The 57,671-nt window shown below is 57.4% G+C and carries 51 protein-coding genes (2 of these 51 only partly in view); 20 read left to right on the top strand and 31 right to left on the bottom strand.

Annotated elements, in window-relative coordinates; translation table 11 throughout:
* Both IEX74_RS20445 and IEX74_RS20440 read left to right on the top strand, forming a co-directional pair.
* Positions 1-404: the 3' portion of a glutathione peroxidase gene (locus IEX74_RS20445; RefSeq protein ID WP_188815894.1), read on the top strand. It extends 184 nt beyond the left edge of the window; only the last 404 of its 588 coding nucleotides appear in the window; the start codon falls outside the window, past its left edge; its stop codon occupies positions 402-404.
* 170 nt (positions 405-574) lie between these two features.
* Positions 575-1,498, top strand: a complete 924-nt coding sequence (locus IEX74_RS20440; protein WP_188815893.1) for a 1,4-dihydroxy-2-naphthoate polyprenyltransferase — start codon at positions 575-577, stop codon at positions 1,496-1,498.
* A gap of 7 nt (positions 1,499-1,505) precedes the next feature.
* Here IEX74_RS20440 and IEX74_RS20435 read toward each other — a convergent pair whose 3' ends face one another.
* The 3 genes from IEX74_RS20435 to IEX74_RS20425 form a co-directional block, all read right to left on the bottom strand.
* Complete coding sequence (locus IEX74_RS20435; protein WP_188815892.1) at positions 1,506-2,102, bottom strand: Uma2 family endonuclease; 597 nt, start codon at positions 2,100-2,102, stop codon at positions 1,506-1,508.
* 147 nt (positions 2,103-2,249) lie between these two features.
* Positions 2,250-3,785 (bottom strand): DEAD/DEAH box helicase, encoded by a 1,536-nt coding sequence (locus IEX74_RS20430; RefSeq protein ID WP_188815920.1) that lies wholly within the window; start codon positions 3,783-3,785, stop codon positions 2,250-2,252.
* 328 nt (positions 3,786-4,113) lie between these two features.
* A complete protein-coding gene (locus IEX74_RS20425; protein ID WP_188815891.1) occupies positions 4,114-5,154 on the bottom strand; it encodes a Gfo/Idh/MocA family oxidoreductase in 1,041 nt (346 codons plus the stop codon).
* Positions 5,155-5,422: 268 nt separating this feature from the next.
* Here IEX74_RS20425 and IEX74_RS20420 point away from each other — a divergent pair, with 268 nt between their 5' ends.
* Positions 5,423-6,250, top strand: coding sequence for a hypothetical protein (locus IEX74_RS20420; protein ID WP_229755396.1), 828 nt, complete (start codon positions 5,423-5,425; stop codon positions 6,248-6,250).
* A gap of 226 nt (positions 6,251-6,476) precedes the next feature.
* On the opposite strand, the gene trpS is transcribed toward IEX74_RS20420, so the two are convergent.
* The 8 genes from trpS to IEX74_RS20380 form a co-directional block, all read right to left on the bottom strand.
* Positions 6,477-7,454, bottom strand: a complete 978-nt coding sequence (gene trpS / locus IEX74_RS20415) for a tryptophan--tRNA ligase (protein ID WP_188815890.1) — start codon at positions 7,452-7,454, stop codon at positions 6,477-6,479.
* 9 nt (positions 7,455-7,463) lie between these two features.
* On the bottom strand, positions 7,464-8,123 hold the full coding sequence (locus IEX74_RS20410; protein ID WP_188815889.1) for a hypothetical protein: 660 nt from the start codon (positions 8,121-8,123) through the stop codon (positions 7,464-7,466).
* A gap of 24 nt (positions 8,124-8,147) precedes the next feature.
* Positions 8,148-8,894 carry a queuosine precursor transporter gene (locus tag IEX74_RS20405; protein ID WP_188815888.1) on the bottom strand — a complete coding sequence of 249 codons (747 nt, stop codon included), beginning with the start codon at positions 8,892-8,894 and terminating at the stop codon, positions 8,148-8,150.
* A gap of 112 nt (positions 8,895-9,006) precedes the next feature.
* Positions 9,007-9,930, bottom strand: a complete 924-nt coding sequence (locus IEX74_RS20400; RefSeq protein WP_188815887.1) for a ribonuclease Z — start codon at positions 9,928-9,930, stop codon at positions 9,007-9,009.
* 226 nt (positions 9,931-10,156) lie between these two features.
* On the bottom strand, positions 10,157-10,531 hold the full coding sequence (locus IEX74_RS20395) for an STAS domain-containing protein (RefSeq protein ID WP_086593833.1): 375 nt from the start codon (positions 10,529-10,531) through the stop codon (positions 10,157-10,159).
* 100 nt (positions 10,532-10,631) lie between these two features.
* The gene (locus IEX74_RS20390; RefSeq protein ID WP_262892049.1) at positions 10,632-11,456 is read right to left on the bottom strand and encodes a DUF4198 domain-containing protein; all 825 of its coding nucleotides are present in this window, start codon (positions 11,454-11,456) and stop codon (positions 10,632-10,634) included.
* A 207-nt stretch (positions 11,457-11,663) separates the two neighbouring features.
* The gene (locus IEX74_RS20385) at positions 11,664-13,502 is read right to left on the bottom strand and encodes a glycosyltransferase (RefSeq protein ID WP_188815885.1); all 1,839 of its coding nucleotides are present in this window, start codon (positions 13,500-13,502) and stop codon (positions 11,664-11,666) included.
* Between the two features lie 352 nt (positions 13,503-13,854).
* Positions 13,855-15,705: an alpha-amylase family glycosyl hydrolase gene (locus IEX74_RS20380; protein ID WP_229755395.1), complete on the bottom strand. Its 1,851-nt coding sequence runs from the start codon at positions 15,703-15,705 to the stop codon at positions 13,855-13,857.
* Between the two features lie 185 nt (positions 15,706-15,890).
* Here IEX74_RS20380 and IEX74_RS20375 point away from each other — a divergent pair, with 185 nt between their 5' ends.
* On the top strand, positions 15,891-16,565 hold the full coding sequence (locus IEX74_RS20375; RefSeq protein WP_188815884.1) for a hypothetical protein: 675 nt from the start codon (positions 15,891-15,893) through the stop codon (positions 16,563-16,565).
* A 62-nt stretch (positions 16,566-16,627) separates the two neighbouring features.
* Here the strand turns inward: IEX74_RS20375 and IEX74_RS20370 are convergent, their stop codons facing one another.
* A complete protein-coding gene (locus IEX74_RS20370) occupies positions 16,628-17,332 on the bottom strand; it encodes a DUF421 domain-containing protein (RefSeq protein WP_188815883.1) in 705 nt (234 codons plus the stop codon).
* A gap of 58 nt (positions 17,333-17,390) precedes the next feature.
* Positions 17,391-18,083, bottom strand: a complete 693-nt coding sequence (locus IEX74_RS20365; RefSeq protein WP_188815882.1) for a DUF421 domain-containing protein — start codon at positions 18,081-18,083, stop codon at positions 17,391-17,393.
* Positions 18,084-18,510: 427 nt separating this feature from the next.
* On the opposite strand from IEX74_RS20365, the gene IEX74_RS20360 reads away from it, so the two are divergent.
* Positions 18,511-18,912: a DUF6960 family protein gene (locus IEX74_RS20360; protein ID WP_188815881.1), complete on the top strand. Its 402-nt coding sequence runs from the start codon at positions 18,511-18,513 to the stop codon at positions 18,910-18,912.
* Positions 18,913-18,960: 48 nt separating this feature from the next.
* Here IEX74_RS20360 and IEX74_RS20355 read toward each other — a convergent pair whose 3' ends face one another.
* Positions 18,961-20,307 (bottom strand): YfcC family protein, encoded by a 1,347-nt coding sequence (locus IEX74_RS20355; RefSeq protein WP_229755394.1) that lies wholly within the window; start codon positions 20,305-20,307, stop codon positions 18,961-18,963.
* Between the two features lie 180 nt (positions 20,308-20,487).
* Here IEX74_RS20355 and IEX74_RS20350 point away from each other — a divergent pair, with 180 nt between their 5' ends.
* Positions 20,488-20,733, top strand: coding sequence for a hypothetical protein (locus IEX74_RS20350; RefSeq protein WP_188815880.1), 246 nt, complete (start codon positions 20,488-20,490; stop codon positions 20,731-20,733).
* Between the two features lie 41 nt (positions 20,734-20,774).
* Entirely contained in the window at positions 20,775-22,316 is a 1,542-nt protein-coding gene (locus IEX74_RS20345; RefSeq protein WP_188815879.1) for a glycosyltransferase family 39 protein, read from the top strand.
* A 7-nt stretch (positions 22,317-22,323) separates the two neighbouring features.
* Here IEX74_RS20345 and IEX74_RS20340 read toward each other — a convergent pair whose 3' ends face one another.
* From IEX74_RS20340 to IEX74_RS20325, 4 genes are all read right to left on the bottom strand, one after another.
* Positions 22,324-22,797, bottom strand: a complete 474-nt coding sequence (locus IEX74_RS20340) for a hypothetical protein (protein WP_188815878.1) — start codon at positions 22,795-22,797, stop codon at positions 22,324-22,326.
* Positions 22,798-23,107: 310 nt separating this feature from the next.
* Positions 23,108-24,322 (bottom strand): Gfo/Idh/MocA family protein, encoded by a 1,215-nt coding sequence (locus IEX74_RS20335; RefSeq protein ID WP_188815877.1) that lies wholly within the window; start codon positions 24,320-24,322, stop codon positions 23,108-23,110.
* Between the two features lie 299 nt (positions 24,323-24,621).
* On the bottom strand, positions 24,622-24,975 hold the full coding sequence (locus IEX74_RS20330; RefSeq protein WP_188815876.1) for a hypothetical protein: 354 nt from the start codon (positions 24,973-24,975) through the stop codon (positions 24,622-24,624).
* A gap of 42 nt (positions 24,976-25,017) precedes the next feature.
* The gene (locus IEX74_RS20325; protein WP_188815875.1) at positions 25,018-26,325 is read right to left on the bottom strand and encodes a PAS domain-containing protein; all 1,308 of its coding nucleotides are present in this window, start codon (positions 26,323-26,325) and stop codon (positions 25,018-25,020) included.
* Between the two features lie 218 nt (positions 26,326-26,543).
* On the opposite strand from IEX74_RS20325, the gene cypC reads away from it, so the two are divergent.
* Positions 26,544-27,848, top strand: a complete 1,305-nt coding sequence (gene cypC, locus IEX74_RS20320; protein ID WP_188815874.1) for a CYP152 family fatty-acid peroxygenase CypC — start codon at positions 26,544-26,546, stop codon at positions 27,846-27,848.
* Between the two features lie 37 nt (positions 27,849-27,885).
* Here the strand turns inward: cypC and IEX74_RS20315 are convergent, their stop codons facing one another.
* Positions 27,886-28,368 carry a hypothetical protein gene (locus IEX74_RS20315; RefSeq protein WP_188815873.1) on the bottom strand — a complete coding sequence of 161 codons (483 nt, stop codon included), beginning with the start codon at positions 28,366-28,368 and terminating at the stop codon, positions 27,886-27,888.
* An 86-nt stretch (positions 28,369-28,454) separates the two neighbouring features.
* Here IEX74_RS20315 and eat point away from each other — a divergent pair, with 86 nt between their 5' ends.
* The 7 genes from eat (at position 28,455) to eutC (ending at position 37,420) form a co-directional block, all read left to right on the top strand.
* Complete coding sequence (gene eat, locus IEX74_RS20310; RefSeq protein WP_188815872.1) at positions 28,455-29,774, top strand: ethanolamine permease; 1,320 nt, start codon at positions 28,455-28,457, stop codon at positions 29,772-29,774.
* 206 nt (positions 29,775-29,980) lie between these two features.
* Entirely contained in the window at positions 29,981-31,354 is a 1,374-nt protein-coding gene (locus IEX74_RS20305) for an ethanolamine ammonia-lyase subunit EutB (RefSeq protein WP_188815871.1), read from the top strand.
* A gap of 56 nt (positions 31,355-31,410) precedes the next feature.
* Positions 31,411-32,055 (top strand): hypothetical protein, encoded by a 645-nt coding sequence (locus IEX74_RS20300; protein ID WP_188815870.1) that lies wholly within the window; start codon positions 31,411-31,413, stop codon positions 32,053-32,055.
* Between the two features lie 371 nt (positions 32,056-32,426).
* The gene (gene galB / locus IEX74_RS20295; RefSeq protein WP_188815869.1) at positions 32,427-35,252 is read left to right on the top strand and encodes a beta-galactosidase GalB; all 2,826 of its coding nucleotides are present in this window, start codon (positions 32,427-32,429) and stop codon (positions 35,250-35,252) included.
* 57 nt (positions 35,253-35,309) lie between these two features.
* Positions 35,310-36,068, top strand: a complete 759-nt coding sequence (locus IEX74_RS20290) for a hypothetical protein (RefSeq protein WP_188815868.1) — start codon at positions 35,310-35,312, stop codon at positions 36,066-36,068.
* 7 nt (positions 36,069-36,075) lie between these two features.
* A complete protein-coding gene (locus IEX74_RS20285; protein WP_188815867.1) occupies positions 36,076-36,507 on the top strand; it encodes a DUF1810 domain-containing protein in 432 nt (143 codons plus the stop codon).
* A 142-nt stretch (positions 36,508-36,649) separates the two neighbouring features.
* Entirely contained in the window at positions 36,650-37,420 is a 771-nt protein-coding gene (gene eutC / locus IEX74_RS20280; RefSeq protein ID WP_188815866.1) for an ethanolamine ammonia-lyase subunit EutC, read from the top strand.
* Between the two features lie 125 nt (positions 37,421-37,545).
* On the opposite strand, the gene IEX74_RS20275 is transcribed toward eutC, so the two are convergent.
* Both IEX74_RS20275 and IEX74_RS20270 read right to left on the bottom strand, forming a co-directional pair.
* Entirely contained in the window at positions 37,546-38,379 is an 834-nt protein-coding gene (locus IEX74_RS20275) for a hypothetical protein (protein ID WP_188815865.1), read from the bottom strand.
* A 185-nt stretch (positions 38,380-38,564) separates the two neighbouring features.
* The gene (locus IEX74_RS20270; RefSeq protein ID WP_188815864.1) at positions 38,565-40,136 is read right to left on the bottom strand and encodes a PQQ-dependent sugar dehydrogenase; all 1,572 of its coding nucleotides are present in this window, start codon (positions 40,134-40,136) and stop codon (positions 38,565-38,567) included.
* Positions 40,137-40,362: 226 nt separating this feature from the next.
* On the opposite strand from IEX74_RS20270, the gene IEX74_RS20265 reads away from it, so the two are divergent.
* A complete protein-coding gene (locus tag IEX74_RS20265) occupies positions 40,363-40,830 on the top strand; it encodes an EamA family transporter (RefSeq protein WP_188815863.1) in 468 nt (155 codons plus the stop codon).
* Positions 40,831-41,062: 232 nt separating this feature from the next.
* Complete coding sequence (locus tag IEX74_RS20260) at positions 41,063-42,079, top strand: zinc-dependent alcohol dehydrogenase family protein (protein ID WP_188815862.1); 1,017 nt, start codon at positions 41,063-41,065, stop codon at positions 42,077-42,079.
* A 90-nt stretch (positions 42,080-42,169) separates the two neighbouring features.
* On the opposite strand, the gene IEX74_RS20255 is transcribed toward IEX74_RS20260, so the two are convergent.
* Positions 42,170-43,735 (bottom strand): amidase family protein, encoded by a 1,566-nt coding sequence (locus tag IEX74_RS20255; protein ID WP_188815861.1) that lies wholly within the window; start codon positions 43,733-43,735, stop codon positions 42,170-42,172.
* A 163-nt stretch (positions 43,736-43,898) separates the two neighbouring features.
* Positions 43,899-46,055, bottom strand: a complete 2,157-nt coding sequence (locus IEX74_RS20250; RefSeq protein WP_188815860.1) for a glycoside hydrolase family 43 protein — start codon at positions 46,053-46,055, stop codon at positions 43,899-43,901.
* 272 nt (positions 46,056-46,327) lie between these two features.
* Between IEX74_RS20250 and IEX74_RS20245 the strand changes: the two genes are divergently transcribed.
* Positions 46,328-47,308, top strand: a complete 981-nt coding sequence (locus tag IEX74_RS20245) for an aldo/keto reductase (protein WP_188815859.1) — start codon at positions 46,328-46,330, stop codon at positions 47,306-47,308.
* A 322-nt stretch (positions 47,309-47,630) separates the two neighbouring features.
* Complete coding sequence (locus IEX74_RS20240; RefSeq protein WP_188815858.1) at positions 47,631-48,281, top strand: zinc ribbon domain-containing protein; 651 nt, start codon at positions 47,631-47,633, stop codon at positions 48,279-48,281.
* Positions 48,282-48,377: 96 nt separating this feature from the next.
* Here the strand turns inward: IEX74_RS20240 and IEX74_RS20235 are convergent, their stop codons facing one another.
* The 6 genes from IEX74_RS20235 to IEX74_RS20210 all read right to left on the bottom strand — a co-directional run bounded on the left by IEX74_RS20235 (position 48,378) and on the right by IEX74_RS20210 (position 54,141).
* Entirely contained in the window at positions 48,378-48,827 is a 450-nt protein-coding gene (locus tag IEX74_RS20235) for a GNAT family N-acetyltransferase (protein WP_188815857.1), read from the bottom strand.
* Between the two features lie 38 nt (positions 48,828-48,865).
* The gene (locus IEX74_RS20230) at positions 48,866-49,687 is read right to left on the bottom strand and encodes an aldo/keto reductase (protein ID WP_229755393.1); all 822 of its coding nucleotides are present in this window, start codon (positions 49,685-49,687) and stop codon (positions 48,866-48,868) included.
* 142 nt (positions 49,688-49,829) lie between these two features.
* Positions 49,830-50,567 carry a 3-oxoacyl-ACP reductase family protein gene (locus IEX74_RS20225; RefSeq protein WP_188815855.1) on the bottom strand — a complete coding sequence of 246 codons (738 nt, stop codon included), beginning with the start codon at positions 50,565-50,567 and terminating at the stop codon, positions 49,830-49,832.
* A gap of 159 nt (positions 50,568-50,726) precedes the next feature.
* Positions 50,727-51,782 (bottom strand): SDR family oxidoreductase, encoded by a 1,056-nt coding sequence (locus IEX74_RS20220; protein ID WP_188815854.1) that lies wholly within the window; start codon positions 51,780-51,782, stop codon positions 50,727-50,729.
* 196 nt (positions 51,783-51,978) lie between these two features.
* Positions 51,979-52,872, bottom strand: coding sequence for a pirin family protein (locus IEX74_RS20215; RefSeq protein WP_188815853.1), 894 nt, complete (start codon positions 52,870-52,872; stop codon positions 51,979-51,981).
* 195 nt (positions 52,873-53,067) lie between these two features.
* A complete protein-coding gene (locus tag IEX74_RS20210; RefSeq protein WP_188815852.1) occupies positions 53,068-54,141 on the bottom strand; it encodes an alpha/beta hydrolase in 1,074 nt (357 codons plus the stop codon).
* A gap of 332 nt (positions 54,142-54,473) precedes the next feature.
* Between IEX74_RS20210 and IEX74_RS20205 the strand changes: the two genes are divergently transcribed.
* Positions 54,474-56,681 (top strand): TonB-dependent receptor, encoded by a 2,208-nt coding sequence (locus IEX74_RS20205; protein ID WP_188815851.1) that lies wholly within the window; start codon positions 54,474-54,476, stop codon positions 56,679-56,681.
* A gap of 37 nt (positions 56,682-56,718) precedes the next feature.
* Here the strand turns inward: IEX74_RS20205 and IEX74_RS23300 are convergent, their stop codons facing one another.
* Positions 56,719-57,156, bottom strand: a complete 438-nt coding sequence (locus IEX74_RS23300; protein WP_229755392.1) for a hypothetical protein — start codon at positions 57,154-57,156, stop codon at positions 56,719-56,721.
* Positions 57,090-57,671: the 3' portion of an SDR family NAD(P)-dependent oxidoreductase gene (locus tag IEX74_RS23295; RefSeq protein WP_229755391.1), read on the bottom strand. 42 nt of this gene lie beyond the right edge of the window; the window shows 582 of its 624 coding nt (coding positions 43-624); the start codon falls outside the window, past its right edge; its stop codon occupies positions 57,090-57,092. Before IEX74_RS23295 ends, IEX74_RS23300 begins: the two co-directional genes overlap by 67 nt.

The raw sequence follows: 57,671 nt of genomic DNA, 5'->3' as shown, positions 1-57,671 counted from the left end.
GCAAGAAACTGCTGATCGTGAACACGGCCTCCAAGTGCGGTTTCACGCCGCAGTATAAGGAACTGGAGGAACTGTCTAAGAAGTACGGCGACAAGGTGACGGTGCTCGGTTTTCCGTCCAATAGCTTCAACCAGGAGCTAGCTTCCAACACGGAAGTAGCTGCTTTCTGCGAGAAGAACTATGGCGTGACGTTCCCGCTGTTCAGCACGGTTGCCGTGAAGGGCGACGATGCCGATCCGCTGTACAAGTTCTTGGCCGACAAGCAGAAAAATGGCGCCGTAGCCGATGCGCCCACCTGGAATTTCTGCAAGTATCTCGTGGATGAGAAAGGCCACGTTGTAGCATTCTATCCTTCGAAAGTGAAGCCGCTGAGCGACGAGCTGGTGGCGGCCATCACGAAGTAAACCTAGGTTTTCGCAGGTCCGTTTTTAGTCAGAACGTCATGCTGACGCAGGAAGCATCTCGCATGCAATGGTAAACCCTAACAATTGGAGTTACTATTGCACGCGAGATGCTTCCTGCGTCAGCATGACGTTCTTTTTTGGGGCTGTATTTCTGTTATGCCTTTTCTCTTATGTCTACGATAACTCCCGCTCCGAGCCCGGTAAAGGCTTGGATCTCCGCTTTTCGGCCGCGCACATTGCCCTTGGCGCTGGCCAGCATCTTCACCGGTGGCTTTCTGGCCGCTGCTGCTGGTCGCTTCAACGGCTTGGTGCTAGGTCTCGCCGTCCTGACGACCATACTGCTGCAAATCCTGAGTAACCTCGCCAACGACTACGGCGACTCCCAAAACGGCGCCGACAGTGTACACCGCGAAGGTCCGCAGCGCGCTGTGCAGAGCGGCGCCATCACGCCCGCCCAGATGAAGCGCGGGATGGGTGTTTTTGGCTTCCTAGCTTTAGTAGCTGGCTTGGCGCTGCTTTGGGTGGCCCTAGGTACGGCCGGCGCCTGGGTTTTTGGCGCTTTCTTCGTACTAGGTCTGTCGGCCATTTGGGCGGCGATAAACTACACGGCAGGTTCCAAACCCTACGGCTACGCGGGCCTCGGCGATGTGTCGGTGTTTATCTTCTTCGGGATGGTGGGCGTGTGCGGCACCTATTTTCTGCAAACCCGCGAACTACCCCTAGCTGTATTGCTGCCCGCCGCCGCGCTCGGTTGCTTTGCTACTGCCGTGCTGAACGTCAACAACATCCGCGACATCCGCTCCGATGAGCTAGCCGGCAAAATCACGATTCCGGTGCGGCTAGGTCCGGCCCGCGCTCGGCGCTACCACTGGCTGCTGCTGATGCTAGGTTTCGGTTGCGCCGTGGTATACGTGGCGCTTACCTATCATTCGCCGTGGCAATGGCTGTTTGTGCTCTCCGCGCCGCTGCTGCTGCGCAATGGTTTGCAGGTATGGCAACGCCAGGAGTCGATGCAGCTTGATCCGCTATTGAAGCAAATGGCGCTGACGACGCTGGTATTTACGGTGCTGTTCGGGGTGGGGCAGGTGGTGTAACAAGAAATTAGACGCCTTCAAATACTTCTTCCCAAGGCACATGGAAGCCCGGTAGCGTGTGCACCGGAATAAGGCCGGGCATATAGAACTCGCCATGTTGCTGATAGCGGCCTTCCTCCAGCATGTAGGTAGCGATGCTCTTTTCACCCGGAAATACAATCCAGTATTCCTGCACCTTGTTTTCCTCGTAGAGGTCAAATTTGGCCTTCGTATCGTGACTGGCAGTGCCGGGAGAAATGATTTCAATAATCCAATCTGGGGCTCCCAGGCAACCTTTCTCATCTAGCTTAGCCGGGTCACAGATAACGCAAATATCTGGTTGCACAACCGTTTCAGTAGTCGCATCACCATTCGGAGTGCTCTTGCTGAGCCGCACGTCGAAGGGCGCGTGATACATTTTGCAGGTTTTCCCACGCAGAAATTGCATAATGGAAAACTCTAGGTTACGCGTAATGTCCTGATGAACCCGCTTGGGGGCCGGGCTCATTCGGTGTACTCTGCCTCTTATGAGTTCAACCCATTCATCCAATTGCCACGTCAGGTAGTCGGCGTATGTATAGCGCTTATTCAGGTCGAGTTGGGAGATGTGCGTAATGGGCGGCATACAACAGCGAAATAGTAGGTAAGGAAAGATACGGGAAGAAGTCGTAACAGATTGTTTGCAGCAGACCTAGCACACAAGAATGCATGAAGAAGCATATAAAAAGCCCCTGCTACTCTCATAACAGGGGCTTTTTCATGATTCGAATCGTTACTCAGCGCTTGGTGCGGCTGGTGCAGCACTCACCGCATCGGCAGCGCCGCCTTCGACCCTAGGTCCGCGGCCACCCCGATTGCGGCCGCCGCGCTTGCGCCGGCGCTGGCCTTCCTTTTGTTCGTCTCCTTCGGCGCGGGGCTCACGAGTAGCTTCGCCTTCCGGGCGTGGTGCGCGCGGTGGGCGAGGAGCACGCGGCTCCTGCGCCACCGGAGCGGCGCCTGCTTCGGTGGTGGCTGTACCATTTTCAGGTGCAGCCGCAACTGCCGGACGTTCTTCGCGACGCGGTCCACGACCACCCTCCCGGCGACGCTCACCGCTTCCTTCACCGCGGGGCTTGTCACCTTCGCGGCGGGGCGGACGACCACTGCGGTCGGAGCTGCCGCTGCGTCCGTCGCGGCCGCCGATTTTGCCACGCAAGCCGCTGAAGCGCTTCGGGTCAAACTCGGGTGCCGGACCTAGGCCTAGCTCTTCGGTGATGTTGATCTTTTCAATCTCGCGCTCAATCAGCTTCTCGATCTTCACCACGCGGTCCTGGTCCTGGTCGCTGATGAAGGTGATGGCCGTGCCGGTAGTCGCGGCGCGGGCCGTGCGGCCAATGCGGTGCACGTAGTCCTCGGCGGCGCGGGGAATATCGTAGTTCACCACGTGGCTCAGCGAGTCGATATCAATGCCGCGGCTCAGCACGTCGGTAGCGACCAGAATCGGGAATTGCTTGTTTTTGAACTCCCGCATGATCTTCTCCCGCTCTTCCTGCGTGCGGTCGGAGGAGATGCCCTGGGCCACATAACCTAGCTTGTTAATGGCCCGCACAATACCGCCGACGGCCGCTTTTTGCGAGGTAAACAGCACCATGCTCTGCACGTTCTGGCTTTTGAGCAGGTGCTCCAGCAAGTAGATCTTCTGGCGGTCGAACGCCATGTAGAACTGCTGGTTGATGCCTTCTGCCGGCTTCGATACCGCCAGACGAATCTCCTCCGGCTGGTTCAGCAGCTGCTTCGAAAACTCCTTGATCTTGTTGGGCATGGTCGCCGAAAACAGCAGCGTCTGGCGCTCTTTCGGCAAGTGGCGCACGATGCTCAGAATGTCATCCGAGAAGCCCATGTCCATCATCTTGTCGGCTTCATCCAGCACCAAGTAGTTGAGCTTGTCGAAGTTGACGTAGCCCATCTGCATGTGCGCAATGAGGCGACCGGGTGTGGCGATGATGATGTCGGCGCCGCCGGTAAGGGCGCGCTTCTGCTGCTCCCAGCCTTCGCTTTTACCGCCACCGTAGATGGCAATGCTGCTGGCTTCCACGAAGTAGCCGAAGCCGGTTACCTGCTCGTCGATCTGGGTAGCCAGCTCGCGCGTGGGCACCAGAATCAGCGTACTGGTGTGCTCATGCTTGCCGTGCGAGATTTTATCAAGCAGCGGAATGAGGTACGCCGCCGTTTTGCCGGTGCCGGTTTGGGCACAGGCAATCAGGTCTTTACCCTCGATGATTTTGGGAATGGCCTGCTCCTGAATGGGCGTGGCCTGTAGGTAGTTCATGGCGTCCACGCCGGCCAGCAGGTCGTCGTGGAGGTTAAAGTCGTGAAACGTCAAAGTTCAGCGAATTACTAGTGAATAAATGGCTGACCCTGCGTTTCCGGTCAGCAAACCGCGTAATGGTAATGTAGTAAAGGTAAGTATTTTCAGACGGTACGGCTGAGTTGCCGATAAGCTAGGCTGTTGGCAGGCTATCGGGCTGTAGGAGCGCGCCACGGCGCGTTCGGTGCCCGCGCCGCGTAGAGGCTAGATTATGCTCCACCAAATTGTTCAACGCCGAACGCGCCGTGGCGCGTTCCTACAGCAATCTACCGGAAAGCGAATCTAGCTCTTACCCTAAGAACGCCCAATCGCCTGCGTTTTGTTCAAGAAGCGCGATTTGCCATAGAATGTGCTCTTCCTGAATCGGGTAAGGAACGTCGTTGCGCAACGTTTGGTACACAGCCTCAAACAGATGCGTATAGTCGCCCTTCAGTGAAGGTACTTTCGTGGTCGTTTTCTCGTCTTCGGCGCCCACCACGGTCAGCACGCCCTCGCTGCCGGGCGCTTCCAAGCCGTATTCGGCAGCCGTGGGCGACATGGCTTGCTGAAGCTGGGGCTCCTGCACATCAACGCGGCCCTTCTGGAAGCTGCCCGTGGTGCCGTGCAGCACGAATGCCGGCAGCGGATTAGCCACCAGTAAGCCGCTGGTAACGAAGACGTTTAGTTCATTTGGGTACTGTAAGTGAATCGTGAAGTAGTCGTCTACTTTGGTGTTGGTGCGGTAGCGGCCGGTGGTTTTGTGGCTACGCAGCGGCTTGCCAAACAAGCTGATTACCTGATCCAGCAGGTGCGGACCTAGATCGTACACGATGCCGCTGGCGGGCACGGGCGTTTCCTTGAAGGGCTTGGGGTTGAGCGCCGTCTTGTAGCGGTCGTAGCGGAAGTGAACTTCGATGAGCTGCCCGAGCTGCCCGCTGTTGATGACTTGCTGCACGGCCTGGAAGTCACTGTCCCAGCGGCGGTTCTGGTACACAAACACCTGCTTGCCCATATGCCGACCTAGGTCGAACAGCGTTTGGGCTTCGGCTAACGATGCCGTCATGGGCTTTTCCACCAACACGTGCTTGCCCGCTTGCAACACTTGCTGGGTCAGCTCAAAGTGGGTGTTGCTGGGCGTGTTCACGATGACCAGCTCAATTTCAGGATCGGCGAGCAGGGCCTCCACGCTGTCGTAGCTGATGACGCCGGGGTAATCCTGCGCGGCTTGTTTGTGGTGGCGCTCCACCACGGCCCGAAAGTCGAAGCCGGGGTGAGTAGCCACAAAAGGCGCGTGAAATACTTTGCCCGACATTCCGTAGGCGAGCAGGCCGGTTTTGATTGCGTTTGTCATAGTCAAAGAAATGCGCCGTCCGGCGAATAATCGGTATGCGCGCTAACTTATCTTAAAGTTGCTTTGCTTTTGCAAGTCCATGGCTTTTCGTTGGGTTAAGTGGGCGTCTGACCTGGCTTGGTTACGGGTTAGGATAGAAGCGCAAAAGGCACCGGGCGCAACACCTACTTCTCCGCGTTCCGTAAGGATAGTTTCTGCTGATTGGTAATCAATCTGATTTGCTCACCTGGTCGCTCTGGCTTGGCGCGGCCACTTGCTCCATCGTCATATGGATAAAACGCCTCCCAAAGTGTCGCCTGCTGCGTTGATACCCAGCACGCCTGACGCTGCCTCTTTGCTCATTCCGTCTGCTGCGCCTGCCGCCAATGTGCCCGCCGAAGCTAGCCCTGAAGTGCCCTTGTCATCTTCTAGCTCAGCTGTTTCAAAACCCGAAGACCGCTTCGATAAGATACTGAAAGGCTTGACGCAAAAAGCGACGGCCAAACAAGTTGTTTATCGCAACGTGCAGGCGGCTTTTGCCTTGCTACGGCAGGTTACGCAGACGTTGGTGGCGGAGCTAAGCCGGGAGCTAGGTCCTGTTGACCCAAGCGTAATAATTGAGTACCGGCCGGTGAATGAGATGGAGTTTCATATCAAGTTTTACGGCGATCTGCTCATGTTCGTGCTGCACTCCAACATCGTCACCTTACCCAATGACTATGGGCCCATGTCGTCGGATTACGTGAAGGCCGATTTTCGACGCCGTTTTTTCGGCCATATAATGGTCTATAACTTCATGGCCGACAGCATCAAGTACCAGCGCTTGGACGACCAAGGCTACTTAGTCGGATTGCTGCTGGTCGACATCGAAAATCATTATTACCTAGATGGGGTACAGCAACTTGAGCTACCTGCGCAAGACATCGCCACAGACCTAGTCACGGCAGAGACAATGCGCCTGTTGGTAGAAAGCGCGATGATTGCCGCCGTCAACAACGACTTGCTGGCGCAACCTATAGAAGATCTTGAGAAGATTACCCTAAAGCAAAAGTTAGAGAATCAGCAGGTTTGCCATCCTAAGAAGGTCGGCTTCAGCTTCGCCCGCGACCAGGCTTGAATCATAGATTCGGTCGGCTTGTCTGAACCACGGATTCAACGGATTAGTCGGATTACACGGATTTTGTAGACAATTTTCTTCGGCTCCTGTATAATCCTAGTTAGAGCTTAAAACAGAAAAGCCTTTCCACTGCTGGAAAGGCTTTTCTGCTGAACAGGACCTAGGTTATCAATCGTCCACAAAATCGGTGTAATCCGAAAGATCCGACCGAATCCGTGGTTCAGACTTACCGTGGCAAGTATCCGACCTTCTCGCGCACTTTGTTGATTATGGTTGAGCCATACGCTTGTGCTTTGCGGGCGCCTTCGGCTAGGCGAGCGTCGATTTCGGCCGGATGCTTCATGTAGAAGTTGAACTGCTCACGCTCGGTGGCGAAACGGTTCATAATCACGTCGTACAGCTCCTTCTTGGCGTGGCCGTAGCCGTAGCCGCCGGCCAGGTAGCGCTGGCGCATTTCCTCCGTCTGCGCCGGAGTAGCCAGCAGCGAGTACAGCTTGAAGGTCGTGTCGTTGTCGGGGTCTTTCGGGTCCTCCAGGGGTGTGCTGTCCGACACAATGCTGCGGATGGTTTTGAGCAGGGTCTTCTCATCAGCGAAGATGTCGATGATGTTGCCGTAGCTTTTGCTCATCTTCTGCCCATCGAGGCCCGGAATGGTCATCAGCTCGGCATCCACGCGGGCCTGGGGCAGCACGAAGGTTTCGCCGTAGCGGTTGTTGAAGGCAGAAGCAATGTCGCGGGCAATTTCCAGGTGCTGAATCTGGTCTTTGCCCACAGGCACTATCTCTGCATCGTAGAGCAGAATGTCGGCGGCCATGAGCACCGGATAAGTGAAGAGGCCCGCATTTACGTCGGATAGCCGGTCGCTCTTATCCTTGAAGGAGTGCGCATTAGCTAGCATCGGATACGGCGTGAAGCAGCTCAAATACCACGTCAACTCCGTCACCTGCGGCACGTCTGATTGCCGGTAGAACATGTTCTTCTCTGTGTCGAAGCCGCAGGCTAGCCACGAGGCGGCTACTGCGTAGGTGTTCTGGCGCAATGTCTCGGCATCACGAATTTGAGTGAGCGAGTGCAGATCAGCAATAAACAGCAGCGACTCATTGGTGCTGCTTTTCGACAGTTCGATGGCGGGCAGAATGGCGCCTAACAAGTTACCTAGGTGCGGGCGGCCGGTGCTCTGGATGCCGGTGAGAATGCGGGACATTATGAAAGACTAGAAATTGGACGCAGTTGTCGGTGCAAAGGGCTGACCAGTGTTAAGCGCGTGAATAAAGTCAGCCAAGTGCTTAACAGAAACACGCTTTTTGATTAGCAGCAAAGTTAAGTCAGGTCTTGATTTTACATAAGGCATTAAGGCATCAAGAAATTTCTGACCATTGCCACTTATACCGGCTGAAGGTAGTGAAACTGGTTCTGACTCGTCGGCTCTCTGTAGCAAATACACCGCCTTTGTCGATGAACCACTGTAAGACATTCCTCCTCCTGCGTTCATCATAGGTGCGCCTGCAACAATAGTTGCATAGCGCATGAGCTTCACCTGACCACTATCTAATAGTTCGACTAGAGTGGGTTTAGCAGTTTTATCGCCTTGGAAGAGGGTAGTAGCCGGTAGAGGGAAGCCACTAGCTGGCATATAACGTTTACTACTTGCCGTTTTGACGTAGTAGACCTCTTCCGGTTTGAAACGCTTCACGTTGCCTTGCTCATCTTTGGTAATGAGCTCATCTAAGCGGACCTTTAATTTACCTTTGTAGACTGAGAGGCGGTTATCACTCAATTGATAATAGCCGGGTTTAAAAGAGTCAAGAATAATTTGAGCCTGGGTGAGCTGGGGCAATAATACAACCAAGCTGGAAAGGAAAAACTTGCGCATAGAGATTAATAAATGTGTATTTATTTACACACTCAAATCCTTTGCCGCTTCCTGCTGCAATTCCAGCGTATCATCCTTGCCTAGGTACCGGTCGATGATGGCGTGGGCTAGGTATAGCACCGGCGTTAGCAGAATAGCAGCGGCAAATTTATACCAGTAGTTGAAAGTAGCTACGCTGATTACCTGCGCCAGCGGCCAATTGCCGAATACGTAGAAGGCCACAAACAGCACCACAAAGCTATCCACGAGCTGCGAAATGAGCGTGGAGCCCGTGGCGCGCAGCCAGATGTAGCGTCCGCCCGTAGCGCGGCGAAGCCCCTGAAACACTGAGGCATCCAGCACCTGCCCGATGATGAAAGCCGTTATCGAACCTACGATGATACCTAGGCCTTGGCGAAAGATGCTCTGGTAAGCAAACTCAATGTTGAAGGGTCGGCCCTGCGGATCGGTCTTATTCACCTCGAGCCAGAAGGCGGCAGGAGGCAGCTTGGTAGTGGCCAGAATAACGAGGAAGGCATACAGAATAAGCCCGACCGTGAGGTAGCTCACGCGCAGCACTCCGGCCCGGCCAAAGTACTCGTTGATGATGTCGGTGGTGACGAACACGACCGGCCAGATGATGACGCCCGCCGTGAGGTCGCCGGGCAAACCTAGCAGCGCCGTGACAGAAAAAATCTTAACACCAATGATTTCCGCGAGCAGCGCATTCACCAGGAAAATCCCGCTGAGCACGAGGTAGAGCTGCTGTTTTTTGTGGGCGAAGGTTTTCAAATCAGTAGGAACGCACCATGGCGCGTTCAATCGTTGAACAGTAGGTGTTGAACCGGAATCCCTGCTTATGGTTGCACAGTTGATGCAGACGAGAACGCGCCGTGGCGCGTCCCTACAGTTGCTCCGGCAAACTTACCGTTTTGCCTTCAGTAGCTAGCTCCACCCAATCAAATACGGCTTGCGCTTCGCGTAGCAGCGGTTCTAAGTCGCGGTAGCGCGAGGAAAAATGGCCAATCAGGAGGCGGTGCGCGTTGGCGCGGCGCGCAAAGAGGGCTGCTTGCCGGGCAGTGGAGTGGTGCGTGGTGGCGGCCCGCTCGCGCATATCGTCGAGGAAGGTCGCCTCGTGGTAGAGCAGGTCCACGTCCTTCACCAGCTCGGCATTGCTTTCGGTGTACAGCGTATCGGCGCAATACGCGTAACTGCGCGAATGATTGGGTGCGGTGGTCACGTCGGCGTTGTGCACCAAGATATTACCGTCTGCATCGCGCACATCTTCGCCGTGGGTGAGGGCGGTTAGCTGCGCTGGCGTTAGGCCTGCGGGTAGTTTGGTTTTATCGAGGTGGCGGCGCTTGGGCTTCTCCCTGAACAAGTAGCCGCAGCAGGCAATGCGGTGCCGCATGGGCAGCGTATGCACCGTCAGGTGGCGGTCTTCGTACACCTGCGCGAAAGCCGTGGTATCAACGGCCGTAAACTCCAGGTTAAAGGTGAGCTGGGTGTTTGAGACGCGAAATTGCGTAGTTAGCACCTCATCGAGGCCGGCTGGCCCGAAGAGCCGGAGCGGCTCGGTACGGCCGTGCAGGTGCATGGTCGAAAGCAGCCCAAACAAGCCAAAAAAATGGTCGCCGTGTAGGTGCGAAATGAAGATGGAGCCGATGCGCTGTGGACGAAATTTGTGCTCCATCAGCCGGTTCTGAGTGCCCTCGCCGCAATCAATCAGGTACGCCTGATTGTCGACGGTGAGTATCTGCGCCGTGTGGTGGCGGTTCAGATAAGGCGTAGCCGAGGCGCTACCCAGAATTTTCAGCTCGAACTCCAAGAGTAAATAAGTAAAGGGTTAAATGGCTGACTGTTGAACGGCTAAACAGGAGAATGGTTAAATGGCTGATTGTTAATTACTATATGGTTGAAGGTTGAATTTTTAATCAACCATATAGTAATCAACAATCAGCCATTTAACTATCCGACACAAAAAAGCTGCTGACCGTGGGTTGCCAGCCAGGAAGCTAACAACGAACAGTCAACAGCTAACAGCTCTTAAAACCTTATTCCTTGCTCGTGAGGTCACGCTCGATGGCGTGCAGGAAAATGCGGTCGATGCCTTCTTCTACCGTAGGCAGGATGTGCAGTACCGATTCGAGCTTAGATATGGTGATGAGCTTCATCACGTGGTCTTGGAGGCCGGTGAGTACCAGCAGGCCACCCGTTGAATTGCACAAACGGTTGGCGATGAGAATGGAGCTAAGGCCCGAAGAATCCGTGTACTTAACGTTAGCCAGGTCCAGGATCAGATTATTGATTCCTTCGGCGTTCAACTTCACAAACTCCGATTTCAGATCAGGCGCAACAGTGGTGTCGAGCTTCTTCTCATCAATCGTGATGATGGTGTAAGTGTCCTTTTTATCAATCGAGTACTTCATGCCGGCGAAATTCGGTGGTTAAGAGAGTTGCGAAGGTAACAAAAAAAGTAATCGGGTGCAGAGGGCTGCCGACGACCCAGGCCGGGGGCAAGACCTAGGTTCAGCGCGGAACACGACTGGCAAAACCAAAAGTAAGTGACGACCATGTGCTTTGCCAGTCAGCCGTTTGCCGGTCGGCGGATGCAGTCATTCGCATGGTACTAACTAGGTAAGTGCCGGGCGTGGACAATCGAAACAGCACACGACCATTTTGGTTGGTATGCAATCTAATTATTTCTACATTTTTTTTCACATCCTGGTGCCAGACCTGCACCAGCGCCCCCGGCACCGGCCTCCCTTCGGCCAGCACGCGCAGCGTCAGAGAAGCACCAAGAGGAAGCGTGTACGGATTCTGCTCGGGCACCAGCTCCAGCGGCAAGCCCGCTACGTGATTGAACGCCTGACCTAGCCCGGTGGAGGCCCCGACCTGCACCAGCGTCTTGGCGCAGCGGCGGTATGCCTCGCGGACTGGCTTATCAAGCTCGTTTCGCTCTTTTCTGATTAACAGGATATTACCTAGGTCTTGTGCTTTTAGGTAAAGATTGAACGAATCGGGGGGTAGCGTGAGAAGGGCGTTGTTGGTAGCCAGGGCCAGCAGGTGCGTACCGGGCTGCCGAAAGGCCACAGAAGCTAGGCCGGTGTCGCGCCGGGTTGTGGTGGGCAGTAGGTCCAGGGAGTCGGTGGGCATGTACTGCATGAAGCGGGTGAGGCGGTTGTTTTTGCCACGCCACCGCTCACCAGTGAAATTATTGCCTACCAGAATGGGCACTTGAATCTGTTCGCCAAGGGTCAAAAAAAAGCGTGGTGCCAGCCAGAACTCGCTTGCGCCCGCCGCGGTGATGCCGCAAACCAACAGGAGCAAAGAGAGCTTTAGACGGACGCTCACGCTGTAAACTTGGGAAAGTAGTATTAAGAAAAGATGAAGCTAGACGGGAGAAAGAATCCGTATTTCGCGCAGTGAAAATTAGTAGTTGTCACGCGCCCCCAAAGCTGCTAAATCAGGCGCCGTTTTGTCATTCCGAGTAGCGTGAGGAATCTAAGTTGATTAACCTAGGTCTCGACTCAGATTCCTCGCGCTGCTCGGAATGACAGTTTAGCTTCGCTCCAGAGCTAGCTCATAAGCGCGGTCGTAGTACTGGCGCAAGTTTTTCCAGTCGTACAGCTCGGAGGAGCTTTCCACGCGGTTGCGCTGGGCAATACGTTCGCGGCGGCTGAGCAGCACAAAGTTCCAGAGCATGTTGGTCAGCTCTTCGGCCGCTTCATCGAAGGTTTTCTCCTGGCGCTGCACCACGTAAATGCCTTTGTCTTCGTGGTCGGTGACGTGCTGCACCACGTAGTCGCCGAAGCCGGAGAGGTCGGAGGTGATAGCCGGCACGCCGCGGGCCACGCACTCCAGTGGGGTGTAGCCCCAGGGCTCGTAGTAGCTCGGGAAGATACCTAGGTGGCAGCCCCGCACAAACTGCCCGTACTCCATGCCAAACAGCGGCGAGGTAGGCGACACAAAATCAGGGTGATACACAATCTTGACCCGGTCGTGCTCATGGTTTATCATGTTGGCACGACGCAGGAAGTTTAGAATGTCGTCCTTCTGATCGTCGATCAGGTTGTGGGTGATGACGGACGGCAGTTGCGAGGTTTTCCAGGTTTGGAGCAGGCGGCGGTAGCGCAGCTTCCAGTAGTCGTCCACCATGCTGTCGAGGTCGGGCAGGCGGTGGTCGGTGCTGGAGGCGGCGGCGTACATTAGCCGCTCGCCCACCTGCTTCTGAATGGCGTTGCAAGTGTCGTGTACTTCGTCGAGGATGGCACGACTCTGCAACACCAATGGGTTGATGCTGGTGTAAGGCCGCTTCGTGATGAAGAACATCACCACTTGGCCTTCCAGACCACTTTGCTGCAAGCGGTAGTTCAGGCGGGCCAGCGCCTCCAAGGTCAGGTCGAAGCCCTTGTTGTGGTACTCGTAGCGCCCCGACGTGAACATGTAGATGGTCTTGTCCAGATCAAAGGAATAGCTCTGAAAGAAGTGCGCCATCACAAACTCGTGGATCTTGTCCTTGTACTGCTTGTGCAGAATCTGAAATTCGTGCAGGGCCACAAACCGCTCGATGTTTAGGCCGTTCGGCAGCACACAATCCGGGATCCGGTCGAGCAGGTAAATGCACTCACGCACCGTCAGCTCGCTCACCGTGGTGAACACATGCGAGCCGTGCGCAGCGGCCCGCTCGATGCGCACGGCTGTTTCGATGTTGAAATGCACGGCCTCCGCGGCCCAATCGACCTGCATGAGGTGGTCGTAGAAATTGGGGTCGTTCATGGCCAGGTAGCGACCTAGCAAGGTGGCGTGAGTCGTGAAAACGATGTGGGCCGGAATCTGCTCGCGGCGCATGTCCGGAATGGCGACGCCCGTCATCCACTCATGGAAGTGCGCAATGACGCGCTGCGGCGGCACCACCTCGTCGGTCAGGACCTTCATGAATATCTTGACCAGGTGCCCGAAGGCTTCGACCTGGTGCAGCAGATCGTCGTTGTCGGGGGTCGGGATGCCGTGCCGCAGCCAGAGTTCGGTTTTGATCTGACCTAGCTGCCCGTACGCCTGGAAGGGGTTGATGAGCACCACGCGCGGCCGCCCCGTAATCAGCCAAGTGCCGATGCACACGTCGTAGCCCATCTGCCGCATCTGCCGCACGGCATTGGCGAAGGGGTCGGTGAGCGTTTGCAGCTGGTAGTCGTCGAAGGCTTCGAATTCGCCCTGAGCTTGCTGCGAAAAGTAGGGGCCTAGCAAGCAGTAGCGCTCATCCCACCCCTGCACGGTAGCAGGTACTTTGGAGCGAATGACGGTGTAGATACCGCCGACCTGATTACAAACTTCCCAGGCTACTTCCACAAGCAGCGCGTCGGGGGCAACAATTTCGGGGGCAGAGGCAGGTGGTTGCATACGAGAGGGTATGGTAGGAGAGGAGCCAACTAGACCGTTGGGTTAGCAACGTAAGAGGTTTTACGGAATTCTTTCACATAGACTAGCTGGCGTGTGGGCCCGGTGCAACCGTTTGCGGCAAGGCATAAGCAGCTATACCCTGATACCCAAGCACCAGCAATCTTAAGCGCCTACGGAAAAGTTGTTCGTTCGGGCTAAACTATTCACGCCGAAAAAGCTGCGAAAATGGCCGCCTGCCGGTCCGATGCCCTAGGTGCCCGACTAGGTGCCGCCTGCTTTCCGGCAAAAGAAAACGGCCTCGGCGCTATCCGGGTGAGGACAGCAGCGAGGCCGTTTGTTGCGAAACCTAAGTTTACGCCTCCTGCGAAATAATCAGTACAGAATAGGGCGCCAGGCCGAAGGTGCCGTGCCAGGGCTTGCCGTCGTATTCGCCTTCCTCGGCGTCGGTGCCGAAGCTTTCGAAGTTGCCGAACTCGTGGTCGTAGCCTTGCCAGTCGCTGTTGAAGCGCACCGTCCAGCGGCCGGGCGCGGGCAGGCCGATGGTGTAGGCTTCGCGGGTTTGGTCGGCGAAGTTGGCCAGGATGATAGTCGTGTCGTTGGGACCGCCGGCTTCATCAGCCCAGCGCGCAAAAGCTAGGATTTTGTCTTCGTCGTTGACGTGGAAAACTTCCGTGTGCTGACCCGTGAGGCCGCGGGTATGGCCATCCGCATTGCGCCGCAGCCGAATCAGGTCGCGGTAGAGCTGCACGAGGCCGGCCATTTGCTCGTGGCGCGACCAGTCCAGCGGCTGATCGTCGGAGAAGTAGCCGTCGGCCAGGGTTGGCTGGCCCTGGAAGATCATCGGAATGCCAGGCGCGGTGAAGACGATGGCGGCACCTAGGGTCGCGCGTTTTTTGGGGTACCAGCTGGCGGCGGCGCCGGGCATAATTTCCTCCGGCACCCGAGACTTGCCGTTGGCCACCTCGTCGTGCGACTCGGTGTAGATCACGCGCTGGAAAGCATCGCCGTTGTACGTTGTGCCGATGATGTTGGCCACAGCGGCCATCGAGCGGTCGGTGTCGCTGGGCGTCACCAGCGCTTCGCGGATGATGTTCACAAACGCCGCATCCCACTGGGTAGCAAATCCTTCACCGTCCTGATCGGTGGGGCGGGTGATATATTCGTTGCCTTGCAAATCTTCGGCAATGGTGATTTTCCAAGGGGTGCGGGCCTGAATTTCCTCGTTCACCCATTTCATCAGACTCCAGCCTTCGGGCAGGTCGGCGGTGGGGTCGTTGCTGCCGTTCACGTTGCGGATGTGCGAGATGGAGTCGCAGCGCAGCCCATCAACGTGGTAATCTTCGAGCCACATCAGGGCATTGTCGCGAATGTAATTGCGCACGGCGGGGTTGCCGTAGTCGGGGCGGTTGTGGCCCCAGGGCGTTTCGGCCCGCCAGTCGTTGTAAAAGTAGATGCCGCCGCCGTCGTTTTCGGCCCAGCCATCGAACTGCCAAAGGTCCAGGTCGCCGGGGCCGAAGTGGTTGTACACCACGTCCAGAATCACGGCAATGCCATAGCGGTGCGCCTGCTTCACCAGCTCTTTGAAAGCTTGCGGCCCGCCATACGCCGTTTCGATAGCGAACGGATGCGCCGGATTGTAGCCCCAGGAAAGGCTGCCGGGAAATTCCGTGGCGGGCATAATCTCGACAGCATTGATACCTAGCCCTTGCAGGTACGGCAGCTTCTCAATCACATCGTAAAACGTGCCGGGCTCGTCGGGCGAGTGGCGGTTGAAGGTGCCGACGTGCAGCTCATAAATGACGAGCGTGTTCCAGGCCGGCATCTCGAAGTGGTCGTCTTCCCAATCGAAGCTGATATCGGGCACGATGGAGCTGCCGGCCGAGTGGGTCACTTCGCGGGCGTAGGGGTCGTTGCGGGTGAGTTCGTTCTTGCCGTTGCGCAGCCAGAATTTGTACTCGGTGCCCACCGGCAAATCCGGAAAATCGGCGGCCCAGTAACCGTCGGCTTCGTGGGTTAGGGGGTGAAATTTAGGGTTCCAGTCGTTGAAGGGACCTACAACGGCCACGGCGTCGGCGTGGGGTGCCCAGACGCGGAAAGTGGTGCCTTTTTCGTGCGGAATAGCGCCCATGCCGGCTTGCGGCTGCGCTTCGGAAGAGACGGAAGAAGTAGAGGTGGAGGCTAGGTGAGTGGAAGCGGGTGGCATGTAGTAGGAAACTAAAAACAGCTGCAAACTCGACAGCGTAGTTTCCCTAACTGAATTAGTACGGTTTAGGTTTTCGTTAGCTACCGACGAGCTTGTGGCGGCCGAAAAAACAGGCTAACCTAGGTCCCTTGGAGAAGTATTCGCCCGTGCTTGTCTGGCTGGCAAAAAATGCCGTGCTTCCTACTATGAAAACCGCTGCTTCTGCTGGCACTGAGCCTATTACACTGTATCATCGCCGCCACACCCAGCGCACGCGGGGCAAGGCTTTGTCGCACTTAGCCCCAGCAGCCGTTTTGCTGGTGAGTGCGCTGGGCGCTTTCACGAGTTCTGAGTCACTATCGGCGCTGGTGTGGCTTGAGTTTGCCATCGGGGCGGCTTACCTGGTGCTGATGGTGCGCGAACTGCGCCACCTAGGTCATGGGCCCCTGCACCACGAACGGGTCGCGTGGCTGGAAATAGCCGCGGCGGGCATTCTGGCGCTGGAAGGCTACCACATCTGGCACCGCCACCACGAAGCCGAAGCAGTTTCCGGTGTGCACCGTTTTCACCTGCTGCCGTGGCTGTATTGGGTGCTGGCAGTCTGGTACATCCTGATGGCGTTCGGCATTGCGCGCATACTGGACCGGCGCTACCTGCACCTGCACGAAGAGGGATTTAGCGGCCGGCTTACCTTGCTTGGAAAGCCCTTTGCCTATCGTTGGCACGAGGTAGCTCGCATCGAACCAGCCGACAACGCCGCTGTCATCATCCACTTAACGGACGGGCAAACACGGCAGCTTTCCTTTGCTGATTTGCACAACGGCGCCACTCACCGCGACCAGCTGCTGACGCGCGCAGCGGCTTTGCCCGCTGAGGCCTAGGTCCGTAGCGCGAAGCTCAGGCTTGGCTGACGCCTTCCTTCGGTTCGCGCTACGGACCTAGGTTATGCCGCCACTACTTCTTCGCTGGAAATAACCGCGTCGCACCACTCATCGCAGCCGCAGCGGGGGCACGGCCGTTTCGGTTGCTTGCTCACGTTGCCGCATTGCTCGCAGGCAAAAAGGCCCGGCACTTTCTTTTGGTCGTCTCGAAATTCTTTGTCCCACTCCGGCAGCAGCGTGAGGCCGGGCTGAGGCGGCTCTTGTTTCAGAATCGTGAACGCGCCGCTGGCTTCCATGTACATCCGCTTGATCTCCCCTAGGTTGTCGTAGCCTCTGTTGCGCAGCTCGGAGAAGATGCGCTCCTTCGGCAGCACCGAAAGCGACATGTCCTCGTAGCGCAGGCAGCCATCTTCCACCATGATGCCGATGTCGCCCTGCGAGGCTTTCTCAAACTTCTTGTCGGCGTAGGAGATGCGAAACACGATGCGCTGCACAATGACAATCACGGCGGCAATAATTACGGCGGGCAACAAGCCGCGGTCGGGCGCCTGAATCGGTACACCGATAGCGGCCGCAATGGAGGAAATAGTAGCTAGCTCGTTGCGGCTGAGCCCGGCCGACATGCGCTTACCCATCAGGCGCATGGAAAAAATGATGAGCCCGTACAGAAAAGTAGCGCGGATGATCACCTCTATCAGAAAACTCCAGGGCACCTGCCCCAGAATGATGCGCATATAATCGGTTAAGTGAATCTCTTCAGGCTTCATGCTGATGGTGTTATCTGTTGACTATGAAGGTTTTTTGAAACAAGGCTAACCTTAGCGGCTAGTCCTCCTGCACGGCGTAGGACCATTCTTTATGGCCGCAGTTGGGGCAGCTAGCATCGGGGGTAGGCAGCTTGAGCACGGTGGCGCAGTTCAGGCAAGCGCTCAGACCATCGGCGCGGTGCTCGGCATCGTGCAGCTTTTTATCCTTGAGCGGCAGCACGCTCAGGCCGGGGCGGGCTTTCGGAAACTTGTAGATGCTGAAAAAGCCACCCGCTTCTAAGTAAACCCGCTTCAGGGAACCTAGGTGCTGGATATTGTTGGAGCGGAGCCGCGCAAACACCTGCTCGTGCGAAAGGCCGGTCTTCTTCATTTCGTGGTTTTGCAACACGCCGTCTTTCACCAGCAGGCTCACATCGCCTTGCAGCACCACTTCCGACCTGCGGTTTTTCAGGGCCAGCCAGTTGACGCCCCGTTGCAGGGCCAGCACCGTGAGCAGCAGCACCACGGCCGGCAGCAGGCCGCGCTCCGGTACCTGCATCGGCACCGCCACGATGGCACCTAGGGTCAGCATCACGGCCATTTCCGTAATCGTGAGCTGGGCCCCCATGCGCTTGCCCAGCAGGCGCATCACAATCAGCAGAATGAGGTAGATAATGAGCGTCCGGATGGCAATTTCGAGCATGAACTCGCCGGGCGCACTGCCCATAATAATTCGCTTCCAGTCTTCCAGGTGGATGTCTTCCTTCTTCATCTTGAGTTTGGGAGTTTGTCAGGAGTGCCGCCATAGCAAGCCCGCAGCTCCGTGTACGCGGGCTTGCCGAAAACTGACCATGAAAAATTGTGATTTTTTGGAGCGGCTTGGAATACACCTAGCCATGCAGCAAACTGATAGCTAGGTGCTTGCCCAAGGGCATTCTGTAAGGAAGAAGCGCTTGCTTCTTCAGGAACCAACCGTGGCGTCGGCCCCTGCACTCAGGGTATTGAACGGCTAAACTGCACCAACGGTAAGCGCGATAAAAACGGAAATTTCTATCCGTAGAAACAGCGATTCGCAGTTGTGGGGGCACTATCCTGGGTTGCTTTTTTGTTTGAAAAGAGCAGGACTAAAGTGCCCGAGTACACCTTGAGCGCTTCTGCCGCCGAGTGCGTTACTTTGTCTTTTCACCTGATTGTTTCCCGTGCCCCGACCTAAACCTGTTCGCTACGGCCTTTACCCCTGGACGCCGGAATACGGCCTCCGCTACATTCACCCCGCCAACCGCCGCTCCTTCGAGTGGCTGGAACCGCTGGGCAAAGTCTTCGAAAAAATTGACGAAACCGACGATTGGATTCTGCTCCGCTACGATGAGCAGCAGTTTAAAGTCAGCCCGGAGCTGTTCACTGAGCTGCACAAAAAGCCGCCTTTCAGCTTCGGCGATGTGGTGCAGGAAGTTAGTCCCGAGCCCGGCTGCCCCGCCCACCACGGCCTGATTTCGGACGTGTTCTGGGATGAAGGCGCCGACAAAGCCAGGTTCCAGCTCGTCGAGAAGAAGCGCAAAGTGAAGCGCGTGTTCGAAGCCGACGAGCTACGCTTCGCGTAGCGAGTGACTGAGTGGCTTCGCACTGAGTCACTCAGTCATTCAACAAACTCACCCTAGGTGAAGCATGATGCCCACGATGACCGCTACTGCGCCGAGGGCCAGCAGACCTAGGTAGAGCGGCAGCACGAACTTCCACCACGCATCAAAGCGCACCCCGCAGGCCGCCACGATGGCCATGAGGGCGCCATTGGTGGGCGTAATCAGCTCGCACAGGCCAGCGCCGTATTGGTAGGCGAGCACCATGACCTGGCGGGGCAAACCAATGAGGTCGGAGAGGGGCGTAAGGATGGGCATGGTGAGCACCGCCTGGCCGCTCACGCTGGGCACGGGCAAGTGCAAGGCCGTGTGCAAGCCCATCATGCCGAGCGCCGACAGCGCCACCGGCAGTCCGGCTAGCGGCGCCGAAAGCCCGTTCACAATGGTATCCACGATCTGGCCCTGCTCCAGCACAATGAAAATGGCGCGGGCAAAGCCAATCAGCAGCGCCGAAAAAGCCAGGTCGCGGAAGCCGGCGATGAATGCCTCGGCCGTGCCGTTCAGACCTAGGCCGCCTAGCAGCCCGGCCGCTACGCCGAATACGAAAAACAAGGCGCCCATCTGCTCGAAGGCCCATCCCAGCTTCAGCACGCCAAACGTGAACCCGCCGAACGTAGCCAGCAGCAGCAGCAGCACCAAGCCGTGCCGGCCGACGCTCGTTGGGGTTTCGTCTGCTGCTTCCGCGTCGGCGGGCGCTACCCGGTAGCGGCTGGCAAAGCGCATGGTGCCGCCAATCCAGATCAGCAACGCCAGCCCCAGCACCACCAACCGAAACCCGCTGCCGGAGAGCAGCGGCAGCTGGGCTAGCTTCTGCGCAATACCCACCTGAAACGGATTGATCGGGCTGAAAGCGGCGCCCACGGCTGCGGCACCCAGGCTTACGGCCGCCGCCGTGAGGGCCGGATAACCCAGCCGCCGCATCAGCACCAGCAGCACCGGCACCAGCGGGATGATTTCTTCCTGCATGTTTTCCAGCGCGCCCATCGTGGCGAAAAGCAGGGAAATAAGAGGAATTACGAAGGCCTCGCGGCCCCGAAAACGCGCCACCAGCCAATCGACACCGCGCCGTAGCGCGCCGGTTTGGTCGACCACGGTGAAAGCGCCACCCGTCAGAAATACGAAGAAAATAACATCGGCCGCGCCGGCCATGCCCTGCGGAATGGCGACCAGCGCCTGCAACGCACTCACCGGCGCCGCCGGCACCCGCTGGTAGGAGCCGGGCACCACCACTTCGCGCTTGGTGAGGGCATCGAGGTGGCGAGCAAACTCTCCGGCGGGCAGCACGTAGCTCAGCAGCGTTGCCAACAGGATAAACCCGACAAGCAGCACGAGCGGGTGAGGGAAGCGCATGGTTTTCATAGTGGCGAAAGTAGCGGAAACCGCCGCAAAGCGCGTAGTAGCGCGGACTTTGTAGTCCGCGCTTGCGCCACTACGTGCGCAGACTACAAAGCTCGCGCTACACGCAAAACGCTTTGTGAGCGGCACGAAGTCGTGCCGCTTCGGAACCTAGGTGCCTTATCTTTGGGTTTTGCTGCGTACATGAACCTCGTCGATTTCAAACAGCTCCCGATGGGCCAGCAGGCCCGGCTTCTCAGCCAGCGCGGCCATTTTCTGGCTGAGCGCGCCGAGGACAGCTGCCGCCTGCGCCTCTACGCCCTCGGCGACTTCTACGCCGAAGAATGGCGGCTCTGCGACGAGGAGCGCATCCTGTTTATCCATCTCTTTCAGCACCCAGCCGGGCTCACGGCCTATCTGGAGAAAATCCGACTGCCAGAGGAGTTGTAGGCGGAACCTAGGGTGAGGTGAAACTGCTCTATCTTGACGGCATGAAACCGTCTCGCCTGCTGCCGCTGCTATTTGCTGTCCTCAAGTTCATTTCCGGCTTCGTGCTGGCGAGCCGCGCCTACGAGCTGCACCGCGACGAATACCTCTACCTCGATGAAGGCCGGCACTTGGCCTGGGGCTACTTGGAAGTGCCGCCCCTGATTGCCGCGCAGGCCTGGGTGACGCAGGCGCTGGGCGGCGACTATTTCTGGGTGAAGTTCTGGCCGTTTCTGTGGGGTGCCCTCACGGTTTATCTCGTCGGGCGAATCGCGCAGAAGCTAGGTGGCGGCTGGTTTGCGGTGGTGCTGGCGTGCGTGTGCTACTGCGTATCGGGGTATGCGCGGCTTAATTTTCTGTTTCAGCCCAACTCGTTTGAGGTTTTTGGCTTCACGCTGTGCTGCTACTGGCTGCTCAGCTACATGCAGGAAGCAAAACCCAGGTATCTGTACTACATTGGGTTAGGCCTAGGTTTGAGCTTGCTCAACAAGTACACCACATTCTTCTTCATCGCGGCGCTGCTGGTAGCATTGGTGCTCACGCCGCAGCGCCGCGTATTGGCCAGCAAGCACTTCTGGCTGGCTGCCGCCCTCACGCTGGTGCTGTTCTCGCCTAGCTTGTGGTGGCAGCTTGCCCACGGCGTGCCGTTTCTGCACCACATGAGCGAGCTGCACGATACGCAGCTCGTCAACGTGTCGGTGGCCGGTTTCTGGAAGGAGCAGCTGCTGATGTGCTTTCCGGCCGTGTGGGTGTGGGTGCCGGGCCTGCTGGCGTTGTTCGCGTACGGGCCGTTGCGGATGTATCGGAGCCTAGGTCTGGTGTACGTGGTTGGTTTGCTGATTCTGACCATGTTGCACGGCAAAAGCTACTATAGCCTGGGGTATTATCCGGTGCTGTTTGCGTTTGGGGCCGTGTGGTGGGAGCAGCTGCTGCAAGGCTTCCGCTACGGCGCGCTGGTGCGGCCCGCGCTGGTGCTCCTTCCCGTGCTGATTATCCTGCCGGTGGTGCCGTTCATCTTCACGCTGTATCCGCCCGCTTACATGCAGGCTATCAGCGCCAGGTACCAGAACCTAGGTATCACGCGCTGGGAAGACGGCAAGATTCACGCCTTGCCGCAGGACTACGCCGATATGATCGGCTGGCAGGAGCTGGCCGACAAAACCTACCAGGCCTATCAGGCGCTGCCCGACTCGACGCGGGCTTTTACGCTTATCAAGTGCGACAACTACGGGCAGGCCAGCGCCATCAACTACTACAACCGCCACCGCGATATGCCGCTGGCTAATAGCTTCAATGGGAGCTATTTATTCTGGTTTCCACCCCAACCGGCGCAGCCGTATCGGCACTTGCTCCTGATCGGGGAAGGACACCCTGCCGCGCTGGTGCCGCATTTCCGAGAGCTGCGGCAAGTGGGCGAAATCACGAACCCGTATGCCCGCGAAAAAGGCACGACCATCCTGCTCGGCACCGACCCCGACGCGGCCATCCTGGAGCTGGCGCAGCGGGAATACCGCGAAGCGCTGGCGGTGTGGGTGAAGGAGAAGTAAACCTAGGTTACTCGCTTTCAGGACGTTCTACATCCACGATTTGTTCTTTCTGCATCATAATCTGCAAATCGTATCGGGTAAGGTCGAAGGCTTCGCGGCCGTAGTTTTCGGGCTTGTTCAGGTTCGCTACTTCCAGGCTGCTTGGCGTTTGGTAGGCATTGGCTTGCAGCTGCACGCTGTTGCCTGCTGCCGCAACTACTTTCAGTAGCGAGTAATTGCCTTCCTGGGTCCGGACCTGGTATAGGTCGCCGGTGCGGGGCTGAGTTAGATAAGCCAGATCTTCTTTGGTGCTGAGGCCGTTGAAGATCAATAGATTGAGCGCCATAACAGCCGACAGCAACAAGCCCGCATGGTAGCGTACCGGAATCCGACTTGGATGCAGCAAGGCTGTAAAAAGCTGCTTTAAGTGCAAGAGAGTAGTATCCTCGGCTATCTGTTCGGCGGGCCCGTACTCTGTGGCGTCCATCTTACCCGTTGGCATAAGCCGGGCCGGGTAAGCAGACGCATAATTCTCCGATGCACTCCGCCATGATGGGTCAGTAATACTACATGCGTGACACGGCGTAGCCGAGGCGGATGCTGGACGCTGATGCGAGGAATTGCTGCCGTGAATACTCATGAGGGGGAGGGGTGGAGCGCGAACTGAGCTGGCTAAAATAAAACTTTTTACATAATATTTTATAATTGCTTTAGAAGTTTGTGCTTGAAATATTTCGCTTGCTTCCGCAAAAAGGCCCATTCCACAGCGCAGAACGGGCCTTTCTGCGGGTTTAGCTCTGATACCTAGCTTTTTAGCGGGCGCCCACTTTATCCAGCACCGCCACAATATCCTTCGTGGATACTTTCTGCCCGCTGTCGGCGGCCTGGTAGATGGCTTTTAGCAGCTGCACGTCGCGCAGGCCCATTTCGCCGGGCACGCGGGTGGGCTTGTTGTTCAGGATGCAATCGGCGAAGTCGTCCATCTGGCGGGCCTGCTGACTCACGTCCTGCGTCGGCACGTTCGCCAGCGGGCCTTTGCTGGTCTGGCCCTTGAGGCCGTTGTAGTAAAAAGCCGGCTGCAAATCGAGCCAGCCGTTGGCGGCTTCCATGCGCAGGTGGCTGATATTTTCGGCGTAAGTGGTGCGGCAGTCGGCCACTGAGCCATCGGCAAACTGGAACTGCCAGCTCAGGCCTTCTTCCACTTCGTTGAACTGCTGGGGCCGGGTCTTTTGCGCGTATTTGGCTGTCACCGAAACCGGCAGCTGGCCTTTGGTATAAATCACGCCCTGCACGCAGTAAATGCCCATATCCATGAGCGGTCCGCCGCCGGAAAGCTTCTTCTGAATGCGCCAGGGCCGGTTGTCGCCCATCGTGAAGCCGTTTTCCGACAGGAGCTTCTTCACCGGACCGTACACCTGGTTTTGCCCAATGCGCATAGCTTCTAGGTGGTAGGGGTCGAAGTGCAGGCGGTAGCCGACGCTGAGCTTCTTGCCGGCTTTCTTGCACGCCTCGATCATGCGGCGGCAGTCTTCCACGGAGGTCGCCATGGGCTTCTCGCAGATAACGTGCTTGCCCGCCCGCGCGGCCCGCTCCACGTACTCGGCGTGCATGGAGTTGGGCAGCACCACGTACACGATGTCGATGTCGGGGTTGTCCTTTATCGAATCGAAATTCTGGTAGTTATAGATGTTCTTGTCGGGGATGCTGTACTGCTGCTTCCATTTCTGCGCCTTTTCCGGCGTGCCCGTCACGATGCCGACAAGGCGGCAAAGCTGCGTTTTTTGCAGGGCCGGGGCCAGCTGCCCGGAGCTGTAGCCTCCCAGCCCCACCAGGGCCACACCTAGCTTGCGCCCCGTTTGCAGCGCCTCCAGGCTAGCCGCGCCCAGTGCCGACTCTGGTTCCAGCGCCAGCGCATTGGCCAAAGCCGGCACACCAAGCAAGCCCGCCCCAACGCCCAGCGAGAGATGCCGCAAAAAGTCGCGCCGCGAAGCGGCGGAAGAGAATCCAGAAGAAGTAGTTTTTTTCATAACCTAGGTAGCTGGCAGTAGACCAACGTGTACCGCATAAAGCTAGCAAGAGTTATGATATGCCAGAATTGAATGAACGTTATTAACAGAACGTCATGAATAGAACGTCATTCCGAGCCCCGCGAGGAATCTCGCGTGCAATGGTAACTCCAATCGGTAGGGTTTACCACCACATCAGCACGCGAGATTTCTCACAAAGCTCGGATGACGTTCTATCAGTGACGTTCAACGAAGCGGTAGAGATGCTTCGACAGGCGGACGCCAGAGGAGACATGACGTTCTTGGCTTATAACCTAGGTCTAGCCGGTGCGCTTTTCCAGCGTTTGCAGCAGGTTCGTAATCTGGGTTGAATACCCTTCGATCTGGTCGAGGCCGGCACGGGCTTCCTCCAGCTGCCCGCTCTGGTAGCGCCGCACCAGCTCGCGGCCAGTGTCGAGCATGCGCTGAAGCACGCGCTCAATCTCGCGCACCTCCGGGTGCACGCTGTACTTGGGCTTAACGATGGTGTTCAGCCACTCGCCCAGCGGGTTCTTCTGGAGCGAGAACATGGTATCGTCCGTCTCGCGCACCCCGTACAGAATAGAGCGCAACCGGGACTTGAACAGCACCTGCTTGATCCGGGCTTGTTGAAAATCCAGGTTTGTTAAATCCATGAGCAGAGAGAAAGGACGCGGGCAAAGAAAGCGGGAGAAAAGTTAAGCGTTGGCGGTACCGGTGCGGTTTTCCAATGCTTTGCGGGCCTGCACCAGGCTGGTCACATCGAAGGCAAATACTGTAATGCCGGCTTTCTCCCCGCTCTCTTCAAAAAGTTGATACGTGAAGTTGAGGTAACTCTGGTGAAGCTGCCCATCGCCGTTGCGGTCGAGCATGATGCTGATTTCATTGCCGATAAAAGCCTCACCGGTTGCATAAACATTGTTCAACAGCTCCACGAAGCCTTGCTCGATCACCTCCGGCAACGCCTCGACTACGGTTTTGCCAACCAACTGGCGTGTTGGGAACAGCTTCTGGTATTCCGGATTCACAAACTCGAAACGGTGTTCGGGGCTGCGCAGAATGCAGATCATGGCGGGCGTCTGCATGAATAGGTTGTAGAACGTGGAGCGCTGACTTTCGGCCAATTGATAGGCCTGATACGCCTGGTCGGACAGAGCAGCCTGCTCTTCGTTGGAGAGTAGCAGCTCCTGCACCAGCTGTTTCTGCTCGTGAATATCGGTGGCGCCGCCCACCCATAAGCTAGGTCGGCCATCGGCGCCCAGGCGCGGCACGGCCCGCACCAGCACCCAACGGTAATGTCCGTCGTGGCGACGCAGGCGGTATTCTACCTGGTACTCGCTGGTGCCCTGCGCGGCCTCTTGCCAGCCTTTGCCCACCGCCTCACGGTCGTCGGGGTGCAGATCTTCCAGCCAGCCCCAGCCCACGGATTCTTCCAGCGAGCGGCCCGTAAAGTCGAGCCAGCGCTGGTTGAAGTAATCGGCTGCGCCGTCGGGTTGCAAGGTCACAATCAGGACGGGCAGCGCTTGCAGGATGAAAGCTGTGCGGGCCTGCGCCTCGTCCAGCTCGCGTTGCAGCAACAGCCGCTGCTGCTCGGCCAGGTACTGCTCGGTCACGTCCTGCGCCCGTTGCAGAATGTGCACCAGCTCGCCCTGCTCGTTGAGAATGGGATAGTGCGTGGCCTCCCAATAGCGCTGCTCGAAGCCGCCGCCCTGCTCAGCGGGCCGCTCCAGGTCGTAGCGGATAATGGGCATGGTGTGCGGCTCGCGGTAGCGGCGAACATGCTCGTGCGACTGGAGAATAGCATCCCCTTGGTTCTGATCGGCCACCGGGTAGGCTTCAAAGAAAGGTTTGCCTACTACTTCCTCGCGGCTTTTCATCGAAACGGCAACGTGGCTATCGGTGTCATCGACGATAGTAGCGGCGGCATCGGGGGAAATGAGCAGGAAGTTTTCGGGCAGCGCCCGAAATAGTTTCTGGTAATCAACCATGTTCACAAAGTTGGACATGAATTACGGGAGCAAGCTAGCCGGGAGCTAGGTAGTCGGCAAGCGCGACAAAGGGAATCCCGTTTCAAAGGCGAAATCTAGGCAAATAAGCGTGAGACTGACACTACTGCGTGGCAGACTCGACATATCCCTGTGGCAGTCTGCGCGTAAGCAGTACGCATGAATGCTCCCGCCGGATACCTAGGTAGCTGGCTTCTTCTCTAAAATACTTTTTACGCATGAAACATATTCCCCGCGACAAAAGCCTGGACAGCACGCTGGACGTGTTGCGCGAAGGCTTCCCGTTTATCCTGAACCGCAGCCGCAGCTACCAGTCCGATATTTTTCAGATTCGGCTGCTGGGTATGAAAACCATCTGTTTGCACGGGCAGGATGGCGCCGCGCTCTTTTGTGATAATGAGCAGTTTATGCGCACCGGTGCCATTCCGCGGCGCATCCAAACCACGCTGATGGGCCTGCACGGCATCCAAACCCTGGACGATGGCAAGCACCGCCGCCGCAAAGAACTATTTATGTCGGTGATGACGCCCGACAGCCTGCACAAGCTTATGGAGTTCATGGCGGCCGACTGGCGCTATTCTATTAAACAATGGACTATGCAGGAGCAGGTGGTGCTGTTTCCGGAGGTGCAGGAGCTGCTCTGCCGGGCGGCCTGCGCCTGGACCGGCGTGCCGCTGGCCGAGGAAGAGGTAGCCCCCCGCACCCGCGACTTCCGCCGCATGGTCGATGCCTTTGGGGGCGTGGGGCCGCGGCACTGGCGCGGCAAGCGGGCCAGGTCGCGGGCTGAAAGCTGGATCAAGGGCATCATCAGGCAGATTCGCAACAAGGAGCTGCAAGTGCCCGAAGCATCGGTGGCTTACCGCGTGGCCTGGCACCGCGATGTGGATGGCAAGCTGCTGAGCCTGCAAATGGCCGCTATTGAGCTGATTAACATCATCCGGCCCATCACGGCTATCGGGTGGTACATCACGTTTGCGGCCCTGGCCCTGCACGAGTACCCCGAAACGAAGGCGCGGCTGCAAGCCGGCGACGAGGAATACCTAGGTTGGTTTGTGCACGAAGTGCGCCGCTTCTATCCGTTTGCGCCGTTCCTGGGCAATATCGTGCGCGAGGACTTCGAGTGGAAGGGCTATAAGTTTCCGAAAGGAAGACTGGTGCTGCTCGACGTGTACGGCACCAACCGCGACAAGGGCCAGTGGCACCAGCCCGGGCAGTTCCGCCCCGAGCGGTTCCGGGCCTGGGACGGCAGCGCGTTCAACTTCATCCCGCAAGGCGGCGGCGACTACCTGACCGGCCACCGCTGCGCCGGCGAGTGGCTGACCATCGAAACCCTGAAGCTGGCCGTCACTTACCTGACCAAAGGCATGACCTACGACGTGCCGCCGCAAAACCTAGGTTTCCCGCTCGACCGTATGCCCACGCTGCCCCGTAGCGGCTTCATCATTGAAAATGTGCGCCCAACTGGCGCCGTGGGCGCGGCACCTAGGGCGCTCGGCTGCCCGTTTCACCGGCAGATGGCCTAGGAGGAATGTAGCGCGGAACGGATTTCCGCGCTACAGGCTACTGGCACTCCGCAAAAATAATCGGGGGTGTTTTGGCAATGACGACGCTGCGGCCTGGCTCTGTATTGCGGTGCAGGTAGAAGTAGCAGGTAATGGGGCGCCGCAGTCGAGGGTTGTTGAGAATAGTGGCCATGGGGTACGTTAGCGTCAAGGTGTCGCTTTTGCTTGTGACCTTGATATTGCCCGTATTGGCCGGACCTCTGCTCATAGAAAAGGTCATTCGCGGGTCTGTGCCCTGAAACTTGATAGATACCTCAAAGCCGTATTCCGATTGTTCCTGCTCGGCAATGTGGTAGGCTAGCTTGGCGGTGATGACTGATTCATCAGTTGGTATGGAGCAGGGCGGCTGATTCAGGGCCAGTAGCTTGATGGTATTGCCGGTAGTGGGTGCCGTTTGAGTCAGAGCGGTGTCGCGCTGCGTGAAGCTCATCAGGGCAAGGCCAAGCAGGGGCGAGCAGGCGGCGCGGAGGGCTGTTTTCATGCGGAAAAGCTAGGTGTTTTGCTTCAGCTTTCTAGGCTGCTTGCCTTCACCTGCTATCTTGATGGAAGCAAATGACCTAGCCTCCTATGACGAAGCCCGCTGATTCCGTTGGCCTGAAGAAAGCCCTGACGCCGTTGCACCTGTGGGCCATAGCGGTCGGCCTGGTCATTTCGGGCGAGTATTTCGGCTGGAACTACGGCTGGGAAGTGGCCGGGCCAGTCGGCTTTCTGGTAGCCACCTTGCTGATTACGGTGCTCTACGTGGCGTTCATCTTCAGCTTCACGGAGCTGACTACGGCCATTCCGCACGCGGGCGGGCCGTTTGCCTACTCGTACCGGGCCTTCGGCCCGATTGGCGGCTTTGTAGCCGGCTACGCGACGCTTATCGAGTTCCTGTTTGCGCCGCCGGCCATTGCGTTTGCCCTCGGGAGCTACGTGCATTTTCTGTACCCTGGCTTGCCGGTGCTCTACACGGCCCTAGGTTGCTACAGCATTTTTACGCTGATTAACTTACTCGGCATCAAGGAGTCCGCGAACTTCTCGCTGGTCGTGACGCTGCTTGCCGTGGGCGAGCTGCTGCTGTACATGGGCCTGGTCGCGCCGAGTTTTAAGACAAGCACCTTCCTGGCAAACCCGGTTCCGCTGAGCGCGGCGGGCGTATTTGCCGCGCTGCCGTTTGCCATCTGGTTTTACCTGGCTATTGAAGGCGTAGCCATGGTGGCGGAAGAAGTGGAGCACCCGCGCCGCACCATCCCGAAAGGGTACGGCTACGGCCTGTTCACGCTGGTGGTGCTGGCCCTCGGCGTGATGGTGCTCACCGGCGGCGTGGCCGACTGGCGGCGCCTGAGCCACATCGATTATCCCTTGCCCGAAGCCTTGGGCATTGTGCTGGGCAAAGGCAGCCGCTGGACGAAGTTCTTTGCCAGCATCGGCCTGTTTGGGTTGGTCGCGTCGTTTCACGGCACCATCATCGGCTACTCACGCCAGATTTTTGCGCTGGCCCGGAGCGGTTACCTGCCTGGCTCTCTAGCCCGGCTCAATGGTCGTCAAACGCCGCACAGGGCCTTGGTGGCGGGTGGGGCGGTGGGCTGCCTGGCGCTACTCACCGGCAAAACCAACCAGGTTATCGTTCTTTCCGTGTTCGGCGCGGTGCTGATGTACATCATGAGTTTGCTGAGCCTGTTTGTGTTGCGCCGCAAGGAGCCGGAGCTGGTACGGCCGTTCACGGCGCCGTTTTACCCATTCTTCCCCATCATCGCCTTGGCGTTATCACTGCTGAGCCTAGGTGCCATGGTGTATTATAATCTGCTGCTGGGTGTTATCTTCTTCGCGGGCTTGCTGCTGATGCTGGGCGTGTACGTGCTGCTAGGTCGGCACCGGCAGTCGTTCGAAGCCGTGAGTTCGTAGAGCACGCAACGCATTGATTGATTAGAATGATCAACAGGAACGTCATTCCGACGCTAGGAGGAATCTCGCGTGCTGATGTTGTGCTGATCAACCTGCCGATTGAAATTACTATAGCACGCGAGATGTCTCCCGTTGGTCGACATGACTGTCTGGTAATGACATTCACTCGATTGGTAACTGTTAAATGATAACTGGTAACTGAAAAAATGTACCGCTACACCATTCGCCAGCACACCTACGCCTTCGACGATTTGAAAACGCTGCTGGCGCGGGCCACGCCGCTGCGTTCCGGCGACGTGCTGGCCGGTGTAGCCGCCGCCACCTACGAAGAGCGCGTGGCCGCCCAGCTCGCCCTCGCCGACGTGCCCCTGCATAACTTCCTCCACGAAGCCCTCGTGCCCTACGAGCAGGACGAAGTCACGCGCCTCATCCTCGACACGCACGATGCAGCGGCATTTGCAGGTATCAGTCACTTCACCGTGGGCCAGCTGCGCGACTGGCTTCTCTCGGAAGCCGCCGACACACAGGCGTTGCAAAACCTAGCTTCCGGCCTCACGCCCGAAATGGTGGCGGCCGTGTCGAAGCTCATGCGCAACCAAGAGCTGATTGCCGTGGCCCGCAAGTGCGAAGTCGTCACGCAGTTTCGCAACACCCTACGTTTGCGCGGACATCTCGCCACGCGCCTGCAACCCAACCACCCCACCGACGACGCCCGCGGCATTGCGGCCAGCCTCGTCGATGGCCTGCTCTACGGCAGCGGCGACGCGGTTATCGGCATCAACCCGGCTACTGATAACCCGCAGGTAGTTAGTAATCTGCTGCACATGCTGGATGCCGTGCGCGAGCAGTACGCCATTCCGACCCAGTCGTGCGTGCTGTGCCACGTCACGACGGCCTTGCAGCTGATCGAGCAAAAGGCACCGGTGGACCTCACGTTCCAATCCATCGGCGGCACCGAGGCGACGAATGCCAGCTTTGGCGTGAACCTAGGTTTGCTCCAAGAAGCCTGGGAAGCCACGCTGAGCCTGAACCGCGGCACCCTAGGGCAGCACGTCATGTACTTCGAAACGGGGCAGGGTAGCGCCCTCTCGGCCAACGCCCACCACGGCCTCGACCAGCAAACCTGCGAGGCCCGCGCCTACGCCGTGGCCCGGCGGTTTCGGCCGCTGCTGGTCAACTCCGTTGTCGGCTTCATCGGTCCCGAATACCTCTACGACGGCAAGCAAATCACGCGGGCGGCCCTGGAAGACCACTTCTGCGGCAAGCTGCTGGGCCTCCCGATGGGCATGGACATCTGCTACACCAACCACGCCGAAGCCGACCAGGACGACATGGACAATCTGCTCACGCTCCTGGGCGTGGCCGGCTGCAACTACATCATGGGCGTCCCTGGCGCCGACGATATTATGCTCAACTACCAATCCACCTCCTTCCACGACGCGCTCTACGTGCGCCAGGTGCTAGGCCTGCGCCCCGCCCCAGAGTTTGAAGCGTGGCTGTTGCAGCAGGGGATTTTTGATGAGAGAGGGAAGCTGCTGCCGGCGTCGGCTGGGCATAGGTTGTTGGAGGTGGGGCGGTAAGTGAATTGTATATTGCACTACTGGCGAATGATATAAAACATAAAACAAGTAATATTATGATAAACGAATTAAAATACACACAGTCAACTACGTTTAATTTGACCTTATGGTGGACAGTTACTTTTATATTAATTAAATTATTTGAATGTCAGTTAATTAATTCATTCTCTATCCTATTGTATGGTATTATGTCATTGGTAGGTTATTGGGGATTGTTTATACTACTCATCTTATCTGCAGTTTATTGGAGCCGAAAAACAGGGAAAGTAGAGAAGCCTTTCGGTCCTTTTGTTTTTAGTCTTATTGCTACTTCTTTTATGTTGTTATTTCCTTTTACAGCCTTGACACTACAAGTAGACTTTAGACTTAAGCAAGATGCAAGAGAAGAAGTTGTAAGGATGATTATGAACAAGCAAATAAATTACGATTTAACTAAAACGTCTCGTGTTGATATACCTGATAAATATGAAAATTTGTCTGTGGGTTCACCAAACGTGGTTGTAGAAAAGGTAGATGGAGAAGTGTGTATTCTGTTTTATACTTTTAGAGGGCTGACAGATAACTCATCAGGTTTTGTTTATGTGCCAAATGAAAATACCATGACTAAGTTTAAGCTCAGGCAGTATAGTAACAGTATTTTCTATGATCCGATAGAAATAACAAATATTACAGATCATTGGTACTTTGTAGCTAATACTTAAAATACATTCCGCTCCGCCGGAGTTATAATTATCTCGTGTGCGTCATTAGGAGCAGGCATATGGTTGATTTTATCCTGCTGGGCCGGATTTATAATCCGGTCGTGAGGAGTTGCGGATTTGCAATCCGCCCGTACGCGCCGTTTGCCATTTGCGTAAGGCAGTTTCTACAACCAAAACCTAGCTCCTGTTAAAATATCGTCGGTAAGAAGATAGTAAATCAACCACACGGCTGCTCCTAGCGGCGCACGCGGGCGGATTACAAATCCGCAACTCCTGACCAGCGGATTATAAATCCGGCCCAGCAGGCTAAGCTAGAGAAACTAGCTTTATCTTGGCTCCCAGAACAACCACTTCACCGCAGCCAGACTTTCATGCTCAGAATATCCACGCTTTTACCTGTCGTCGTAGCTAGTTTCTTGGTGGTCTTTTCCGCGGATGATAACAGGGAAGCCAATTCGGTAAAGTTCCTTTCTGTTAGGAAGATAGCCCATATTGATGTCCCGCCAGGTGAGGTTGCGAGAAGTCTACAAAAGTCTCCTTACGCCACGCAGGCAGCTAGGGAGCGTATTCTGATCAACGGAGGCTGGAAGTTTTATAAGTATGGCCCGACGGAAAAAGCCGACAGCCTGATCTACGACGTGCGGCCGGAAGTGCAGAACGAGCAGGATAGCAAAGCCGCCGACTCCCGACCCACGGAGGCTGTAGCCATTGCGGCCACCACAGGCGTGCTAAAACCCTGGATTCTGCCGACGGGCAATGATTTTGTGAAAGATCCGGCCAAACGCTACACACGACCAGCAGGAAATCCGGGCGGCAACTTTCCATTCGTGCAACCTAGGTTCAACGACCAGGCGTGGGAAAGCGTGAACCTGCCGCACGATTGGGCCATTAAAGGGCCTTTCTACGTGGGCGAAGGCGTGCCCATTGGCGGAGGTATGGGGCGGCTGCCGGTGCAAGGCGTCGCCTGGTACCGCAAGAAGCTCCAGATTCCGGCCTCCGACGCGGGCCGCACCATTTACCTTGATGTGGACGGCGCTATGTCGTACGCTATGGTGTGGCTGAACGGTAAGCTGGTGGGCGGCTGGCCGTATGGCTACTCTTCCTGGCGCCTCGACCTGACGCCGTATCTCGTTCCGGGCGCTGATAATCAGTTAGCTATTCGCCTGGACAATCCACCTAGCTCGTCGCGGTGGTACCCTGGGGGCGGCATCTACCGCAACGTGTGGCTGACCAAGGTAAACCCGGTGCACGTCGGGCAGTGGGGAACGGTCGTGACCACCCGCAATGTAAGCCAGTCCTCTGCCACCATCGACCTCAAGGTGGCGGTTGCTAACTATTCTAAAGGCGACACTAACGTGGATGTGGCAACGGAAATCTATCTGCTGAATGCCAAAGGAGAGAAATCCGGCCGGCCCGTAGCCACGCTGGCTCCGGCGAAAGCAGCCGTCCGCGCCGAGTCGACCGAAACAGTTTCCGGCTCCGTGGTTATTGCTAACCCCAAGCGCTGGGGACCTGCGCCCACTCAGACGCCGAACCGCTATGTGGCCGTTACGACCATTTCGGCTCAGGGCACAACGCTGGATACGTACGAGACACCGTTTGGCATTCGCCAGGTGCAGTTTGATCCTGACAAGGGACTTTTGGTGAATGGAGAACACCTTGTTATTAAGGGTGTTAACCAGCACCACGACCTAGGTGCCCTCGGGGCGGCTTTCAATGTGCGGGCCGCCGAACGCCAGCTGCAACTGCTGCGCGAAATGGGCTGCAACGCCATTCGCATGTCGCACAACCCGCCGGCGCCGGAGCTGCTCGAACTCACCGACCGCCTCGGTTTCCTAGTTATCGATGAGGTGTTTGACTCGTGGGAAACGAAAAAGACGCCGCTCGATTTTCACCTCATCTTCCCCGACTGGCACGAGCAGGACCTACGGGCCATGGTGCGCCGCGACCGAAACCATCCTTCCGTCATTCTCTGGAGCTTCGGCAATGAGGTGGGCGAGCAGTACACGGGCGAAAAAGGCGCCGACGTGGCCCGGCGGCTGCACACCATCGTGAAGGAGGAAGACCCCACGCGCCCGACCACCGTGGCCATGAACTACGCCAAGCCCGACATGCCCCTGCCCGGCGTGCCCGATGTTATCAGCCTGAACTACCAGGGCGAAGGAATCCGCTACGATGGCGCATACAAGGGCTTAAAGGGCATTTCCACGCCGCCCTTGTTTCCGGAGTTTCACAAGAAGTTTCCCGGCAAGATGATTCTGAGCAGCGAAAACGCCTCGGCGCTAAGCAGCCGCGGAGAGTACCAGTTTCCGGTCTTCGACGGTAACAGCGCCCCTGTTCTCGACGGGCAGGGCGGCGACCCGAAAACGCATCAGGTGAGCTCCTACGAGCTGTATTCGGTGGCCTTTGGCTCGTCGGCCGACAAGGTATTTGCCACGCTGGAAAAGCACCCCTACGTGGCCGGCGGCTTCGCCTGGACGGGTTGGGACTACCTAGGTGAGCCAACGCCCTACTATTCCTCGCGCAGCTCCTACTCCGGCATTATCGACTTGGCCGGGTTCAAGAAAGATCGGTTTTACCTCTACCAAGCCTACTGGCGCCCGGAGCTGCCCATGGCCCACCTGTTGCCGCACTGGAACTGGCCCCAGCGCCTGGGCCAAGTGGTGCCCGTACACGTCTTTACCTCCGGCGACGAGGCCGAGCTATTCCTGAACGGTAAGTCGCTGGGACGCAAGAAAAAGGCCGCGTACGAGTACCGCTTGCGCTGGGATGACGTGGTGTATGCGCCGGGCGAGCTGAAGGTGGTGGCCTACAAAAACGGCAAGCGTTGGGCCGAGGACGTAGTCAGAACGTCCGGCGAGGCCGCTAGCCTCAAGCTAACGGCGGACCGGACAACGGTAACGGCCACGGATGACGACCTCGTATTCGTGACGGCGCAGCTCACCGACAAAAACGGTCTGCTCGTGCCGAATGCTAACAACAAGATTCAATTCTCCATCGAAGGTCCGGGCGAGATTGTCGCTACCGACAATGGGGATGCGGCCAATCTGGAGTCGTTTGCTTCGCCGGAGCGAGAAGCGTTCAATGGTAAGTGCCTCGTTATCGTGCGCGGGAAAAAGGGACAGGTAGGAACGATCCGGCTGAAAGCGCAGGGTAGTGGGTTGGAAGGCGCGGTTATTCCGTTGAGGAATAAGTAAAATAATAGCAATATTTTGTATTATTTAAAGTAAAATACAAATAAACTACTTGGAGCAATGGACTGCTTAAAATATTGTGCATCATTATTAATTATGGTGCTTGTAATATGCTCGTGTGATAATTTAGTAGATAGTCGTAAAACAATCAGTTCTGAAAACAGGGTATTAAAAACAGTTAAAATAGATACTTCCGGTGGTAGAACTACAGTGAGTTATATCTATAAAGTAAGAAATTTTATGTTTGAAGGAAAATATAAAATGAGATTTGAATTCCTTAGAAAAGGAGAGGTTTCAAAAGGTGGAACCCGAGGTGATACTCTGTATCGTTACGGAGATACATTGATGCTTGGGAATGCTGATGAAATTGATAGCCCAGTTTATAAGAAATTTAGCTTTAAGTCTAGGTTTGAAGACTTCAAGGTAAACGATTTATATAAAGGTGGGTTAGCGAGGCCAGATTTTAGTACGGATAAGAATGCGAAATACTTTATTACGCGAATCAAGGAAGGTTGTGAAAACACAAAACCGGATTTCGCTGGCCATTATACAATTGTTGAATGGGGCTGCGGATCAGCTTGTCAAGAAATGGCAATTGTAGACAGAATTAATGGGAAGATACTTTTCTCAAAGATTCCGTTCGATACGGCCGATGGTCATTGTGGTGTCGATTATAGGGTTGATAGTAGAATGCTAATTGTAAATACCGAAGCACTTAGTGGATCTTGGGGGTATGAACCAGGTTATAAACGCTATGACTTCTGGAGAGTGCCAGCCGTATATGAGATGAAAAATGGACAACTTAAAAAAGTTGAATAATTAACCGATGATTGCAGATACTAACCTAAACCGCTTCCTCGACGCTCAACAAGCCGACTACCAAACCGCGCTGGCCGAAATAAAGAACGGCAGAAAGCGCAGCCATTGGATGTGGTATATCTTCCCGCAGATCCAAGGGCTAGGTTTTAGCGAGACGGCTAAGTACTACGCCATAAAAGACGACACCGAAGCGCAGGAATACCTAACGCATCCGGTGCTTGGCAGCCGGTTGGTAGAGATTTCCAGTGAATTGCTCAAGCTGCCGGGTAATGACCCATACCGGATACTTGGCAGCCCGGATGATATGAAGCTGAAATCGTCGATGACGCTGTTTGCCGCGTTGGCTAATACGAATCCGGTGTTTCAACAAGTGCTGGATAAGTTTTACGGAGGCGCAAAAGACAGTAAGACGCTGCAAGTATTGGGAAGCCAGAAGTAAGTAGGAAAGTATTTTAAAGAACGTCATGCTGAGCTTGTCGAAGCATCTCTACCGCAATGGTAAACCCTAATGATTGGAGTTACTTTGGCGGTAGAGATGCTTCGGCAAGCTCAGCATGACGTTCCTATTTCAAACCTAGCTGATGTCCGATAATACGCCCGCTCAATCTTCTTCCGACCCCACCGACGACCCTTGGGCTAGCCTGCGGGCTTTCACCGGCGCCCGTATTGCGCTAGGTCGCACGGGGACGAGTGTGCCGTTGCGGGAGTCGCTGGCGTTTCGGTTGGCGCACGCACATGCGCGGGATGCGGTGTATTCGGTGCTGGCTGCGGAGCAGTTGCTGACGGACCTAGGTCAATTGAAATTGGCAGTGTGTCAGGTGAAAAGCCAGGCGCAAAACCGGCAGGAGTACTTGCAGCGCCCGGACCTAGGTCGTAAGCTGGATGAAGCTTCCAAAGCGCTGTTGGCCGAGCAAGCCGCCACGTGCGATATTGCCATCATCCTGGCCGATGGCTTGTCAGCCACGGCCATTAACGAGCACGCCGTGCCGCTGCTGCGGTTGCTGCTGCCACAGTTGCAACGGGCAGGTTTTCGGCTGGCGCCCATCACGCTGGCGGAGCAGGCTAGGGTAGCCATCGGCGACGAAATCGGGGCGTTACTGAAAGCTAGGTTGGCCTTAGTGCTGATCGGGGAACGGCCGGGGCTCAGCTCCCCCGATAGTTTGGGCGCTTACTTCACCTATGGTCCTCGGCCGGGCCTTACGGATGAGGCGCGCAACTGCGTTTCCAACATCCGGCCGGAAGGATTAGTGTATCCGTTGGCGGCGGATAAGCTGTTCTTTCTGTTGCAGGAATCGTTACGCAGGCAGCTTTCGGGCGTGGGGCTGAAAGATGAAAGCGGCTTGCTGGGGTGATTGTGGTTCCGGGGTTCCCGCAGAGGTTCGCAGAGGTATGCGCAGAGGGCGCTGAGTCGTTCTGGAACAGCCTCCGCGTTCCTCAGCGAAAACCTCTGCGAACCTCTGCGGGAACCCCGTAAAGGCTAGGTCGTTTTGTACAGATACCAACCGTTGCCGATGGGTTTGATAACGATGATGCGGTCGGGATGCATGGCGGGCACAGCGTTGGCATCAGGTTGATACATAAGGCCTACGGTGTTATCAACGAGGCCGCCGATGAGGAATTCCAGGCAAGTACCGCAGCCCGTGTCGCGGCGCGTGATGCGGCTGATGTAAAGCGACTGTAGCAGCGCGCTGATGGTAGAATCGGCGTTGGCGGCTTGTTCGCCGAGGGCTAGCACGTCGGCTTTCGGGGGGAAATACTGACGCGCTTGCACGAGGCCGACCACTTTGTTGAAGTCGGCGGCGTGCTGGTTGAAGTGCTCGATAATGTCGGCGTCGGCACCCGACCACAGCTTGAGGTTGCCCACTGTGAAGGCGTGGTTCGCTTCGGGGTGACGCTGGTTGTACTGCGCTATTTCGGTGGGCGGCATGGTCGTCAGCACCTTTAGCATCTGCTGACCTAGGCCTACCATGGCCAAACCGCGCACGGCCCGCAGCTTCCAGGTGCTTTCCTCTTTGGCGAAGTAGAGGTAGAAATCGTTGCGGCTGGTAGTATCACGCAGCTCCACCGTGACCACGGCGGCGGCCGAATCTTGCCGGAGCAGCGCGCAGCGGCGTTGCAGGTGCGCCGGAATCTGCTGACCTAGGCTCTGCTGCTTGGCTTGCTGCAAAATCTCGCCGCTCAGGTAGTTTCTCATCTCCGGCCACTGCTCTTTCGACACAAACCGCTCGGCAATTTGCAGCGGCTTTTTCAGCGGCACCGCGAGCAGCAGCTGAGGTAAGCACCACCCAAGCAGGAAAAGGAAATATTTCATCAGAGAAAAGGCCAAAATAGCGTCTTGCCGACTAGCAAACGCGCGGCCCAACTCCCAAGATAGTCAGAAAACCCCGTAGGAACGCGCCACGGCGCGTTCGTCGTTGCACGATGCGCTGGATAAACCTAGGTAAGGCAACGCGCACCGTTCACGCGCCGCAAACCAGAACGCGCCGTGGCGCGTTCCTACCGCCGCCGGTCGGCCGGGCTAGGAGCGGCCGCTTTCGGCGCGGGGGCTTTGCCAGTTGCCGGGCTAGGTTTAGAAGCACCGCCGCTTTTGTATGTGAATTCCAGCAGACAACCCTTGCAACTGGTGCCCTGCGGATCTTCCTTCGACGGCCCAGATGTGACCGACGAGCTATCCGTCGCCAGGTAGATCTTGGTGCCGTCGGGCGAGAAAGCTAGGTCGCGGTAGCGCACCGGCGCCCGGAAGTAGGTGAGCGTGTCGCCGGTGACGCTGGTGCCTGCCGCATTGAGCTGCAACCGAATGAGCTTGCCGTGCTTGAGCATGGGCAACAGTAGCGAATTCTGCCAGCCCGGTATAGCCGATGCCGTGTAAACCGCAATGCTGCTCGGGGCCTCCGAAGGCCACTCGGGCGCATTCGGGTCGTGGTTGCGCGTTTTGATGAAAAGGTCGGTAAGGAACTTGTTCGAGTTCGGGTACAGCGTTTTGATCGGGTCGCGGTAACCAGCGCCGATGGCTTTCGCGTTTTCGTTTTCGCTTTTGATGAAAGGGTAAGAGGTATGCCAAGTGCCGGGCAAGCTAGCATGGTCCGATACGCCTGCAGCTAAGCCATTGTAGTTGTTATCATTATAACCTAGCACGAGCGGGTGACCGTAGTTTTTTCCGCGCTCAATAATGTTGATTTCATCATCCGAAAAAGGGCCGTGTTCCGAGGAATATAGCCGCCCCGTTCCGCCGACTACCGCGTAGGCTAGCCCTTGCGGGTTGCGGTGGCCGTAGCTCCACACCGCGTTTTGGCGCATGGCCGTGCCGAATGGATTGTCGTTCGGAACCCATTTATCGGCAACACTTGCATCAGCATCAGCTTCCAGGTTGAAGCGCAGGATCTTGCCCTCATAGTGGCCCGGTTGCTGGGCATGGTTGGGGCGGCCGGCATTGTCGAACTGCCCGGCACCTAGGTCGCCGATGCTGTAAAATAGATAGTCCTTACCATCAACGGGCGCAATGGCCAGGCGGCCGCCGTTGTGGTCGCTGCTGCCGGGAATGGTGTCGCAGAGCGTGACGGGGTTACCCAGCTTCTGAGCCTGCGCATCATACTCGTAGCGCACAATGCGCGTGGTGAAGAACAGGCCGCCGTAGTTCGGCGCGCCACCTTTGCCCGGCTGGTTAGCGCCCGCAAAACGGTAGATATACGCCAGATACACGTAGGGCTTGCCGCTCAGCAGCTGTGGGTGCAAGGCCATGCCCATCAGGCCGCCCTGGGGCCAGGGCTTGCCGCCATCGATTTGGTCCGAAACTTTGTCGTAGCGCGGAAACTGCCGCTCCTTGCTGAGGTCCAGCAACACGGTTTTGGTGCCGTCGGCGGGGTTGACGCGACTCACGCGGTAGCCTTTGCCCTCGGTGATCCACAGGTAGTTATCCGGACCGTAGGCTACTTCCCACGGGTCGCTGAGCTGCCGCGTGATAATGCGCCGCGCAAAGACTTCCCCGCGCGGGCCCTTGAGCGTTTGGGCTGCAACGTTTTGTAAAATAAGCGAGAGGAAAGCACTGACAAGAATAAGCTTCTGACACATAAAGCAAATGATTAAAAAGGGGAGCTAGGTTTCGCCCCGCCGACGGCGAATCCGGCAGCGGTGTGTTGCCGAAGCAGGTCGTTTTACCTCGAAACAGCTCCCCGCGTTGTTAGCGACGAGCTAGCTTGTGCCAGCAACTAAGTCGCTAAGGGGCCGTATTGCTAGGCAGTTAGCCTGGCCGGCAGATAGGGTGGGGCGTCGTTTAAAAGTTGGTAGGCCAAACAGCATGTGGATTCTCTTCTCTTTGTCGGCCGCGTTTCTGGCGGCGGTGGTTATCACGCTGTCAAAAGCAGGTATCAAAAACGTTGATTCGAGCTTGGCCTTCGCCATTCAATCGGTGCTGATTCTGATTGTGGCCTGGTCGGTGGTGATTTTTCAGGGCCACCTGCCCGATGTGGGGCGGATTGAGCGCAAAGCGTGGATTTTCCTAATTCTGGCGGGCGTCATTACGTGCCTGTCGTCGCTGTGCTCGTTTCACGCACTAAAGCTAGGAGCCGCTTCGCGCACCTCGGCGCTGGATAAGGTGTCGTTGGTTTTCTCCATTACGCTGGCCGTTGTCTTCTTGAAAGACAAGGTAAACTGGCAGCTGATAGTGGGCGCGTTGCTGATGGCAGCGGGCGCCGTTTTCGTCGTCTATTCCGATAAGTCGGTTACCAAAGACGACAAAGCCCCCGTGAGCAATCACCCGAAGTAGGAACGCGCCACGGTGCGTTCGTCGTTGAACGACACCGTTGCAATTGTAGGAACGCGCCACGGCGCGTTCGACGGTGAACGATAACCTGACCGGACAATCAAAGAAAAAGCTTGCCTTGCAAGGCAGGACCTAGGTAATCACACGGGGCAGGCGCCGAACGCGCCGTGGCGCGTTCCTACAAAACATCATCCTCCGCTCAGGAGTTGATTAGGCTCAAATCAGCTTTAATTTCATGAAAGCCTATAAACTGCACGCGCCTAAAAGCTTCGAAAACTTCAAGCTAGGTGACTACCCGGAGCCCGCCGTCAACGACAAACAAGTTAAGATTCAGGTAAAAGCCGTTTCCCTCAACTACCGCGACTGGGCGTTGGCCAACGGCTGGTTTGGCTACCCCGGCGAAAAGCTGCCCTTCATTCCGTTCAGCGACGCGGCCGGTCTGGTGACGGAAGTTGGCTCGGCCGTAACGAAGATTAACGTCGGCGACCGGGTAGCGGTCAACTTCTTCCCGAACTGGCACGCCGGACCTTTCTCACTTAAAAAAACGGAGCTTTCCCTGGGCGGCAGCACCGATGGCGTGCTGGCCGAGTACGTGACCTTCGACGAAGACTCGGTGGTGAAAGTACCGCAGTTCTTTACCTACGAGGAAGCAGCGGCTTTCCCCTGCGCAGGCGTCACGGCATGGCATGCCCTAGCTATTCAGGCCCAACTAAAGCCCGGCAACTCGGTGCTGCTGCAAGGCACGGGCGGCGTGTCCATCTTCGGCTTGCAAATCGCCAAGCTGTTTGGCGCCCAAGCCATCATCACCTCCAGCAGCGACGAAAAGCTGGAGCAAGCCAAAGCCCTCGGCGCCGATTTGACCATTAACTACAAAGAAACGCCTGACTGGGAAGCCAAAACCAAAGAGCTAACCCAAGGCCAAGGTGCTGATTATGTGGTGGAAGTAGCCGGCAAGCTAGCTCAGTCGCTGCAAGCGGTGAAAGCCGGCGGCAGCGTCTTCCTGATTGGCGCAGTCGGCGGCCCCGCTTCCCCCGACGATGCCAAGAGCCTGCAAATGGCGCCCATTTTCATGAACCGCCTGCAATCCATCTATGTGGGCAGCGCCGAGATGCTGGCCGACTTGTTCAAAGCCTTCGAGCAGAACAACATCAAGCCCATCATCGGCAAAACCTTCGGCTTCGACGAAGTGAAAGACGCCTTGCAATTCATGGGCAACGGCTCGCACTTCGGGAAGATTGTGGTGAAGTTTTAGCGTAAGAACACTGCGCCCTCCGCGTGAACACTGCGTCCTCTGCGGGCTAAAGTCGTTGTTACGGTTTTAGCCCGCAGAAGGCGCAGTGTTTTACTTTGGAAGTGCCGGGAAAAGCGTGGGGGCTTTGCGGTGCTTGGTGGCTTGCTCGTAGGCGTAGGTGTACTTGACCAAGGTTGGCTCGTCGAAGGAGCGACCTAGGAACTGAAGGCCGGCGGGCAGATTATCGTAGGTGAAACCCATCGGCACGGTGAAGGCCGGCTGACCGGTGTGCGGAGCAATGAGCTGACTATTATCGCCTTTATAGCCTTTGAAGTCGCCGACTTTCGCGGGCGGGTTGTTCCAGGTCGGGTAGATGAGCGCGCCGAGCTGGTAGCGGTCCATCACATCGGTCACGGCTTTGCGGAAGGCAAGGCGTTTGGGGTCGGTGTACGGGTCGGCGCAGGTAGTGCCTTCCGGTGTCACGGCGCTCTTTTGATGGTAGGTGAGGTTGTCGGCGATGGAGGGCGCGAACTTGCCGGAGGCGATAATCTCGTTCAAATTCTTCACCGGCGCCTGCGGACCTAGGCCTGCCAGGTACTCGTTGATATCGTGCTGAAACACAGAGCACCACTGGTCTTTGCTGACGGTAGCAAAGTCGGGAATCTCGACCGGATCGACGATGATAGCACCGGCTTTCCGCAAATCGGCCACGGCTTGCTCAAACAAGGCTTTCACCTGCGGATCGGGGCTTCGTTCGCTGAGGGTGCGTAGTACACCAATGCGGGCACCTTTCAAGCCGTTTTTATCGAGGTATTGCTGGTAGTTTTTGGTGTATTTGCCTTCGCAATACTTCGTTAATGGGTCGGCGGGGTCGAAGCCGGCCATTACTTCGAGCAGCCGCGTGGCGTCGGCTACGGTACGGGTCATGGGGCCACCGGTGTCGTTGCGCAAATACAGCGGCGCAATGCCGGCCCGACTCACCAGACCTAGGGTCGGCCGGAAACCCACCAGCGCATTGTGCGACGATGGCCCGCGGATGGAGTTGCCGGTATCGGTACCTAGGCCGGCCGTACCGAAGTTGGCCGCTACGGCTGCCGCAGTGCCGCCGCTCGAACCGGCCGGTACGTGCAGCAAGTTGTAGGGGTTCAGCGTTTCGCCCGCAATCGAGCTAATCGAAACCATCGGGCTAAAGGCCCATTCGGCCATGTTGGATTTCGCCAACACAATCGCACCGGCGTCCTTCAACGACTTTACTACCGTAGCGTCTTCCTTCGGCACGAAGCCTTTCATGGCCAACGAGCCTGCGGTGGTCTGCAAACCCGCCGTGTTGTAGTTGTCCTTGACAATGAGTGGAATACAATGCAACGGTCGCAGCTTCTTCGTCTTCTTGTACTCGGCGTCGAGCTGCCGGGCCGTTGCAAGCGCCTGCGGATTGGTCAGGATGATGGCGTTTAGCTTAGTGGGCTGGTCGTACGTTTCAATGCGTTTCAGGTAAGCCGCCACGAGCTGCTCGCAGTTACAGTCGCCCTTTTTAAGGGCTTGGTGTACATCGGCAATAGTCGCTTCCATCAGCTGGAACTTAGCCCTGGGCGGTTTTGGACGCTTATAACTATGCAGCACGAAGCCACTGAGCAGCAGCGACAAAAAGCAAACGAATAAGAGTCGGATTCCGCTCATGCGAGAAAGCTAGGTTGGTTGTGGGAACAGACGACAAGCTAGGTTATGCGTTGCACAACTCAGCGCCCTCTGCGAAAACCTCTGCGTCCTCTGCGGGCTCAGACCGTAACAACGACATTAGCCCGCAGAAGGCGCAGAGGTTTTCGCAGAGGGCGCAGTATTCTTACTCGCTTACCACTTGCCAGGTGAAGCACGCGCCGTCTTTCCGGTCGGGACGAGTGCCGGGGGCGTCGGCGGCGCAGAAACTGCCGCTGCGCGGAATGGCGAGCAGGTAGCGGTGGTTGCTCAGGTTCATCAGCATGAGGTCGCCGCGCAGCATGTCCTGCCACTGGAAGGTGTTGGCGTCGCCGGCCTCGCCTTTGATGATGCGGACTTCGCCCATGCCGGCAAGGCCCACTACGGTAACCAGCCCACCCGCCGATTCGGTGCCGCCAGCCGATTCGAGCGAAATGCGACCTAGGCCCCGATCTACCACGCGGAAGCGGCCAGCGGTGCCTTTCGCCAGCGGGCTGTTGAGCGGCACCGGCCGCAGCCAGCCGCGCCAGTTGATGAGAATGGTACTGTCGGCCAGGCTGGTGAGCATGATGGTTTTGCCCACCGGAATGGGCTGCGTCAAGCCCTTGGCGCGGGGCTGATCGACCACGAACCGGTCGAAATCAGCGTACCCACCGGCCGTGCCTTGGGTGTTGAAATTGAACAGCGTGTAGCGAATTCCCTGGAACGTGCGGAGCTGATACGGCAGCTTTATCTGGCCGCCCATAGCCTGAAACGTGCTACCATCGGTGCTGTAGTGCAGGGTGGCTAGGTCGGTGTCGAAGTTGCAGTGCGCTCGTAGCCACACTTTTGACTCTTTAATCGGCTGGCGCACCAGCTTTTCGGTTTGCTGATCGTACTGCTGCACTTCAAAGCCCTCGGCGGTGCGGGCCACGCCGATCCAGGTGTACGGGAAATTCAGCAAAGCCAGGCCGGCCACGTCGCCTACTTTCAAGCCTTTCAGCTCCATCTCCGTCGTGGGCGTCGACTCAGGACCGATGGCGCGCTGTGTCAGCGAATTACGTGCTGAGAAGAAGTCCTTGGCAGGCAGGGAGTGCAGCCGCAGGAAGCCCTTGCGCTCGGTAAGCGACCATTTCGTATCATCGGGCAGGTGGTTCCATTGCCAGAGCGGGTTGAGCTTACCCGTGTTGAACTCATCGTTGCGCTTGAAGGGCGCCATTGGGGGCAAGTTGGCTCCGGTGTTGGGCTTTACCCAGGTGCGGGGCGAGCGTTTGAGGTTGCCGGGCAGGCCGAAGTAGGGCCAACCGTTGGTCCACGTTACGGGCGAGATGGTTAGCAGCCGACCTACGGCATTGTAGTCCATCATCGAGAAGCCCCACCACTCGCCGGTAGCCGTCTGCACGATGCCGCCCTGGTGCATCGGAATGGCGGAGGAAAAGTCGTTGGTGGGCTGCGTGAGCTTGAACGGAGGCGTGCGGCCCGGCTGCAAGCGCCAGTTCACGCCGATACCTAGGGCCTCTTCGGCGCTGATAACTGTCACTTCGTAGGGGCCAGTAGCCTTGTCGGCGCGGGCGCACACCATGAAGCCCACCGGGTCGTAGTTGGTGTTGGTAATGTAGTATTTGCCGTTGATCTTATAGAAGTGCGAGCCTTCGCCCACGCCGCTGCCCTTCGGGATGAGCACTTGCTCGGTGCCCGGCTTGGTGTCGGTGAGGTCGTCGGTCAGCTCGGCAATCTTCAGCTCGTCGTAGCCCCAAATGACGTACGTTTTGCCGTCGTCATCGAAGAGTACCGATAGGTCGTGAAAGGACTTTTTTAGTTCGGTGTGCGTCCAGGGGCCGGCTGGGTTAGTGGCGGTGTAGAGCTGGGTAGTGCGCCCATTTACGTTGGTGAAAATGTGGAACTTGCCCCGCGCGTAGCGGAACGAAGGCGCCCAAATTCCCTGTCCGTACACGTCTTTGCCGCCTTCAAAGCGATACTGCGGACCGAAGTCCAGCTTATCGGCCGCGTAGCTCAGTAATTCCCAGTTTACCAGATCCTTGGAGTGCAGCACCGGCAGGCCCGGCATGGTGTGCATGGTGGTGCCCGTCAGGTAAAAATCGTTGCCCACGCGGATGAGGTCGGGGTCAGAAAACTCGTCGTAGAAGAGCGGGTTGGTGAAGGTGCCGTTGCCGTTGTCGGCCATCCAGGTGCGCTCGGTAGCGGCAGAAGTGGCGGCTTTGGTGCGGCGCTGGGCTTGCGTTTGATTTGGTAAGAAGCTACTAGCCAAAGCTAGGCAAGCAAGCAACACCGGTCGGCTGGCGAAAGCAAAGGAGAAGTTGAGCATGAGGACAGAAGAAGGTGGCTAGGTTGGGAAGGAATTATTCGAAAGCTACACAATCGATTGTGTAATCATGCAATAAGATGTGTACGAATTGTAAATCCGCATTTCAATTTGAACACTGCGCCCTTTGCGTGAACACTGCGTCTTCTGCGGGCTCAAACCGTAGCAACGACTTAGCCCGCAGAAGACGCAGTGTTCACGCAAAGGGCGCAGTGTTCTTACAGCCTCTCGCCAAACCTGGGCGTATACAACAGCTCCAAACCAACACACCCCTCATGGACTACATTCGCCTGGGCCAAACCGGCCTGAAAGTTTCCAAAATCTGCCTGGGTACGATGACCTACGGCACGCCCACCGACCGCTGGCCCTGGGCCCTGAACGAGGAGCAAAGCCGCCCCTTCATCCAGAAAGCCTTGGAGCTAGGTATCAACTTCTTCGACACGGCCGACGTGTACTCCAACGGCGCCAGCGAGGAAGTAGTGGGGCGCGCCCTGCGCGACTTTGCCAAGCGCGACGAAATCGTGCTGGCTACCAAAGTGTACAACCCGATGGGCCCCGGCGCGAACGATAAAGGCCTCTCGCGCAAGCACATCATGAGCGCCATCGATGCTAGCCTGAAGCGCCTCGGCACCGATTACGTCGACCTCTACCAGATTCACCGCTGGGACTACGAAACGCCCATTGAAGAAACTCTGGAGGCGCTGCACGATGTGGTGAAAGCCGGCAAAGCACGCTACATTGGCGCCTCGTCGATGTACGCGTGGCAGTTTGCGCAGGCACTGTACTTGGCTGATCTGCACGGCTGGACGCGCTTCGTGAGCATGCAACCGCACTACAACCTGGTGTACCGCGAAGAAGAGCGCGAGATGCTGCCGCTGTGCGCGGATCAAAAAATCGGGGTGATTCCCTGGTCGCCGCTGGCGCGTGGGTTGCTCACGGGCGGCCGCAGCAAGGAGCGCAACGAAACCGAGCGCGCCAAAACCGACAACTTCGGCAAGTCGCTCTACGGCCGCGACGATGACTTTGAAGTAGCCAACCGCGTGAGCGAAATTGCCCAGGAGCACGGCCTACCCAACGCCCAGATTGCCCTGGCCTGGATGCTGTCGAAGCCGGTCATCACGTCGCCGATTATCGGTGCCAGCAAGCCCGGCCACCTGGAAGATGCTGTAGCTGCTGTGTCGGTGAAGCTTTCGGATGAGGAAATCAAGAGACTCGAGGAATTATACCAGCCGCACCCGGTGCTAGGTTTCTCGTGAGGTAAGAGGTTGGGCTTGAATGAAAAGCCTTGATAAAGGCCGTCATGCTGAGCTTGCCGAAGCATCTCTACTGCCAAAGTAATCCCAATCATTAGGGTTTGCCATTGCAGTAGAGATGCTTCGGCAAGCTCAGCATGACGGCCTTTCTCGCTGCTCAGCCGAATTTATAAACTCGGCCGAGCAGACGCGCAGTAGTAAACCTAGCTTTCTGGAAGATCTTATCTGAATAAGTAAATAGAGTATTAGAAATGTTACTTTTGGCGGCTGCGTAACGTCAACAATGACGCTTACTTCCACCTGATAATCAACCCAGCCGACCGCTATGAGCAACATGATTCAGTTTGTCGCCAACCACGATGATCTGTCCACCGACAAAGGCTTCCAGTTCAAGTTCTACTGCGACAAGTGCCGCAACGGCCATATGTCGCGGTTTCAGCCAAATGGTGTTGGCATTGCGGGTGAGCTGATGCGCGCCGCCGGCAGCCTGTTCGGCGGGCTCTTTTCGGATGCCGGCAACGCCGCCTACCACGTGCAGCGCGCCATCGGCGGCAAGGCGCACGATGAGGCGCTGGAAAAAGCGGTGCTCGAAGGCAAGCAGCACTTCAAGCAGTGCACGCGCTGCGGCCACTGGGTGTGCCCCGATGTGTGCTGGAACAGCAAAGCCGGCCTCTGCGAAGACTGCGCGCCCGACGAGCACGAGGAGCTAGCTTCCCAGCAAGCCCAGGCCAGCCGGGAGCAGATTTACACCAAAACCCGCCAGCATGACTACACCAAAGAGCTGGATTTTCTGAACCGCGGCGGCATTGTACAGTGCCAAAGCTGCAACGCCAAGCTTAATCCTGGCCAGAAGTTCTGCCCCGAATGCGGCACCCCGAACGCCACGGCCCAGAACAAGGAAAAGTTCTGCGTGGATTGCGGCGCGACTATGAAAGCCGACCAGCGGTTCTGCGCCGAGTGCGGGTCGAAACAGTAAAGGACTATTTGTCATTCCGAGCAACGCGAGAAATGTGAGTTTATCCACCTAGGTTTTAACCCAGATTCCTCGCTTGGCTCGGAATGACAACTTAGGCTACGGCCGCAGCATGTAAATGTGCTCAATGTCGTCTTCCAGGTAAATGTCGCCTTGTTGCTGGAAGCCGAAGCTCTGGTAAAACTCCCGCAGGTAAAACTGCGCCCCGATCTTGATCGGCTGCGGCCCGAATAGGGCGTCGCACTGCGCAATGGATTGCCGCATCAGCTCCCGACCTAGCCCGTAGCGCCGATATTTCGGCGACACCACTACGCGGCCGATGCTCACCTGCGCGTAGCACTTGCCGGCGTCGAAGAGGCGAGTGTAGGCAGCTAGCTCGCCCGATTCGGTGTGGCCCAGCAGGTGGTAAGCCGCCTCGTCCTGGCCGTCAATGTCCTGAAAAGCACAGGCTTGCTCCACCACAAATACTTCGCTGCGAAGCTGAAGCAGGGCGTAGAGTTCGGTGAGAGCTAGGTCGTGGAAGGGTTTGGTGGTCCAGTGCAGAGTCATGGGAAATGAAAAAGGCCTGGGCAAAGGTAGGAGTGTCTCTACAGACCGCGCACGAAGGCCGCCATCTTCTCGCGCGTGGCTTCGTCGGGCAGTTCGCCTTCGCCGGCTTTCAGGTTATCGGCCAGGTGTTGCGGGTCGCGGGTGCCGGGAATCACGCACGTCACGGCGGGGTGGGAGAGGATGAACTTGAGCAGGAACTGCGGCCAGCTGCTGATACCTAGCTCTTTAGCCCAATCCGGCAATGGCTTGCCTTTGACGCGGCTCAGCAAATTGCCTTCCGTGAAAGGCCGGTTGATGAGCGTTGCGACGCCGTGCGCGGCGGCTGCGGGCAACAGGCGCTGCTCGGCGTGGCGGTCGAGAATGGAGTAGTTGAACTGCACAAAATCAATGGGCTCCGTCGTCAGCACGCGCTCCAGCTCTGCGTGCGCCGAATCGAGGTAGTGCGTGATACCTAGGTACTTGACTTTGCCAGCGGCTTTCCATTCGCGCAACGTAGCTAGGTGCGTTTTCCAGTCTACGAGGTTATGAACCTGGATCAGATCGATGCTGGGGCGTTGCAGCTTGCGCAGCGAAGCTTCCATCTGCTGAATGCCCGCCTGTCGCCCCTGCGTCCAGACTTTGGTGGCGTAAAAGAATGCCTCTCGCGCCTCCAACTGCGCCGTAAGGTCGCCGATTACTTCCTCCGAGCGCCCGTACATGGGGGAGGAATCAATGACCGTTCCGCCCGCAGCGTGCAGCGTATCAAGTGTTTGCAGGAGCTGTGGGTAAGCCGCTTTGCTGGAGGTGTCAAATGTCTGCCAGGTACCTAGGCCGATGACCGGCAGAGGCTGCTGGGTGGATGGGATAAGGCTAGTAAGCATAGTAAGGAGCATGTGTAGCGCGGACTTTGTAGTCCGTGCTTGATAAAATGGCTCGCGCCTCCAGTCCGATAGCGCTGAGCCGTCCAATCAGTTGTTGTGAGACTGATACACTATGCGCGGACTACAAAGTCCGCGCTACAGGCTAGCTCATGTAGAGGCCACCGTTCACGTTGATGGTCTGACCGTTGATGTAGCCGTTGGTGGCGAGCAGCAGCACGGCATCGGCTACTTCCTGGGGCTGGCCGAAGCGCTTCATCGGAATCAGATCGGGCGTGACTTTCGGGTTGTTCCGGATCATGTCGGTTTCGATGAGCGCGGGCGCAATGGCGTTGGCCGTGATGCCGTGCTGGGCCAGCAGCGAAGCATAGGAGTGCATCAAACCAATCAACCCCGCCTTGGAAGCCGTGTAGTGCGGCCCAATCACGCCGCCGGTTTGCGCCGCTGTGGAGGAAATAGTAATGATGCGTCCAAAGCCTTTGGCCATCATGCTCGGAATGGCCGCTTGGCTGACCAGGAACGCCGAGGTAAGATTGGTAGTCAGCACTTTCTGCCAATCATCGAGCGTGATTTCCAGGAATGGCTTGGGTACGCCAATCCCCGCGTTATTCACCAGAATATCCACTTCGCCGACTTGCGCACGCACCTGCTGAAACAGTTGCTCTACAGCCTGAGCATCACTCACATCAGCTTGAATAGCAAAGGCTTTGCCTTGCTGCTGCGCGATTTCCCGCACGACGGCTTCGGCCGCTTCCTGACCGGAGTGGTAGTTTACAACTACGGTGGCGCCGGCTTGGGCGAGGGTAAGCGCAATGCTAGCACCTAGGCCACGGCTGGCGCCCGTAATAAGGGCAACTTTGCCGGTAAGAGGTTGAGCTTCCATTGACAAAATTCTACGATAAAACGCGTGTACGCAGTAGAGACGCAACATCTTGCGCCTCGTCGTTGAACGACTAATCCTGGCTGACCTAGGTAAACAACATCAGCAACGAGGAGACGCAAGATGTTGCGTCTCTACTGCGTACGTTAACCTGAACGGGTGTTAAGGGATGATTTTCTCCGCTTTCAGGTGCTCAAACTGATTGCGGAAGGAAGTGAAGCTATCCAGCTGCATTTCGTGGAAGCCGAAGCGACGGAGTTTGTTCACGTCGAAGAAGGCGTCGGCTTCCACGTTGAAGATGAAGTCGCCGAAGGGCCACTGGGCTAGCTCGGCCAAGCTATGGTTTTTCAGGCCGTATTGCTCCACCATCTGCTGCCACAGCTCGGCTTTATCTTCCATATATTCGTGCAGCGGGAAGGTGATGGGCTCGGCGTATTCCACCCCGAAGTACTCGGCGAACCTAGGCCACAACTGGCTCCAACGGAAGATGTCGCCGTTCGTGACGTTGAAGATTTCCTCGTTGCACTCTTCGTGCGTCGAAACCCACTCCATGGCTTTGGCCAGGATGTTGGCGTCGGTCACGTTCACCAACACATCATAGGCCTTTAGGCTGCCGGGGAAGCGGAACGGCACTCTCAGCTCCTTGCACAGGCTGGCGTACACGGCAATAAGGTTGGCCAGGTTCATGGGGTTGCCCACGGCAAAACCAACCACAATGTCTGGGCGCACCGAAGTCCAGCTCCAGGCTTTGCCCACCGAATGCTCGCGTAGGAAATCTTCCTGACTGTAGTAGAAATTGGGCGGAAAGTGGCGCGGGTCGGTTTCCAGCGCGGGCGTTTTGTAGCGACCTAGGTGCGCACCGTACGCCTTGCCGCCCTGGATGAAGGTGACGTGCTTGAAGTTTGGCGCCACCTGCTCCAGCCCAATCACAAGGTTGCGAAGCAAATCCAGGTTGACGTGCGTCTGGGCGGCCAAGGTTTTACCTTCAACATAGGCGGCATAAATTACGTGGGTCACTTCGCGCAGCCGTTCGGCCTGCTGGGCTACTGCTTCTGGGTCGAGTAAGTTGAGCTGCACGTACTGCGCCGTGGTGTCATAATCCAGCTCCGAAGCGGAAGTGACAATGGTGTTCCAGTTGCCGGTTGAGAGCAAATGGCTGACAGCGTTGCGGCCGATAATGCCGTTGCCACCAACTACGAGAACGGTGTTCGTAGGCATAAGTGCTTGGTTGGGATAAGTAGAGAGAATAGTTGGCATTTGGGCTTTCCGGAACGTCGTGCTAAATCAGACCGTCATGTCGACCAGCGGGAGACATCTCGCTTGCTGACGTTGTGCTGGTAAACCTGCCGATTGGAGTTAGCATTGCACGCGAGATTCCTCCCACTGGTCGGAATGACGTTCTATTGACTGCATTCTAGTGCTCGTGCTCATCGTCATCGAAGTGGCCCATGCTGCCGTTTTCAAAATCGGCCATGGCTTGAATTAGCTCCTGGTTGGTGTTCATCACAAAAGGACCGTAGGTGGCGAGCGGTTCTTCGATGGGCTCACCGGCCAACACCAGCAAGATGCTGTCTTCGGCGCAGGTAACCGGAATGTCCGCGGAGTCCCAGCCGAACACGACGAGCTGCTTGGTTTTCGCCTGACGGTTGCCGTTGAACGTCACGTCGCCTTTCACGACGTAGATACCCACGTTGTAATCGGCTGGTAAGCGTAGTGTTAGCTCAGCGCCTTTGCTCAGGTGCACGTCGAGCATGATCATCGGGGAAAAGGTTTCGGCGGGGCCGCTGGTGCCTTCGTAGCTGCCGGCAATGACGCGGATGGTACCTAGGTTGTCGGGCGTTTGGAGGCTGGGAATGATGGTGGCGGGCAGCTCCTGATAGCGCGGCGGGGCCATTTTGTCCTTCTTCGGCACGTTCACCCACAGTTGCGCCAACTCCAGCGTACCGCCTTGTTTGGCAAACTCCCGTTCGTGCCGCTCCTCGTGCAAGAGGCCCGAGCCAGCTGTCATCCACTGCACGTCGCCGGGGCCGATTTTGCCGCTGTAGCCGGCCGTGTCGCGGTGAGCTAGGTTGCCTTGGTATACTACTGTTACGGTTTCGAAGCCGCGGTGCGGGTGCGGCGGCGTGCCCAGCGGCGCGTCGGTGGGTGCTACGGGCATTGGGCCGGTGTGGTCGATGAGCAGGAAGGGGCTGAGCTGCCGGATGCGCGGCCCCGGCATGGGGCTGGTCACGTCGAATCCGTCGCCGACGAACTTCTTGTTGCCGTCGATGACCTGGAAGATTCTTCTGGCGGTGGTGGCGGTTTCCATGAGCGGAAAGATTGAAAGTAGGGCTAGGTGTGTTTTGTATTCCGGTCATGCTGAGCTTGTCGAAGCATCTCTCCCGCCAAAGTAAATGAATGCCATTGCAGTAGAGATGCTTCGACAAGCTCAGCATGACGTTCTAATTCATGACGTTCTAAACAGCTGACAGCGCTTTTTGCCTGCGTTGCGGCTAGAAGAAAATTAAATGAGTGAACCACCCAGGCTAGGTTCGTCGGCCGCTATGGCTTCCGTTGTTTTGGGTGCGCTATCAGCGTGGAAAGCTTCTTGCAGCGCCATCAGCATCAGGTTCCAGGCTTGCTCAGCGGCTTCTTTGGGGCCCGAGTGCGTGAAGGCGTGGTCGACGCCCTGAAACTCGCGGTGCGTGACGGGCACGCCCTGCGCCCGCAGCTTCTCGGCGTAGGCGTTGCCATCGTCGCGCAGCAAATCGTATTCAGCCGTGATAATGAGGGCGGGAGCCAGGCCGGTCAGGTCGTCGGCCAGCAGGGGCGAGGCCAATGGGTTCGTCCAGTCAGCGGGGCAAGGGGCGTATACGTGCTTGAAAAACGCCGTCAGCTCGACGGAAAGCGCCTGTTTGCGGTCGGGCAAAACGTGCTTCTGCCGAGAGGGTTCGGCAATGTTGAGCGACGGATAATCCAGGATTTGCAGCGCCAGCGGAAACTCCTGCCGCTCTTTCACCAGCAGCGCCAGCGCCGCCGCGATGCTGCCGCCCGCGCTGTGCCCGCCGATGGCAAGGCGGCTGGCATCATACCCTAGGCTAGGTGCCTGCTCCTGCACCCATTTTACCACCTCATAGCTTTGCAGCACCGGCGCCGGAAACGGGTGCTCGGGCGCCAACGCATAATCTACATTAACCACCAGGCATTGAGCATGATGCGCCAAGTAGCGGCACAGCAGATCATCTTGCTGGGGGTAGCCGAGCATGAAGCCGCCCCCGTGAAAATTCACATACACCGGCAACGGCGCACTGCTGACGGCATTAGGCCAGTAAAAAGTGGTTTTCGCTGGCCCATAAGTGGTCGGCACCGTCCGTTCTTCAATAGCGCGCATGGCTATTTCCGGCATACCTAGCTTCTTCGTGGAAAGCCGCATGCTTTTGATGAGCTGGCGTAAAAGCGCTATCCGGATACGTCCGGCCGTCGTGAGGGTGGCGCAGCTATCGGCCTGAATAGTATAGGGTTTGCTGCGGAAGATCCAGGTAAGGATGCCGGCCCCGAGCGCGGGAGCGAGTAGGAGAGCAGCGGTTTTCTTTTGCATGATGGGTTGTGGGAGGCTCTGCCTAGGGCAGAAAAGCCAGGTCGATTGCTGAGTAGGTTTGAGCTGCTTTCATACGGAGCGCAGGGCAAAAAGGGAGGCCCGACTTCTGTCATTCCGAGCGAGTCTCCTGTCATTCCGAGCGTAGCGAGGAATCTGAATTACATCGTGGTAATACTTAAACTCAGATTCCTCGCTACGCTCGGAATGACAGGAGAGCTACAGTTCATCCACGAAAGCCGCACCACATCCACCTGATCCGACGCTTCAGTAACCTTTAGTTTCAGTAGCCTCAGCGGTCGGCCACTTTTGGGTCATTCAAACGCCCGAAAGCCATGAAACGACTGTTCCTCTCCTTGCTGCTCCTGCTGATTGCCACCTGCCACCTCGTTGCCCAAACGCCTACCACCACGCTTAGCGGCACCATCCGCGACGCGGCCGGCCAACCGCTGCCGGGCGTGAACGTGTTCTTGAAAACCACCTTCGACGGCGCCAGCACCGACACCCTAGGTCACTTCCGTTTCACTACCAAGCAAACCGGCACGCTGCCGCTGCTGGCTTCGTTGCTGGGCTACGAGCCCCAGGAGCAACCAGTAGTGCTCGATGGCACGAGCAAGCGTTTCACCCTCACGCTCAAGCCTGTGCGCAATCAGCTAGGTTCGGTGGTTATCACCGCCGGCGCTTTCGAAGCCAGCGACGAGAAGCGCAGCACGGTGCTCACCACTCGCGACGTGCAAACCACCGCTGGCGCCCTCGCCGACATCAGCGGGGCGCTGAACACGCTGCCCGGCACCTCGCGGGTAGGGGAGGAAGGTAAGCTGTTTGTGCGCGGCGGTGCGGCCGGCGAAACCAAGCAGTATCTTGATGGCCTGCCTCTGCAAAGCCCCTACAATGCCAGCGTGAGCGGCGTGCCCTCGCGCGGTCGGTTTTCGCCTAACCTGTTCAAAGGCACCGTGTTCAGCACCGGCGGCTACTCGGCCGAGTACGGGCAGGCGCTGTCGGCGGCGGTGGGGCTGAACTCCTACGACCTAGCTCCGGAGACGCAAACGGGCTTGTCGCTCTTGTCGGTGGGCGTGAGCGTGTCGCACCAGCAGCGCTTCGAGCGGTCGTCGGTGGCCGTGACGGGCGACTACACCAACCTGCAACCTTATTACGGCCTGGTGCCGCAGCGCTGGGGCTGGACGAAAGCGCCGCAGAGCATGGGCGGTTCGCTGGCCTTGCGCCAACGCACCGGCGAGGCCGGCATGGTGAAAGTGTACAGCACCTTCACGCAGTCGCAATTTGCTTTGCGCCAGCCTGATCCGATGTTTGAAGGCGGCCGACCCATTGCGCTGCAAAACAGCAACCAGTACGTGAATGCCACCTTCCGCAGCCCCCTGACGCGGGGCTGGAGCGTGCAAACCGGCGTGGCCGGTACCCTCGACGAACAAACCGTGCGCCCTGATGTGCAGTACCTGCACGAGTTGGAGCAGTCAGTGGTAGGCCGGGTGGTGCTCACCAACGATTCGGCCAGTGCCTACTTCAACCTGAAGCTAGGTGCCGAGGGCCTCGCCCAGAACTACCGCCAGCAATACCAGCAAAACAACGACGCCAGCACCATGCACCTAGGTTTCGACGAACGCCGCGCCGCCGCTTTTGCGGAATCGGACGTAGCCTTTTCCAACCAGCTCGTGGCCCGCGTGGGTGGGCGCGCCGAGTACTCGCGGGTGCTGGGTGGCTGGAATGCCGCGCCGCGCTTGGCTTTGGCGTATCAGCTCAACGAAGGCAGTCAGCTTTCGGCCGCTTACGGCTACTTCTACCAAACGCCCGCCAACGACTTGCTGCGCATCGGGCAGTACAATCCTGGCCTGCGTTTCGAGCGCGCTACGCACTACTTAGTTACGTATCAAAGAGTTAAAAACGACCGCACGTTGCGCCTGGAGGCGTACTACAAAAGCTACGCCCACCTGCTGCGCTACGACTCCACGGCGGCGCACCTCTACAATCCGGCTTTTTACCAAAGTACCGGCCACGGCTACGCCCGCGGATTCGACTTCTTCTGGCGCGACCGGAAAACCGTGAAAAACCTGGACTATTGGGTGAGTTACGGCCTGGTAGATACCCGCCGCCAACAGCGCCTCGACCCAATCATGGCCGTGCCCACCTTCGCCTCGCGCCATAACCTATCGGTGGTGAGCAAGTACTGGATTCAGAAGCTGCATACGCAGGTAGGCGCTACCTACAGCTACGGCTCGCCCCGCGCCTACTACGACCTCAACCGCGACGGCTACAACCAGGGCCGCACCCCTAGCTACCAGGACCTGAGCATCAACCTGAGCTACGTGACGAGCCTGTGGCGCAACCTGACCATCGTGCATATTTCCTGCTCTAATGTGCTGGGTCGCAATAATATCTACGGCTACCGCTACGCCAACACACCCGATGCCAACGGCTTCTACCAAAACGTAGCCGTGACGCCCGCCGCCCAGCGGATGGTATTTGCCGGCTTGTTGATTTCTATCAATAAAAAACGCCCCTCCGATACGGAAACCGCCCCAGAGTAACCTAGGCTAGCTTCTTGTTAGATTGGAACGTCATGCACTACCTAGCTTCCTCCTTCGTGCGCTGCCAGGCTAGGAAGCTCACGGCCAGCCCAGCGACCAAAGCGGCTCCGAGCCATTGCCCATTACGCGGCTTCGTGGGCTTCGCCCAGCCGCCCGAAATGTTCGTGTCGTGCGGTACGAGGCTAGGCGTGAATAGGCTGTTCTCCGATACCGGAGCAGGATCAGCTTGCGCAAAATAGGTGTCAAACAAACGGCGGGTGGTGCGACCGACAAGGCTAGGTGCTATGGCGTATGACCAGCGCATCACGTAAGCCGGCCAGCCCACCATCGTAGTCGGGCGCGGATGTTGGGCGACAGCCAAAAGGGTGTCCGCGACTTTTTGGGCCGGAAACACGGGCGGCGCGGGCTTTACCACTTTGCCGGTGTAGTTGGCCCCGTGCTGGAAGCCGGGCGTGTCGATGTACGAAGGGTGCACGTCGCAGACGTGGATGTGGGGCTCGTCGCTGAGCTCGGCGCGTAGCGTGTCCAGAGGCCGCGCAAGCCGTATTTGCTGGCGCTATACGAAGCCGTGTAAGGCTCAGGCAGCCACGCGCCCAGCGACACCACATTGAGCAGCGTGCCCCGACCCTGCTGGCGGAAGTAAGGCAGCACGGCGTGCGCACCGTAGAGGTAACCAAATAAATTGAGGTGCAGCACTTGCTCGTGGGCAGCCAGCGGCACCTCCTCGAAGCGCCCGACAGCGCCGCTGCCGGCGTTGTTGATCCAGATATCAATACGGCCCTCGCCGAATTCGTGGGCGGCTTCGGCCAAGTAGCGCACGGCGCCCGCGTCGGTGGTGTCGGTGGGTACGGCTAGGGCGCGGCCCCCGAAATTTTCGCATTCAGCCACCACTTCAGCCAGTACATCGGCCCGACGAGCGGCCAGCACCAGGGTGGCGCCTTTGCGGGCAAAGGTGAGAGCCGTGGCGCGGCCGATGCCGCTGGTCGCCCC

The organism is Hymenobacter cavernae, from assembly GCF_014641455.1.
In the GTDB taxonomy this organism is placed as follows: Bacteria; Bacteroidota; Bacteroidia; order Cytophagales; family Hymenobacteraceae; genus Hymenobacter; species Hymenobacter cavernae.
Note: the sequence above shows the minus strand (reverse complement) of the source record. Positions and strands in the feature narration are given on the sequence as shown.

Coding starts and splice junctions, on each gene's coding strand:
- IEX74_RS20380 (WP_229755395.1), bottom strand. CDS start 15,705: ATGCCACCCGCTTCCACTCACCTAGCCTCCACCTCTACTTCTTCCGTC.
- IEX74_RS20425 (WP_188815891.1), bottom strand. CDS start 5,154: ATGACAAACGCAATCAAAACCGGCCTGCTCGCCTACGGAATGTCGGGC.
- eutC (WP_188815866.1), top strand. CDS start 36,650: ATGTCCGATAATACGCCCGCTCAATCTTCTTCCGACCCCACCGACGAC.
- IEX74_RS20410 (WP_188815889.1), bottom strand. CDS start 8,123: ATGCGCAAGTTTTTCCTTTCCAGCTTGGTTGTATTATTGCCCCAGCTC.
- IEX74_RS20395 (WP_086593833.1), bottom strand. CDS start 10,531: ATGAAGTACTCGATTGATAAAAAGGACACTTACACCATCATCACGATT.
- IEX74_RS20330 (WP_188815876.1), bottom strand. CDS start 24,975: ATGGATTTAACAAACCTGGATTTTCAACAAGCCCGGATCAAGCAGGTG.
- IEX74_RS20420 (WP_229755396.1), top strand. CDS start 5,423: ATGGATAAAACGCCTCCCAAAGTGTCGCCTGCTGCGTTGATACCCAGC.
- IEX74_RS20365 (WP_188815882.1), bottom strand. CDS start 18,083: ATGAAGAAGGAAGACATCCACCTGGAAGACTGGAAGCGAATTATTATG.
- IEX74_RS20240 (WP_188815858.1), top strand. CDS start 47,631: ATGAGCAACATGATTCAGTTTGTCGCCAACCACGATGATCTGTCCACC.
- IEX74_RS20340 (WP_188815878.1), bottom strand. CDS start 22,797: ATGCCAACGGGTAAGATGGACGCCACAGAGTACGGGCCCGCCGAACAG.
- IEX74_RS20430 (WP_188815920.1), bottom strand. CDS start 3,785: ATGAACTACCTACAGGCCACGCCCATTCAGGAGCAGGCCATTCCCAAA.
- IEX74_RS20345 (WP_188815879.1), top strand. CDS start 20,775: ATGAAACCGTCTCGCCTGCTGCCGCTGCTATTTGCTGTCCTCAAGTTC.
- IEX74_RS20265 (WP_188815863.1), top strand. CDS start 40,363: ATGTGGATTCTCTTCTCTTTGTCGGCCGCGTTTCTGGCGGCGGTGGTT.
- galB (WP_188815869.1), top strand. CDS start 32,427: ATGCTCAGAATATCCACGCTTTTACCTGTCGTCGTAGCTAGTTTCTTG.
- IEX74_RS20335 (WP_188815877.1), bottom strand. CDS start 24,322: ATGAAAAAAACTACTTCTTCTGGATTCTCTTCCGCCGCTTCGCGGCGC.
- IEX74_RS20205 (WP_188815851.1), top strand. CDS start 54,474: ATGAAACGACTGTTCCTCTCCTTGCTGCTCCTGCTGATTGCCACCTGC.
- eat (WP_188815872.1), top strand. CDS start 28,455: ATGACGAAGCCCGCTGATTCCGTTGGCCTGAAGAAAGCCCTGACGCCG.
- IEX74_RS20315 (WP_188815873.1), bottom strand. CDS start 28,368: ATGAAAACAGCCCTCCGCGCCGCCTGCTCGCCCCTGCTTGGCCTTGCC.
- IEX74_RS20325 (WP_188815875.1), bottom strand. CDS start 26,325: ATGTCCAACTTTGTGAACATGGTTGATTACCAGAAACTATTTCGGGCG.
- IEX74_RS20375 (WP_188815884.1), top strand. CDS start 15,891: ATGAAAACCGCTGCTTCTGCTGGCACTGAGCCTATTACACTGTATCAT.
- IEX74_RS20255 (WP_188815861.1), bottom strand. CDS start 43,735: ATGAGCGGAATCCGACTCTTATTCGTTTGCTTTTTGTCGCTGCTGCTC.
- IEX74_RS20370 (WP_188815883.1), bottom strand. CDS start 17,332: ATGAAGCCTGAAGAGATTCACTTAACCGATTATATGCGCATCATTCTG.
- IEX74_RS20270 (WP_188815864.1), bottom strand. CDS start 40,136: ATGTGTCAGAAGCTTATTCTTGTCAGTGCTTTCCTCTCGCTTATTTTA.
- IEX74_RS20225 (WP_188815855.1), bottom strand. CDS start 50,567: ATGGAAGCTCAACCTCTTACCGGCAAAGTTGCCCTTATTACGGGCGCC.
- IEX74_RS20350 (WP_188815880.1), top strand. CDS start 20,488: ATGAACCTCGTCGATTTCAAACAGCTCCCGATGGGCCAGCAGGCCCGG.
- IEX74_RS20305 (WP_188815871.1), top strand. CDS start 29,981: ATGTACCGCTACACCATTCGCCAGCACACCTACGCCTTCGACGATTTG.
- IEX74_RS20230 (WP_229755393.1), bottom strand. CDS start 49,687: ATGCTTACTAGCCTTATCCCATCCACCCAGCAGCCTCTGCCGGTCATC.
- IEX74_RS20215 (WP_188815853.1), bottom strand. CDS start 52,872: ATGGAAACCGCCACCACCGCCAGAAGAATCTTCCAGGTCATCGACGGC.
- IEX74_RS20235 (WP_188815857.1), bottom strand. CDS start 48,827: ATGACTCTGCACTGGACCACCAAACCCTTCCACGACCTAGCTCTCACC.
- IEX74_RS20355 (WP_229755394.1), bottom strand. CDS start 20,307: ATGAAAACCATGCGCTTCCCTCACCCGCTCGTGCTGCTTGTCGGGTTT.
- IEX74_RS20300 (WP_188815870.1), top strand. CDS start 31,411: ATGATAAACGAATTAAAATACACACAGTCAACTACGTTTAATTTGACC.
- IEX74_RS20290 (WP_188815868.1), top strand. CDS start 35,310: ATGGACTGCTTAAAATATTGTGCATCATTATTAATTATGGTGCTTGTA.
- IEX74_RS20285 (WP_188815867.1), top strand. CDS start 36,076: ATGATTGCAGATACTAACCTAAACCGCTTCCTCGACGCTCAACAAGCC.
- IEX74_RS20210 (WP_188815852.1), bottom strand. CDS start 54,141: ATGCAAAAGAAAACCGCTGCTCTCCTACTCGCTCCCGCGCTCGGGGCC.
- IEX74_RS20245 (WP_188815859.1), top strand. CDS start 46,328: ATGGACTACATTCGCCTGGGCCAAACCGGCCTGAAAGTTTCCAAAATC.
- trpS (WP_188815890.1), bottom strand. CDS start 7,454: ATGTCCCGCATTCTCACCGGCATCCAGAGCACCGGCCGCCCGCACCTA.
- IEX74_RS20260 (WP_188815862.1), top strand. CDS start 41,063: ATGAAAGCCTATAAACTGCACGCGCCTAAAAGCTTCGAAAACTTCAAG.
- cypC (WP_188815874.1), top strand. CDS start 26,544: ATGAAACATATTCCCCGCGACAAAAGCCTGGACAGCACGCTGGACGTG.
- IEX74_RS20440 (WP_188815893.1), top strand. CDS start 575: ATGTCTACGATAACTCCCGCTCCGAGCCCGGTAAAGGCTTGGATCTCC.
- IEX74_RS20275 (WP_188815865.1), bottom strand. CDS start 38,379: ATGAAATATTTCCTTTTCCTGCTTGGGTGGTGCTTACCTCAGCTGCTG.
- IEX74_RS20250 (WP_188815860.1), bottom strand. CDS start 46,055: ATGCTCAACTTCTCCTTTGCTTTCGCCAGCCGACCGGTGTTGCTTGCT.
- IEX74_RS20435 (WP_188815892.1), bottom strand. CDS start 2,102: ATGCCGCCCATTACGCACATCTCCCAACTCGACCTGAATAAGCGCTAT.
- IEX74_RS20385 (WP_188815885.1), bottom strand. CDS start 13,502: ATGCAACCACCTGCCTCTGCCCCCGAAATTGTTGCCCCCGACGCGCTG.
- IEX74_RS20220 (WP_188815854.1), bottom strand. CDS start 51,782: ATGCCTACGAACACCGTTCTCGTAGTTGGTGGCAACGGCATTATCGGC.